Source organism: Actinocrispum sp. NPDC049592, assembly GCF_040675465.1.
Classification (GTDB): Bacteria; Actinomycetota; Actinomycetes; order Mycobacteriales; family Pseudonocardiaceae; genus Kibdelosporangium.
The window spans coordinates 57,256-114,926 of record NZ_JBFAPA010000012.1 but is presented as its reverse complement, the minus strand read 5'-3'; the positions used below and the strand labels follow the sequence as shown (position 1 = coordinate 114,926).

The 57,671-nt window shown below is 68.2% G+C and carries 47 protein-coding genes (2 of these 47 only partly in view); 27 read left to right on the top strand and 20 right to left on the bottom strand.

The annotated features are described in order from the left end of the window. Positions 1-296: the 5' end (the start) of a threonine synthase gene (locus AB0J95_RS28235; RefSeq protein ID WP_364764053.1), read on the bottom strand. 919 nt of this gene lie to the left of the window's left edge; only the first 296 of its 1,215 coding nucleotides appear in the window; the start codon lies at positions 294-296; its stop codon lies beyond the left edge, outside the window. 38 nt (positions 297-334) lie between these two features. On the opposite strand from AB0J95_RS28235, the gene AB0J95_RS28230 reads away from it, so the two are divergent. From AB0J95_RS28230 to AB0J95_RS28185, 10 genes are all read left to right on the top strand, one after another. Further along, positions 335-736, top strand: coding sequence for a hypothetical protein (locus tag AB0J95_RS28230; protein WP_364764050.1), 402 nt, complete (start codon positions 335-337; stop codon positions 734-736). After that, entirely contained in the window at positions 733-2,157 is a 1,425-nt protein-coding gene (locus AB0J95_RS28225) for a multicopper oxidase family protein (protein WP_364764047.1), read from the top strand. The genes AB0J95_RS28230 and AB0J95_RS28225 overlap by 4 nt, the downstream gene beginning before the upstream one ends. Positions 2,158-2,220: 63 nt before the next feature. Further along, positions 2,221-3,072 carry an SMP-30/gluconolactonase/LRE family protein gene (locus AB0J95_RS28220; RefSeq protein ID WP_364764044.1) on the top strand — a complete coding sequence of 284 codons (852 nt, stop codon included), beginning with the start codon at positions 2,221-2,223 and terminating at the stop codon, positions 3,070-3,072. A gap of 59 nt (positions 3,073-3,131) precedes the next feature. Continuing rightward, positions 3,132-4,022 carry an amidohydrolase family protein gene (locus AB0J95_RS28215; RefSeq protein WP_364764041.1) on the top strand — a complete coding sequence of 297 codons (891 nt, stop codon included), beginning with the start codon at positions 3,132-3,134 and terminating at the stop codon, positions 4,020-4,022. A gap of 116 nt (positions 4,023-4,138) precedes the next feature. Beyond that, complete coding sequence (locus tag AB0J95_RS28210) at positions 4,139-4,864, top strand: SDR family oxidoreductase (protein ID WP_364764038.1); 726 nt, start codon at positions 4,139-4,141, stop codon at positions 4,862-4,864. A gap of 31 nt (positions 4,865-4,895) precedes the next feature. Next, entirely contained in the window at positions 4,896-5,867 is a 972-nt protein-coding gene (locus tag AB0J95_RS28205) for an RNA polymerase subunit sigma-70 (RefSeq protein WP_364764035.1), read from the top strand. A gap of 235 nt (positions 5,868-6,102) precedes the next feature. Further along, positions 6,103-19,320 (top strand): hemopexin repeat-containing protein, encoded by a 13,218-nt coding sequence (locus tag AB0J95_RS28200; protein WP_364764032.1) that lies wholly within the window; start codon positions 6,103-6,105, stop codon positions 19,318-19,320. 16 nt (positions 19,321-19,336) lie between these two features. Continuing rightward, complete coding sequence (locus AB0J95_RS28195; RefSeq protein WP_364764029.1) at positions 19,337-20,710, top strand: ribonuclease domain-containing protein; 1,374 nt, start codon at positions 19,337-19,339, stop codon at positions 20,708-20,710. Further along, positions 20,707-21,159, top strand: coding sequence for a barstar family protein (locus AB0J95_RS28190; RefSeq protein ID WP_364764026.1), 453 nt, complete (start codon positions 20,707-20,709; stop codon positions 21,157-21,159). The genes AB0J95_RS28195 and AB0J95_RS28190 overlap by 4 nt, the downstream gene beginning before the upstream one ends. Continuing rightward, positions 21,159-22,556, top strand: a complete 1,398-nt coding sequence (locus AB0J95_RS28185) for a ribonuclease domain-containing protein (protein WP_364764023.1) — start codon at positions 21,159-21,161, stop codon at positions 22,554-22,556. Before AB0J95_RS28190 ends, AB0J95_RS28185 begins: the two co-directional genes overlap by 1 nt. Here AB0J95_RS28185 and AB0J95_RS28180 read toward each other — a convergent pair whose 3' ends face one another. After that, positions 22,557-23,318: a crotonase/enoyl-CoA hydratase family protein gene (locus tag AB0J95_RS28180; protein ID WP_364764020.1), complete on the bottom strand. Its 762-nt coding sequence runs from the start codon at positions 23,316-23,318 to the stop codon at positions 22,557-22,559. A 43-nt stretch (positions 23,319-23,361) separates the two neighbouring features. Between AB0J95_RS28180 and AB0J95_RS28175 the strand changes: the two genes are divergently transcribed. Genes AB0J95_RS28175 through AB0J95_RS28160 form a run of 4 tightly spaced genes read left to right on the top strand, consistent with a single transcriptional unit; the run spans position 23,362 to position 26,133 of the window. Beyond that, entirely contained in the window at positions 23,362-24,144 is a 783-nt protein-coding gene (locus AB0J95_RS28175; RefSeq protein WP_364764017.1) for an enoyl-CoA hydratase-related protein, read from the top strand. Between the two features lie 41 nt (positions 24,145-24,185). Beyond that, complete coding sequence (locus tag AB0J95_RS28170) at positions 24,186-24,698, top strand: cupin domain-containing protein (RefSeq protein ID WP_364764014.1); 513 nt, start codon at positions 24,186-24,188, stop codon at positions 24,696-24,698. A 38-nt stretch (positions 24,699-24,736) separates the two neighbouring features. After that, positions 24,737-25,270, top strand: coding sequence for an AAA family ATPase (locus AB0J95_RS28165; protein WP_364764011.1), 534 nt, complete (start codon positions 24,737-24,739; stop codon positions 25,268-25,270). After that, entirely contained in the window at positions 25,267-26,133 is an 867-nt protein-coding gene (locus AB0J95_RS28160; RefSeq protein ID WP_364764009.1) for a glycosyltransferase family 2 protein, read from the top strand. Before AB0J95_RS28165 ends, AB0J95_RS28160 begins: the two co-directional genes overlap by 4 nt. Here the strand turns inward: AB0J95_RS28160 and AB0J95_RS28155 are convergent. Then, positions 26,075-26,269 carry a LuxR C-terminal-related transcriptional regulator gene (locus AB0J95_RS28155; RefSeq protein ID WP_364764006.1) on the bottom strand — a complete coding sequence of 65 codons (195 nt, stop codon included), beginning with the start codon at positions 26,267-26,269 and terminating at the stop codon, positions 26,075-26,077. The two genes, AB0J95_RS28160 and AB0J95_RS28155, sit on opposite strands and share 59 nt — an antisense overlap. A 60-nt stretch (positions 26,270-26,329) precedes the next feature. On the opposite strand from AB0J95_RS28155, the gene AB0J95_RS28150 reads away from it, so the two are divergent. After that, positions 26,330-27,622, top strand: coding sequence for an endonuclease/exonuclease/phosphatase family protein (locus AB0J95_RS28150; RefSeq protein WP_364764003.1), 1,293 nt, complete (start codon positions 26,330-26,332; stop codon positions 27,620-27,622). Positions 27,623-27,810: 188 nt separating this feature from the next. Next, complete coding sequence (locus AB0J95_RS28145; protein WP_364764000.1) at positions 27,811-29,928, top strand: carbohydrate-binding protein; 2,118 nt, start codon at positions 27,811-27,813, stop codon at positions 29,926-29,928. Between the two features lie 63 nt (positions 29,929-29,991). Here AB0J95_RS28145 and AB0J95_RS28140 read toward each other — a convergent pair whose 3' ends face one another. Together AB0J95_RS28140 and AB0J95_RS28135 are read right to left on the bottom strand one after the other, a co-directional pair. After that, the gene (locus AB0J95_RS28140; protein ID WP_364763997.1) at positions 29,992-31,101 is read right to left on the bottom strand and encodes a hypothetical protein; all 1,110 of its coding nucleotides are present in this window, start codon (positions 31,099-31,101) and stop codon (positions 29,992-29,994) included. A 73-nt stretch (positions 31,102-31,174) separates the two neighbouring features. Further along, the gene (locus AB0J95_RS28135; protein WP_364763994.1) at positions 31,175-31,801 is read right to left on the bottom strand and encodes a class I SAM-dependent methyltransferase; all 627 of its coding nucleotides are present in this window, start codon (positions 31,799-31,801) and stop codon (positions 31,175-31,177) included. Between the two features lie 61 nt (positions 31,802-31,862). On the opposite strand from AB0J95_RS28135, the gene AB0J95_RS28130 reads away from it, so the two are divergent. From AB0J95_RS28130 to AB0J95_RS28120, 3 genes are all read left to right on the top strand, one after another. Next, positions 31,863-32,963: a hypothetical protein gene (locus AB0J95_RS28130; RefSeq protein ID WP_364763991.1), complete on the top strand. Its 1,101-nt coding sequence runs from the start codon at positions 31,863-31,865 to the stop codon at positions 32,961-32,963. 97 nt (positions 32,964-33,060) lie between these two features. After that, on the top strand, positions 33,061-34,419 hold the full coding sequence (locus AB0J95_RS28125; RefSeq protein WP_364763988.1) for an NAD-dependent succinate-semialdehyde dehydrogenase: 1,359 nt from the start codon (positions 33,061-33,063) through the stop codon (positions 34,417-34,419). A 211-nt stretch (positions 34,420-34,630) separates the two neighbouring features. Continuing rightward, a complete protein-coding gene (locus AB0J95_RS28120; RefSeq protein ID WP_364763985.1) occupies positions 34,631-35,281 on the top strand; it encodes a hypothetical protein in 651 nt (216 codons plus the stop codon). Here the strand turns inward: AB0J95_RS28120 and AB0J95_RS28115 are convergent. The 3 genes from AB0J95_RS28115 to AB0J95_RS28105 form a co-directional block, all read right to left on the bottom strand. Next, complete coding sequence (locus AB0J95_RS28115; RefSeq protein ID WP_364763982.1) at positions 35,262-36,659, bottom strand: MFS transporter; 1,398 nt, start codon at positions 36,657-36,659, stop codon at positions 35,262-35,264. The two genes, AB0J95_RS28120 and AB0J95_RS28115, sit on opposite strands and share 20 nt — an antisense overlap. A gap of 25 nt (positions 36,660-36,684) precedes the next feature. Beyond that, a complete protein-coding gene (locus AB0J95_RS28110) occupies positions 36,685-37,053 on the bottom strand; it encodes a S4 domain-containing protein (RefSeq protein ID WP_364763979.1) in 369 nt (122 codons plus the stop codon). A 431-nt stretch (positions 37,054-37,484) separates the two neighbouring features. Continuing rightward, positions 37,485-38,537 carry a chitinase gene (locus tag AB0J95_RS28105; protein ID WP_364763976.1) on the bottom strand — a complete coding sequence of 351 codons (1,053 nt, stop codon included), beginning with the start codon at positions 38,535-38,537 and terminating at the stop codon, positions 37,485-37,487. A gap of 131 nt (positions 38,538-38,668) precedes the next feature. On the opposite strand from AB0J95_RS28105, the gene AB0J95_RS28100 reads away from it, so the two are divergent. Then, positions 38,669-39,430, top strand: a complete 762-nt coding sequence (locus AB0J95_RS28100) for a polysaccharide lyase family 7 protein (RefSeq protein WP_364763973.1) — start codon at positions 38,669-38,671, stop codon at positions 39,428-39,430. Positions 39,431-39,508: 78 nt separating this feature from the next. On the opposite strand, the gene AB0J95_RS28095 is transcribed toward AB0J95_RS28100, so the two are convergent. Next, the gene (locus AB0J95_RS28095; RefSeq protein WP_364763971.1) at positions 39,509-40,426 is read right to left on the bottom strand and encodes an RluA family pseudouridine synthase; all 918 of its coding nucleotides are present in this window, start codon (positions 40,424-40,426) and stop codon (positions 39,509-39,511) included. 101 nt (positions 40,427-40,527) lie between these two features. On the opposite strand from AB0J95_RS28095, the gene AB0J95_RS28090 reads away from it, so the two are divergent. Beyond that, positions 40,528-41,862 carry an alginate lyase family protein gene (locus AB0J95_RS28090; RefSeq protein ID WP_364763968.1) on the top strand — a complete coding sequence of 445 codons (1,335 nt, stop codon included), beginning with the start codon at positions 40,528-40,530 and terminating at the stop codon, positions 41,860-41,862. Positions 41,863-41,910: 48 nt separating this feature from the next. Here the strand turns inward: AB0J95_RS28090 and AB0J95_RS28085 are convergent, their stop codons facing one another. Continuing rightward, a complete protein-coding gene (locus tag AB0J95_RS28085; protein ID WP_364763965.1) occupies positions 41,911-42,714 on the bottom strand; it encodes an SAM-dependent methyltransferase in 804 nt (267 codons plus the stop codon). 39 nt (positions 42,715-42,753) lie between these two features. Between AB0J95_RS28085 and AB0J95_RS28080 the strand changes: the two genes are divergently transcribed. Beyond that, a complete protein-coding gene (locus AB0J95_RS28080; protein WP_364763963.1) occupies positions 42,754-43,794 on the top strand; it encodes a dipeptidase in 1,041 nt (346 codons plus the stop codon). Here AB0J95_RS28080 and AB0J95_RS28075 read toward each other — a convergent pair. The 6 genes from AB0J95_RS28075 to AB0J95_RS28050 all read right to left on the bottom strand — a co-directional run bounded on the left by AB0J95_RS28075 (position 43,751) and on the right by AB0J95_RS28050 (position 47,989). Next, complete coding sequence (locus AB0J95_RS28075) at positions 43,751-44,443, bottom strand: hypothetical protein (RefSeq protein WP_364763960.1); 693 nt, start codon at positions 44,441-44,443, stop codon at positions 43,751-43,753. The genes AB0J95_RS28080 and AB0J95_RS28075 overlap by 44 nt on opposite strands. Positions 44,444-44,604: 161 nt before the next feature. Further along, entirely contained in the window at positions 44,605-45,174 is a 570-nt protein-coding gene (locus AB0J95_RS28070) for a hypothetical protein (protein WP_364763957.1), read from the bottom strand. Between the two features lie 225 nt (positions 45,175-45,399). Further along, on the bottom strand, positions 45,400-45,633 hold the full coding sequence (locus tag AB0J95_RS28065; protein WP_364763954.1) for a hypothetical protein: 234 nt from the start codon (positions 45,631-45,633) through the stop codon (positions 45,400-45,402). Positions 45,634-45,810: 177 nt separating this feature from the next. Beyond that, on the bottom strand, positions 45,811-46,941 hold the full coding sequence (locus tag AB0J95_RS28060; protein WP_364763952.1) for a right-handed parallel beta-helix repeat-containing protein: 1,131 nt from the start codon (positions 46,939-46,941) through the stop codon (positions 45,811-45,813). A 154-nt stretch (positions 46,942-47,095) separates the two neighbouring features. After that, the gene (locus AB0J95_RS28055) at positions 47,096-47,677 is read right to left on the bottom strand and encodes a nucleoside deaminase (RefSeq protein ID WP_364763949.1); all 582 of its coding nucleotides are present in this window, start codon (positions 47,675-47,677) and stop codon (positions 47,096-47,098) included. 18 nt (positions 47,678-47,695) lie between these two features. Then, positions 47,696-47,989 (bottom strand): hypothetical protein, encoded by a 294-nt coding sequence (locus AB0J95_RS28050; protein ID WP_364763946.1) that lies wholly within the window; start codon positions 47,987-47,989, stop codon positions 47,696-47,698. A gap of 134 nt (positions 47,990-48,123) precedes the next feature. Between AB0J95_RS28050 and AB0J95_RS28045 the strand changes: the two genes are divergently transcribed. From AB0J95_RS28045 to AB0J95_RS28025, 5 genes are read left to right on the top strand one after another with little or no spacing between them, the layout of a single operon-like run. Next, the gene (locus AB0J95_RS28045; protein ID WP_364763943.1) at positions 48,124-49,515 is read left to right on the top strand and encodes a SulP family inorganic anion transporter; all 1,392 of its coding nucleotides are present in this window, start codon (positions 48,124-48,126) and stop codon (positions 49,513-49,515) included. A 24-nt stretch (positions 49,516-49,539) separates the two neighbouring features. Next, the gene (locus tag AB0J95_RS28040; RefSeq protein WP_364764621.1) at positions 49,540-50,367 is read left to right on the top strand and encodes a GNAT family N-acetyltransferase; all 828 of its coding nucleotides are present in this window, start codon (positions 49,540-49,542) and stop codon (positions 50,365-50,367) included. 9 nt (positions 50,368-50,376) lie between these two features. After that, entirely contained in the window at positions 50,377-50,730 is a 354-nt protein-coding gene (locus AB0J95_RS28035; RefSeq protein WP_364763940.1) for an MmcQ/YjbR family DNA-binding protein, read from the top strand. Between the two features lie 3 nt (positions 50,731-50,733). After that, a complete protein-coding gene (locus tag AB0J95_RS28030; protein WP_364763937.1) occupies positions 50,734-51,585 on the top strand; it encodes an aminoglycoside phosphotransferase family protein in 852 nt (283 codons plus the stop codon). 4 nt (positions 51,586-51,589) lie between these two features. After that, positions 51,590-52,291, top strand: a complete 702-nt coding sequence (locus tag AB0J95_RS28025) for a transporter substrate-binding domain-containing protein (protein WP_364763934.1) — start codon at positions 51,590-51,592, stop codon at positions 52,289-52,291. A 1-nt stretch (position 52,292) separates the two neighbouring features. Here AB0J95_RS28025 and AB0J95_RS28020 read toward each other — a convergent pair whose 3' ends face one another. The 4 genes in view from AB0J95_RS28020 to AB0J95_RS28005 are tightly spaced (each overlapping or abutting the next) and all read right to left on the bottom strand, a layout consistent with a single transcriptional unit that may run on beyond the window. Continuing rightward, positions 52,293-53,777, bottom strand: a complete 1,485-nt coding sequence (locus tag AB0J95_RS28020; protein ID WP_364763931.1) for a glucoamylase family protein — start codon at positions 53,775-53,777, stop codon at positions 52,293-52,295. After that, complete coding sequence (locus AB0J95_RS28015) at positions 53,774-55,732, bottom strand: glycosyltransferase family 2 protein (protein WP_364763928.1); 1,959 nt, start codon at positions 55,730-55,732, stop codon at positions 53,774-53,776. The genes AB0J95_RS28020 and AB0J95_RS28015 overlap by 4 nt, the downstream gene beginning before the upstream one ends. Then, positions 55,729-57,042: an HlyD family efflux transporter periplasmic adaptor subunit gene (locus AB0J95_RS28010; RefSeq protein ID WP_364763925.1), complete on the bottom strand. Its 1,314-nt coding sequence runs from the start codon at positions 57,040-57,042 to the stop codon at positions 55,729-55,731. Before AB0J95_RS28010 ends, AB0J95_RS28015 begins: the two co-directional genes overlap by 4 nt. Continuing rightward, on the bottom strand, positions 57,039-57,671 hold the 3' portion of the coding sequence (locus tag AB0J95_RS28005) for an NAD-dependent epimerase/dehydratase family protein (protein WP_364763922.1). 570 nt of this gene lie beyond the right edge of the window; 633 of the gene's 1,203 nt are visible here — the last part of the coding sequence; the start codon falls outside the window, past its right edge; its stop codon occupies positions 57,039-57,041. Before AB0J95_RS28005 ends, AB0J95_RS28010 begins: the two co-directional genes overlap by 4 nt.

Below are 57,671 nucleotides of genomic sequence, written 5' to 3'. Positions count from 1 at the left end.
TTCATCAACAGCCCGGGTACGCCCATGTCCCGCCCCAAAGCGCCCAAAGGCAGCAAAGGCGTCATCCCCTCGCCCAGGGATACCGCGTTCGAGGGATCCCGCACCGGCAGCACCTCGTGGTACCGCCACAGCGACGGCTGTCTGCCCGAGATGTCCGAAGGCCCGGTCGGCACCGCGTCCAGGTCGTAGCGCGCGAGCAGCGGGGATCCGCAGGTACACAGGTTGTTGACCACGTCGGCGTCGTAACGGCGACCGCACCGGGCACAGTCCAAGTGGGACAGATAGCTGTAGGTCACCTGACCACCGTAACCAAGGCGCGTGTGAGACTACGGCCGTGACCGCACAAGCGTGGCCCTGGACGCTGTTACGGGTTGTCAGCGTCGTCCTGGCCGTCGACACGTTCCTGGAACCGGTGTTCGCCGGCCGGTTCCTCTCCGGTGACTTCGGCATGCTCGCGTTCCACGAGAACAACGCCGACTTCGGGGTGTTCGTCCTGGCGTTGATCCAGGTCATCGCCGCGGTGATCGCCCGGCGCAGGCTGCGGGCGCCGCGGTGGCTGATCCCGGCGGCCGTGGTCCAGGCGGTCCTTTTGACGACGCAGATCATGCTGGGGTTCGTGCGGGTCATCGGCCTGCACGTCCCGCTAGGGGTCGCGCTGGTCGCGACGACCGGCTGGTTCGCCTTGTGGGTGTGCACGCACCGGCCCGCGGACCGGTTGGTCCGGGATGCCGCATGAGGGTCTCGCGCCGCCGGTTCCTCGGCATCGCGGGCGGCACGGTCGCGCTCGGTGCCGCCATTCCTTACCTGGCCCAGAGTGCCGAGACCGGCACGGAGGTAGCCAGCCAGACACCGCTGCCCACACCGTTCACGCGTCCGCTGCCGGTGCCGCCCGTGCTGAAACCGGGCAGCCATCCCGACTTCCCGGACGCGGACTACTACGAGGTCACCGAATCGGTGGCACGCCAGGAGATCCTGCCCGGCCGGTCCACCGAGATCTGGGGCTACAACGGGATCTTCCCCGGTCCGACGATCGTGTCCCGCTCCGGCCGGCGAACCGTGATCAAACGGACGAACGCTCTCCCGGCGCCCACGGTGACCCACCTGCACGGCGGCCAGACCCCACCGGAGAGTGACGGTTTTCCCACCGATCTGGTGTCCCCGAGCAGCTCGCGGATCTACGAATACCCGTTGCGGCAACGGCCCGCTACGCTCTGGTACCACGACCACACGATGGGTTCGACCGCCCCGAACAACTACCGCGGCCTGATGGGGTTCCACCTCATCGAGGACGACGAGAACCTGCCAGTGCCCAGGGGCGACCGTGACATCCCGTTGATGATCACCGACCGGTCGTTCGCCGCGGACGGCGAGTTGCTGTACCCCGGCATGTCGCACGACTCCATGGCGGGCGTGCTCGGCGACGTCATCCTGGTCAACGGCGCGCCTTGGCCGGTGCTGTCCGTGGCTGCCGCGCGCTACCGGTTTCGCCTGCTCAACGCCTCGAACGCGCGTCGCTACGACCTCGCGCTCGACCCAGTGTCACCCTTGGTGCAGATCGGTTCGGACGGTGGTCTGCTCGCGGAACCGTTGAGCCACGACAACATCGAGGTCGCGCCAGCCGAACGCTTCGACGTGGTGGTCGACTTCTCGCACTACCAGCCCGGCCAGGAGGTCACGCTGGTGAACCGGCTGGGCGAGGGGCCCACCGCCCAGGTCATGCGGTTGCGCGTCGGGCAACCGTTGACCGACACCACGTCCATCCCGGCGCGGCTGAGCACGATCGACTCACTCGGCCCGGCGACGGTCACGCGCGACTTCCTGTTCCGGTACCACGATGTGTGGACCATCAACGACAAGGAGTTCGACCCGGACACGCCGCTGGCCTCACCCCGCCTCGGCGACACCGAGATCTGGCGGTTCGTGTCCGACTTCCACCACAGCATCCACATCCACCTCGCGCAGTTCCAGGTGTTGTCGCGCAACGGTGAGGAGCCCGGACCGTATGACGCGGGCTGGAAGGACACGGTCGACCTGCGGCCGACCGAGCTGGTGTCGGTGATCGCGCGGTTCACCGGGTACCGCGGCCGGTACGTCATGCACTGCCACAACCTCGAGCACGAGGACATGATGATGATGGGGACGATCCAGGTCGTGTGAAGTGTCGATCCGGCCGGTCGCCGTTCGTGTGGGAGGTGTTCCTTCGACACGAGGAGTTCGGTCATGGTCCTGCTGAGCGGGTTGAAGATCGGTGAGTCGGCGCGGTGGCGCGACGGCCGGTTGTGGCTGTGCAACTGGGGAACGCAGGAGGTGCTCGCGGTCGGGCTGGACGGGTCGGCCGAGGTGATGGCCAAGGTGCCGACCACCATCCCGTTCTCGATCGACTGGCTGCCGGACGGACGGCTGCTGGTCGTGTGCGGGCCTGAGGGGCGGCTGCTGCGCCAGGAACCGGACGGGTCGCTGGTCGACCACGTGGACCTGAGCGGGCTCGGCGGTGGCCTGAACGAGATCGTCGTGGACAACCGCGGTTTCATCTATGTCAACGGCGGCACGGATTTTCACCCGGACGAGGGCGCGGCGCCGGGGTTCGTCGCGGTCATCACCACCGACGACGAGGTCCGCCAAGTCGCCTCGCAGATCGCGTTCCCCAACGGCATGGTGGTCACCCCGGACAACCGCACGTTGATCGTCTCCGAGTCCTTCGCGGGCACCCTCACGGCGTTCGACATCCAACCGGATGGCGGCCTTTCGCGGCGCCGTGTGTGGGCGCCGGTGCCGGGCGACGGCATCGTGATGGACGCCGAGGGGGCGATCTGGACCCCCGGCTGGAACGACGACCGCCCGGTCTGCCTCAGAGTGGCCGAAGGCGGCCAGATCCTGGACACGGTGCCGTTGGACCAGGCGGGTTTCGCCTGCACGCTCGGCGGCCCGGACGGCAGGACGCTGTTCATGCTCACCGCCGACTGGCACATGCGGGAACCATTCGAGGACAACATCAAGCGCCTGCTGACCGGCCCCGAAACCGGCGAAGTCCGCACCGCACAGGCACCGGCCGCGCACGCCGGCCGCCCATAACGCCGTGACCTGCGGGCGACCGGCCTGCGCAGATGCTGCGTTGACGAGACGTATACCGGATGTCTGCGAGCCCATGGGACGGTGAGGACCAGGCCGCCTCCGATGGGGAACAGATGATCCAGATCAACGACGTCCGGTTGTTCGACGGGGAGTCCGTGCACGACGAGGCCACCGTCGTGCTGGACGGCGAGCGCATCGTCGCGGTGGCGCACCGCTCGCTGCTCGCGCCGCCCGGCCCTGGTCACCAGCTGGTCGTCGGCCGCGGGCACACCTTGCTGCCTGGTTTGATCGATGCCTGCGCGCACGTGCCTGGGCCGACGCTGTCGCTCGGCGTGACGACCGAGCTGGACATGTTCCCGGCCGAGCTGGCCAGAGCGTCGGCCGCGGTCGACGAGCTGCCCGACCGCCTGCCGACAACGCTGGTGTGCTCGCACGTCACGGATGTCGGCTCGGTGCGGACAGCGTTGGCCCAGCAGACCGAGATCATCGCGAACCTGCCGGTGGACGAGCCGCTCCCAGAGGACCTCGTCGAGCGGATCACGGTGCAAGGCGCCGCTGTCGTGCCGTCGCTGACCAGGGTGGAACTCTCGGCGAGAAACCCGATTTCCACCAGGGCCACCACAACCGTGCAGACCCGCGGCGGCTTGCACCACGCCATGCGGAGCACGCGGATGCTGCACGAAGCGGGCGTGATGGTTCTGGCTGGGAGCCACGGCGCTTCGTTGCACCGCGAGCTGGAACTCCTTGTGCTGGCTGGGTTGTCTCCGGTTGACGCGTTGTCGGCGGCGACATCCGTGCCGGCCGACGTGTTCGGCTTGACCGACCGCGGCTATGTCGAGGCGGGCAGGCAAGCGGATCTTGTGCTGGTGGCGGGCGACCCCTGCACCGACATCACCGCCACGCGGATGATCAAGCAGGTTTGGCGCGCCGGAACGCAGTACGTGCCGTAGTCACCGCGCCGACCCCGCTCGGGGGTGATCTGGGTCACTTCTCGCCGTTCGGCGACGGTTTTCCGGGGCGGCGCCGGTCTTGATCCGGACTGATCTCGACTAGTTCGGAGAGTGCGATGTTTCAGACCGCTGTCGTCACTGGTGCCAGCCGGGGGTTCGGGCGGGCGATCGCTGCCGCCCTCGTGGCCGCGGGGACGGATGTCGTTGGTGTCGCCCGGGATGCGGAGGAGTTGCGGGCGGTGGGCGACTCGCTGGGTTCGGCGTTCATCCCGCTGGTCGCGGATGTCACCGAGGAAGGGCTGGCGGATGAGGTGATCGGCGAGCACCGGCCAAGCCTGCTGGTGCTCAACGCCGGTGCCACGCCGCACATGGCACCGGTGCACGAACACACCTGGGAGACGTTCTCCCGCAACTGGCACGTCGACACGCGTCATGTCTTCGAGTGGACCCGGGCCGCGTTGCGGGAACCGTTGGCGCCCGGGAGTGTGGTTGTCGCGATGTCGAGTGGGGCGGCTTTGCAGGGTTCGCCGTTGAGCGGCGGGTACGCCAGCGCGAAGGCCGCGATCCGGTACATCCGGGGGTACGCGGCCGACGAGTCGGCGCGGGCCGGGCTGGGGATCCGGTTCGTCGCGCTGCTGCCGCAGCTGACGCCGTCCGGCGTTGGATCCGTTGGGGTGATGGGATATGCCGAGCGGGAGGGCATCTCGCGGGACGCGTTCGCCGAGCGGCTGCAACCGGCTTTGACGCCCGAGCAGGTGGCCAAGGCGGTGCTGGAGGTCGCCGGGGACGCGGACAGCGCACCGGAACATGTGGTCGCCGGCGGCGGGCTGCGGCCGGTCTAGAGTGGACGGTGCCGCCGCCCGGGAGAGGACCATGCCGCCGGAGTTCACTGTGACCGAGCAGTTCCGGCCGGAGCTGCTCGCGCACTGCTACCGGCTGCTCGGGTCCATCCATGACGCCGAGGACCTCGTGCAGGAGACGTATCTGCGGGCCTGGCGGGGTTTTGACCGGTTCGAGGGGCGGTCGTCGGTCCGGCGGTGGCTGTACAAGATCGCGACGACGGCGTGCCTGACCGCGCTGGAAACCCGCTCCCGGCGGCCACTTCCGTCCGGTCTGGGCGCGCCGTCGAGCGATCACCAGATCACGCTGGCCGCCCGCGAGCCCGCGGTGCCGTGGCTCCAGCCCGCGCCGTTCGACCCCGACACGTTCGCGTCGGTGCGCCTGGCTTTCGTCGCGGCACTGCAGTATCTGCCCGCGCGGCAACGAGCCGTGCTGACCCTCCGCGATGTCCTGGCGTTCTCCACCGCCGAGGTGGCCGAGATCCTGGACACCACCGTCGCGGCCGTCGACAGCGCCCTCCGCCGTGCCCGCACCCGCCTCGCCGAAGCCGGTCCGGTTGAGGAAGACCTCGCCGAACCCTCTGCGACAGCGCAACAGACCCTGCTCAACAACTACGTCGACGCCTTCACCCGAGCCGACCCCGGCGCCCTCATCACCCTCCTGCGCGCCGACGTCGAGCTCGAAATGCCGCCCACCCCAACGTGGTTCACCGGCCGCACCGCCGTCCTCGGCTTCCTCACCACTCACGTCCTGCGCCCCACCCTCTGGCATCTCACCGCGACCTACGCGAACGCCCAGCCGGCTCTGATCGTCGGCAAACACACCGACGCGGGCCTGACCCCGTACGGCATCCAGGTCCTCACCCTCGTCGGCCCGCACATCGCCCGCATCACCGCCTTCAACGACCCGGCCCTGGTCCCGGCGTTTGCCGGCCAGCCAACCGGGAGCGGTAGGCGAGGAGGGAATGTTGCTCTCTCACGTGATCGCGATCCCGGAAGTGATTGAGCTCCGGAGTAACGTTCTCGATCCACACTGTGCGTACTCGCGGCCCCCTTCCAGGTGATCATCTCCGACCGCGTTGTCCGATTTGTGTCTGGTGATGAGTACACCCGTTCAGCTCATATGAGCGGCTTCGAAACGTGGTTAGAATCATCCGCTGTAATGCCGCGCGACCCGTGAATGCGGGCGTCGAAGGTCGGGGCTTTCTCAGACGTATTCCTATTTCCTTACGGGGGCGCGCGTGCGTCAAGACCATTTGCTGCCGACGTATGCCCAACTGTTCGGCGCGTTGGACTTCCGTGCCGTCGACGAGGGGCGCTCGGTGTACTCGCCGGCCGCCTACCTCGCCGATCTGCTCAAGCTGATCGAGGACAACTTCGACGGTGAGCCACTCACCGGACCGGACCGCCGTCCGGATCTCACCGCAATTCCGCTCGATGGCGAACATACCTACACAGAGTCACCTTATCTCGATATCGTCACGAGAGTACTGCGTGGGTTGACCGGCGCGGATCTGAAAGACGTGCGATTCCCGTTCAGCATGCCGTTCGACCTCGACCGGGAAAAGGCACGCCGTTATCTGCGGCATTTCCAGACCGGTCCAATTGAGCTGTACGAGCTGTTCGCGGACGTTGTCGACCGCGACACCGTGGCCCGCGAGTTCCTCGGTCTGTCGGTGGACGACGTCAAGCTCGTGACCACCGTGATCACCGACAACGCGGACCTGCTGACCACGTACTACGGGTTCGACGGGACCTTCGCCGACCTGCAGGACGTCGCTCAGTTCGTGCGCGCGACCCGGCTCACCGCCGTCGAGCTGGACGCGCTGGTTCACCTGGGCGCCACCGCGTTCGTCAACCAGAGCCCCACGCCGGTCACCCTCGACGAGGCGGGCACCAAACTCACCCAGGGCGGCAAAGCCGTTCCGCAGGCGTGGTTCGAACGGGTCAGCCGGTTCGTCCGGCTCGCCCGGAAGGCCGGCCTGGCCCTCGGTGACGCCGACATCGTGCTGAGACGCTGCTGCGGCAACAAGATCAACGCCGAAGCCCTGCGCACACTCGCCGTGGTCATCCACCTGAGCCGCACGCTGACCCTGCCGATCGACGTGATCACCAGCCTGACCGGCCCGATCGACGACGACCTGTTCGAGCGCGTGTTCAACGAGCCCTTCGCAACCGAGCACACGGTCATCCAAGGGCCCGCCACGAAGGTGCCCGCCGGGACAACGGTTCTGACCATCTCGGGTGACATTCTGCATCCGCGCAACAAGGACTACCGCGTCCGAGTGGCGCGCTCGATCGGTCTGTCCGATCCCGATCTCGGCACCGTCGTCACGCGGATCCGCAAGCGCTACACGGGTCTGGGCACACAGCCCGGCCCGTTCGACCCGGCCGGCCTGAAGTCCGTCGCCCTGCTGCACCGGGTGGCGAAGCTGACCACGGCTCTCGGCATCTCCGCCACCGAGTTCTTCACCATCCTGGACGCGCTGACCCAGGACCCCGGCACGTTCGCCGGCGGGCTGCTCGAAGTCGAACCGGGAACGCAGGATCTCTATCGCATGCTGGAAGCCCCGGACGTCGCTTCGGCGCTGTGCCTGGCGCAGCTGCTGGTCAGCGTCGTGCGCTGGATGCAGGCCATCGGGATGGACAGCGGCGAGCTCTCGTCGATCCTGGCCGGGGACAACGCCGCCGAGGACGTCAGCGAGCAGCTCGGCGAGGCCCTCGACCAGGTGGCCCTGGCGCCGGGCTCGTTCGTCTCCGACCGGTTCGGTGAGCGGGCCTCGCGGGTCGTGTTCGACGTGCTCAACGCGTCCGAAGGAGTTGTGTCCGAACGGGACAGTCGCCTGCTCCGGCTCGACCCGGCGCTGGTCGGCACGGCGGCCTACGACTGCATCGCCGAGCTGGGCATGCTGACCGAGGAGGACTTCTTCGGTCTGGGCCTGGCCGAGCAGCTGGCGGGCAAGATCTACACGAACCTGGTCCGCGTCGGTGCCCTCGACGAGTCGGGCATGGTCGTCAAGGACGACTTCGTGCTGGCAGGCGACTTCACCGCCTACCGCGCGCGGTTGTTCGAGCTCATCGGTGAGTCGGAGGCGTTCTACCCGTCGAGCATGGCGGACCTGGAGGGGCCGACCGAGCTGCAGCTGGCCGAGCTGTACGACAACCTGATCGTGCTCGGCTACCTCGACGAGGACGGCGTCATCCAGGACCCGGACTTCTTCGCCGACCCGGGCAACGAGCACCTGTTCACCACCACCCTGCCGCTCGACCCGGTCGCCCAGGAGGTCAGGAGCCTGCTGCTGGAGCGGACCGAGCAGTGGCGGACCGAGCCGGTCACGCTCGACCCCGAGATCTTCGCCGACCTGACGCTGACCGGCCAGCAGCGCACGGATCTGGTGGAAAGCCTGCGGTTCAACGGGTACATCGACCGCGACGACAACTACGCCGACCCGGCCGCGCTGATCAAGCTGACCCTGGAGGCGTTCAGCGTCTCGGCGGTGTTCCACCCCTATCGGGCCGGGATCCTGGCGGCGATCCAGACCCAGCTCACCGACCGGCGCGCCGAAGTCCTGACCGTCGAGGCCGACCAGTTCGCCGAGATCGCCGACCACGCCGTCGCCCGCGCGGTCGTCGCCGCCCTCGACGGCAGCTATCTCGTCGAGTCCCTTGTGCCGGACGAGATGCGCTCGTTCTTCGCCGACCCGGCCAACGTCGTGTCGCTCGCCGGCTCGGTCTGGGAGAACCTGTTCTCGGACACCGATCTGGCCACCATCACCCAGCGGATCGCCGCCGTCCTCACCGAGCAGCAGCCCTACCGGCTCGACCTGGATGCCGTGGCGGACCTCGGGTTCGACGCCGATGAGTCCGAGCGGCTCGTGGCCATCCTCGAAGCCCGCGACGACATCGACGAAGAGCTTGCCGTGCCGGAGGACCGGCTGGCCTGGTTCGCCACCGCCGCGAACGCGGTCGGCTACACCATCGAAGGCCTCACGGACTACCAGACCGACATCTTCTTCCTGCTGCACACCGCCGCCCGCGAGATGATCGCGGCCCGCACGGAGATCACCGACAAGCTCACCGAACTGGCCGGTGCGCAGCGATCCGCCCTTCTCGGCGTCCTGACCGACGCGACCGGACTGCCGGAAGGCACCGTCGAGGCTGTCTGCTCGGGCGTGGCAGACAGCCTCGCCGGGGCCTTCGACGGCCTGCTTTCCCCGGATGCCAAGAAGATCTACGACCGGGTCCGGCGGTTCGCCGTGCTGGCCACGAAACTCAGCATGGACGCCACCCAGGTCGGGGTCGCCTTTCACGACCAGGACCTGGCGGACAAGTTCCCCGAGCCGCTGGTGCTGCCGCCGGACGTCGACCGGATCGACGCGCTGCTGGACTCCGCTGACGGCAACCGTTACCTGTTCCACAACGGCTTGTACTGGGTTTATGGCAAGGGTGTCGAGACCGCGACCGGGCCCAAGCAGCTGATCGAGCTGTCGCCCAGGTTCGCCGACCTGGCAGCCATCGACGCCGCTTTCGTTGACGCGCAGGGAACTGAGTGGATCATCGGCCACGATGGCGCCGGCTCACACGCGTTCGTCCGGTTGCCCGGCACCGGGCACTGGGCGCGCAAGGACCAGATCTGGGGCACGGTAAGGAACAACGTCGCCGAGCCCGCGCGCATCGACAGCGCTTTCGTCGATGACGACGGCCGCACCTACCTGTTCTGCGGCGACCAGTACGTTCGGTACTCCGGTTCGGACTACACGTATGTCGACGAGGGGTATCCGCGGGCGATCGGCGAGTGGTGGGAGGGGGAGGGGCGGCACGCTCCGCTGCCGGAACGGTTCCGGACGGCCGTCGACGCGTCGGTCCAGGACCGGGACGGCACAACGCATCTGTTCTCCGGCGACCGGTGTCTCGCCGTCGGCACCGGATCGCCGGACCAGCCCACCGCCGAGGTCTGGGGCCGGGTCCGCAATGTCCTGGGGGACACTGGAAAAGTCGAGGCCGCCTACGCCGAACCGTCTGCTGTTGTGCTGTTCTCGGGCAACCAGGTAGCCCGGTACTCCGACAGCATCGAGAACGACGGCGTCCAGATCGACGACAGCTATCCGTGCAAGATCGAGTCGTACCTGCCGGACATCCCGCCCGGCTTCGACAGCGCGCTGGAAGCGGCTTTCGCCGACGAGAACGGGATCGTGCACGTCTTCAAGGACGGCAAGACGGTCGCGGTCGAACGCGGCAAGACTGGCACGGTCACGCAGACCTCGCAGCGGTGGGGTCAGCTGGGCCCGATCCTGCCCGACGGCGTGGACTCCGCGCTGGTGGGCCTCGACGGGCGGACGTACCTGTTCAGCGGGGAACGCTACCTGCGCTATACCGGCACCGACTACTCCATTGTGGACCTCGGATATCCGCGGAGGATCGCCAAGGACTGGGGCGGGTTGCGTCAGGTCGGCGCTTCGTTCGTCATGGACGGTGCGACGCATCTGTTCGGACCCGGTGGGCTTCTGTTCGCCCTGACCATCGACCACGAACCTGACCTCGCCGCGGGAACGGTCTCCCGTGCACTGCGCGAGAAACTGGCGGACCACGCGATCACGCTCGCTGTCGACGCACGGGTGACCGGAGCCACGCCGGAGTGGCAGCTCACCGCCGACCAAGGCCTCAAGCTTGTGCTGCGGCGGGTCGAGGAGACCGTTGCGGACGTCGTTCAGGTCCGGATCGAGGTGCACGTCGACCCGACTCAGGACGTGCAGTTCGTCGTGCGCTACTCCAGCCGGGACTACACCACGCCGGACGCCGGTTACCCGAGACCGTTGGCGGACAACTGGTGGAACCTGCCCGACGGCGTCTTCTCCACTGTGGACACCGTGTTCACCGGTCTGGACCACCGGACCTATCTGTTCTCCGGCGGGCACTTCGTCGTGTTCGACGCCAAGCACCGCTGGTGGTCCGAGCCACGTGAGCTGCAGAGCCGTTGGGACAGCCTGCCTTTCGACCACGTCGACGCTGCCTTCGTCGGCAAGGATGGCAAGACGTACCTGTTCTCCGGCGACCAGTACGTCCGGTACTCCGGCAGCGACTACACCGAGCTGGACGACCGCTACCCGGCGCCGATCGCGCCCTTCTGGGGCAACATCGTCAACACCATCACCCGGCACGGTCGCGTAGATGCCACTCTGGTGGTGGACACCGCCACGTACCTGTTCTCCGGCAACCAATACGTCCGTTACGACGGGCCTGACCGCACGGTTGTCGCCGACGGGTACCCGAAGGCGCTCAGCGCTTTGTCGTCCGAACCGCATTTCGCCAACCTGACCGAGACGCTGACGAAGGTCGACGCCGCCTTCGCCGACCGGCGCAACATCTACTTGATCTCCGACGGCCGTTGCCACGCCATTTCCGACAAGCTGTACCGGAAGTACGAGAACTTCGGTGACGTGCGGTGTGCGTTCGTCGAGGACGGGATGGTGCTCGCCGAGGGATACGAGGGCTGGCAACACCTCAGCTCACTCGAAGGCCTGACCGTCGACAGAACCGGTTTCCGGCCACGGGTTCTGCGGAAGGTGCCGCCCGCGTTCCAGCGCGAACTGGACGCGGTGCTGCGCGGCACCGACGGGAACACCTATCTGTTCAAAGGAAGTTCGTGCTTCGACGTCGGGCTGAACCGGAGGTTCGAGTTCGCCGAGGACTGGGGCCGCGGCCGGACGGCCATCGTGCAGGACAACCGGGTCGACGCCGCCTTCGTAGGTCGTGACAGCAAGACCTACGTGTTCAGCGGCGACCAGTTCGTGGTCTACGCCGGAACCCAGCTGGTCGACGGGTACATCGAGGGTGAGCCGCGGTTGATCGCCGACCACTGGGGCGGCGGCCTGACCAGCGTGACCCTGGCGTACGTACGCGGCAACACGACGTACGTCTTCGAGAAGCCCGGTGATGACGGGACAATGCGGTACCTGACGTTCGACGGCACCGACTACCGGCACCCGGACGACGGCTACCCGTGGGTGGCGGACGCCGACTTCTGGGATATTCCGGCGGATCTGCGGCCGGACGGGTTCACCGCGCCCGACGCCGTGCTGTTCGATGGCGAGTCCATGCTGGTGCTCGTCGGCGACAAGTATCTGGCGCGCAACGAGATCCGCGGCACCTGGGCACCGCCGCGACCGGCGAGCAGGCTGTGGCCCGGCGTCGAGAAGGACTGGCCGGCGCCGGTGACCGCCGCGTTCACCGGCCGCGACTCCGCGACCTACCTGTTCTTCCCGGGCAAGTTCACCCGCGTCGCATCCGGTGTGGTGGAGGCGTCCCGGCCGATCAGGGACGTGTGGGCCCGGTCCCGCAACAACTTCACGGCACCCGGCGGGCAGGTGGACGCGGCGGTCGTGATCTGCGGCCAGCTGACTTACCTGTTCTCCGGGGACCAGTACGTCCGCTACACCGGATCGAACTACCGGTACGCCGATCCCGGCTACCCCAGGCTGATCGCCGACAACCTGCGCCGGGAGGACGCGTTCCGCAACCTGCCGGACTCGTTCGAGGACGTCGTCGCCGCATGTGCCGACCGTGGTGGCCGGGTGGTCGACGCGGTGGTTTCCAACCGCCGCAACGTGTACCTGTTCATCAACGGCGAGTGCCACGCCGTTTCGCGTGCGCCGTCCGCGTCCTACGACCTCACCGAACTCGGCAAGGTCCGCAACATGCTGGCCGCGACCGGTCACGTCGACGCCGGGCTTGCCGGCAACGGCAGCATGTTCCTGTTCAGCGGGGACCAGTATGTCCGCTACTCGGGCAGCGAGTACACGTTCGTCGACGACGGCTACCCTCGAACGATCGAGACGTTCCTGGCGAACGATCTCGGCATCGACTACTTGCCCGCCGAGCTGAACGACGGCATCGACGCGGCCTTCCATGGCACTGACAACGGCACGTACCTGTTCGCCGGGCCATCGTGGTTCCGGGTGGACAAACAGGGCAGCGCCCAGCCGGTGAAGGGTGTCTGGGGCCGGGTCCGCAACGCCTTCATCGACACCCCGGGCGTCGACGCGGCTTTCGTCGCGCCGACAGGGGAGTTGTACGTGTTCCGAGGCGGCCAGTTCGCTCGGTACTGTGGTGCCGACCGCACGTACGTCGACGACGGCTTCCCCAGAACCGTCAAGGACGACTGGGGCGACCTGCCCACCTTGTTCGAAGACGGGATCGACAGCGCGTTCGTCCTGGATGGACGGACCTACTTCGGCCTCGGCAACGACTTCGTCCGGTACTCCGACGGCTACGGCCAGATCGACCGGACCTTCCCGCAGACGTTCGAACAGCGCTGGTCCGGCGGTACGCCCTACCGGATCGCGGACCTGCGGATCATCGCCCGGTTCGCGGCCCTGGCCGGCGCCAACGAGGGACTCGCCGAGTTCTCCGCCACGACCGTGCCCGACCCGTACGCGAGCCTGTCGGAGATCTTCGGCTGGGACGTCGAGGAACTGCGCTGGCTCGCGAGGCACCGCAGCGTGCTCACGGTCGCCGACGACCGGGTCGAGCTGGAACTGCTGGTGAAACTGGTCGACGCGTTCGCCATCGCCGACAGGCTGGGCACCGGGCCGTCCGCGGTCTTCGGGATCTGGACCGGGTTGTTCGGCGATCACCCGTCCGAAAAGGACACCGCGAAGGCGCTGTACGAGCTGCTGGCCCGCCGGTTCAGCGCGCCGGACTGGGCGGTGCTGTCCCGGCAGGTGCACGACGAGCTGGTGGTGCTCGAACGGGACGCGTTGGCGTCGTACATCCTTGCCAGCACCGGCGCGGAGACCTCGCGCGAGCTGTTCGAACGGCTGCTCATCGACGTCGACATGGGCAGCCAGGGGATGACTTCGCCGGTGCGCGAGGGGATCGCGGCCACCCAGCTGTTCCTGCACCGCTACTTCCTCGACCTGGAGGACGTGACCGGCCGTGGCGGCACCGAGGCCGAGGTCCGGGACCGGATGCGGGCCTGGTGGGCCTGGATGCGGAACTACCGCACCTGGGAGGCCAACCGCAAGGTCTTCCTCTACCCGGAGAACTACCTGCGCCCGGAGTTGCGCCCGGGCAAGACACCCGCGTTCCAGCAGCTGCAAGACGACCTGCTGCAGGGCGAGATCACCCCCGAGTCGGTCGAACGCTCGTACAAGCGCTACCTGGACGAGTACACCGAGGTCTCCCGGCTGGCCATCGCCGGTGGCCACATCTACACCGCGGGCGCCGAGGACACCCGTGACCTCGTCCTCTTTGGACGGACCAGGACCCAGCCCCGGCGGTACTACTACCGGCGTGCCCAGTTCCGCAGCGCGGACAAGCTCACCGCCGCCTGGGAGCCGTGGCTGAAGGTGGACGTCCAGATCGACGCCGACCTGGTGTACCCCGTGCACGCCTTCAACCGCGTGTTCGTGTTCTGGACGACCAAGGAATCGGTCGCTCCGGCCACGACCGGGAGCACGACCATCACCACCACGCAGTCCGGCAACTCGCAGGATCTCACCGCGCCTCCCCAGACCGAACGCGTCCGCATCCACTACTCGTTCTACAACCTGAACAAGGAATGGGTGCCCAAGCAGACGCTGGAGATGGACACCCGCAACGACGGCTCGATCTACGACGTGCGGCTGTCGGTCGAGGCGGCCGGCGGCGGCGACGTTCCCGAGTCCATTGTGGTCTCCTGCACATACTCGGTGGTGAGCATCAAGCCCGGCACGGTGGTCGTCACCAAGGTCACCAAGAACCAGATCTCCGCACTCACCCCGGAGCTGGTCGAGGTGCCGATCCAGGCGGCCATCCCGGCGTCGAACCTGCCGGACGCCTCCGGCGCCGACCTGGTCAAGGACGTCCTGGCCCAGGGCGAGCTCGTCACCGACCCGGCCAGCAGCCCCAAGGTCGTCCGGTTCACCAGCCCGAGCAAGTCCGACTACGGCCCGTGGTTCAGCATCGACTACAAGGGCGGCAGCTTCCTCTGCCGTCCCGCCGTGGTCGCCCCCGCCACCCCGGTCACGCCATCCCCGTTGACAGGCAACAAGGCCGGCCTGCCCGAGTGGTCCAGGATCAACGCCGCGGCCGAGCTGACCGACGGATCCCGGATCTTCTTCGGCAACACGGGCCAGTACGCCACGATCACCAAGGGTGCCACCGGTGAAGGCGGAACCATTGCCGACCGCTGGGGCCGGAAGGCGACCAACCTGACCCGCACGGGCGTCGTGGACGCCGTGTTACGCCGCGGCGACCAGACCTTCGTCTGCTCGGGCTCGCAGTACTACAAGTACACCGGCGGCCCGTTCGGCACGCTGCAACCCAACTACCCCAAGGACATCGAGACCAATCCGGACAACCTGCCGCACTGGCCGAAGATCGACGCGGCGTTCACCGACCTCAACGAAGTCGAGTGGTTCTACTCCGCCGCCCAGAACCAGATCGTCCGCAGCGGTCGGCTGACCACCCCGGCAACCCTGTTCGACCGCCCCGGGAACACCAGGTTCGACGCGGGCTTCGTCGACACCGACGAGCAGTCCACCTACCTGTTCGTGGACGGCAACTACATCAAGTTCTATGGCAGGGATCTCAGCAGGTTCGACGATCCACGCCCGATCGCGGGCAACGACGACAACATCCCACAGTGGAGCCGCATCGGCGCGGCGCTGCGAGTGGGCCGGGTGACCTACTACTTCAACGAGGACAGCCAGACCTACATCGAGTCCACCGCCGCCGAGCCCGACAAAACCCCGCCACAGCAGGACCGGGACCGGGACAGAGGCCCGAATCCACCCCGCAAGCCCAAGCCCAGGGCGACCGAGGTGACCAAGCAGACCCGGGACCTCAACCGGGGTGTGACCACCGGCGGTTTCAAGAGCGTCGACGCGGCCTACGTCCAGGACAAGTACCTGTACCTGACCAGCGGCACCCAGTACGTTCGATACACGTTGCCGGACAAGGGACCTGTGCCGAACGTCGTCGACGACGCCTACCCGAAGACGATGCTGCGGGCGCTCACCGGCGTGTTCCGTCGCGGCCCCCAGCGGTTCGCGTTCAGCGGCGACTACTACGCCCGCCTGCGGGACGGCCAGGAGCTCAGTGATCTCAACGGGTTCGCGTTGATCCAGGGCAACTGGGGCGATCTGCCCGCCGACTTCGCTGATTACACGGGTTTGCTGGACAGCGACTCGGACAAGCGGCTGTATCTGTTCCTGGGCCCCAACTACGTCGGTTTCTCGACCACGATCTCCGTGCCACGGCCGTTCGAACGGGCTTCCCTGCCGCTGGAGATCGTCCGGCTGACCACAAGCACGGCCGCGCAGCTCAACCAGCGGCTGCTCGCCGGCGGGGTGAACAGCCTGCTGGACCCGGCCGGCCAGGAGCTCAACGAGCTGCCCGCGTTCAGCGTCGGCCGCTCGGACCGCAACACCATCCAGGTCCGTGGCGATCGGGTGCCGGAGAACCGTTTGCCCGCGGGTGAGCATCTGGACTTCCAGAGCGCCAACGGGGTCTACTACTGGGAGATCTTCTTCCACGCACCGATCCTGATCGCGCAGACGCTCAACGACGCCCAGCGGTTCGCCGATGCCCGGCAGTGGTACGAGTACGTCTTCGACCCGACCGAGCCGGACCGGTACTGGAAGTTCCTGCCGTTCCTCGCGGTCGACCTGGCCGCGCTGGCCGACCGCTGCCGCCGCGACCTGACCGACCTGACCGCGCGCCTCGCCGACGCGAGCTACGCCATGCCGGCCGGGCTGTCCGACGGGTTGAACGCCGTCCTCAATGGACTCACGCAGCTGACCCCCGCGTTCCGCGAGAACCGGCCGCTCACCGAAGCGGAGCTGGCAGTACTCGATTCGCTGTCGGCCACCGGGCTGAACACCTTGCTGACCGACGCCGTTACCGCGGCACAAGCCCAGATCACCAACCGGATCCGGGAACCCAGGCGGACTCTGCTGCGCGGGATCGTCACCGCGTTGTCCCAGCTGCGGGAGCGGACCGCGCTCGTGTCCGGGCTGCGGCGGACATACGACCTGGTGGGCGACCACGACAGTTTGATCGCGGCGTACCACAAGGATCCGTTCGACCCGCAGGCGATCGCCGACCTGCGGCCGGTGGCGCACCGGCGGGCCGTGGTGATGGCCTACATCGACAACATCCTCGACTGGGGCGACATGCTGTTCCGCCAGTACACGGGGGAGAGCATCGACGAGGCCCGGATGCTGTACATCTTCGCGTGGGACCTGCTCGGTCTGCGGCCCGAGCTGACCGGGAGCGTGCCGTTGGCGCTGACCAAGACCTATCACGAGCTCGACCCCGGGCCGAAGGACCTGGACCTGGTGGCCGAGCTGACCGCGGGCGGGCGGCTGCTGGAAGGCCCGGGTGTGGTCAACGCCGGGGTGGCCAGCAGCTACTTCAGGATCCCGGACAACAGCCAGTTCACCGCGTACTGGGACCGGGTCGAGGACCGGCTGCGCAAGATCCGCCAGTCGCTCAACATCCTCGGCATCAGCCAGCCGCTGCCGTTGTTCGAGCCGCCGATCGACCCGATGGACCTGGTCCGCGCGGTCGCCGCGGGTATGGACGTGGGCCAGGCGGTGGCGTCCAGCGTGGCGGTTGCGGTGCCGCACTACCGGTTCGACACGATGTTCCGCCGCGCGCAGGAGCTGGTGGACAAGCTCAAGCAGTTCGGCCAGGACCTGTTGTCGGTGCTGGAACGGCGGGACGGCGAGGAGCTCAGCCTGCTGCAGAACCGGCAGGAGGGCGTGATCCTGGACATGACCCGGGCGATCAAGGACGCCCAGATCGAGGCGGCCGCGGCGAACCTGCGCGAGCTGCAGGCCAGCAAGGACGCCACCGACCAGCGGATCGCGCGCTACCAACGGCTTGTCGACAATGGACTGTCCGCTTTGGAGCAGGCGCAACTGGGCCTGATGGGCACGGCCGCGGCCCTGCACCTGACCTCCGGGCTGCTCAAGCTCGGCGCGGGCATCGCCTATGCCGTCCCACAGGTCAAGATGGGCGTGTTCATCATGGGCATGGAGTGGGGCGGCAAGCAGGTCGGCAAGGTGCTGGACAAGGCGGCCGAGATCCCGCAGTCGCTGGCCGAGGGGTTGCAGGTCACCGGTGAACTGCTGGGGGTGCGCGCCGAACACGACCGCACCGCCGAGGAATGGCAGTTCCAGCTGGCTACCGCGAAGAACGACCTGACCCAGATCACCCACCAGGTCACCGGCGCCGAACAGCAGCTGAAGAGCGCGCAGCGGGAGGCCGAGGTGCTCGCCCAGGAGATCGCCAACAACCAGGCCGTCGCGGCACAGCTGAAAGGCAAGTTCTCCAGCGCCGAGCTGTACCGGTGGATGGCCGGTGAGCTGGCCGGGCTGTACTTCCAGGCGTACTCGATGGCCTACGACACGGCCCGTGCCGCCGAGCGGGCACTGCGGTTCGAGCGGGGCCTGAACGACGCCGAGGTCACGTTCATCCGGCCGCTGTACTGGGACAGCCGCCGCGGCGGGTTGCTCGCCGGTGACAGCCTCAGCCTGGACCTGGAAAAGCTCGGCCAGGCGTACTACACGACCGGGGCACGCGGGATGGAGATCACCAAACAGGTGTCCCTGCTGGAGATCGACCCGGCCGCGGCGCTGACGTTGTCGGCGACGGGCGCGTGCGACTTCGCGCTCACCGAGGAGCTGTTCGACCACGACTTCCCGGGCCACTACCGGCGCCAGATCCGCAGCCTCGCCGTGTCCTTTGTGGACGAAGACGGTGCGGCCACGCAACCCAACGCCACGCTGACCCAGATGAGCCACAAGACCGTGCTTTCCGCGGACACCAAGGCGGTCCGGCACCTGCTCGACCCGAAGCAGCCGCCGCCCGGCACCTTGCGCAGCGACTGGCGGGCCAACCAGCAGATCGCACTGTCGTCGGTCGGCGAGCAGGAGAACAACGGCCTGTTCGAACTGCGCTACGACGACACCAGGTACCTCCCGTTCGAAGGCACCGGGGCGGTGTCCACCTGGCACCTCCAGCTCACCGGCCGCAAGCCCACCAACCTCCGGGACGTCGTCATCACCGTCCGCTACACCGCCGAGGACGGCGGCCAGGTGTTCGCCAACGCGGTGAAGGGCATGCTCAAACCGTACGCGGCGGCCAGGTTCTTCGACATCGCAACGGAGTTCCCCGACGAGTGGCAGGAGTTCGTCGACGGCGAGGGCACCTCGCTGACCCTGCCGTTCACCCCGGACATGTTCCCCGGCCTGGCCCGCAACGAGATCAGCGGCGTCTACGCCCACTACACCCTGGCCAACGGCACCCCCGTCCGGGTGTCCCTGGACGGGGCCAGGCTCACCGAGGGCAAGCTGCTGTCCACTTCGGACCTCCGGTTCACCGACGAGGGCTGGACGTTCGCCGTCGACGGCGACAAGACCGCACTGGCCGGCCTCGGCCTCGTGCTGACCTACCAGGCAAGCGTCGGCTGAGCGGCGGAGGACGACGATGAGCCAAGTCGCGCAAAAGAAGAAGAACAAGAACAAAGCGAGGAAACGCCGCCACACCGCCGGCGGCACACCGACGCCCAAACCCGCGACGGTCAAGGACAAACCCGGCCCGGCGCCGACGCTGAACAAGGTGAAGACCGAGGCGCAGAAGCTGAAGGACGTGCTGCGCGTCCGGGCCAAACAGCTCAACGACCAGGGCACCGACGCGCTCACGACGGTGTTCGGCCGAGCGGACAACACCACCGGGCCGGTGCGCAAGGAGCTGAACTTCGACGCGACCGTCCTGCGGGAGTACGCCGATGGCGTCAAGGACGACGTCGGCAGGCTCACCGCCAACAACTACGACAAGCTGAGTCCCAAGTACAAAAGGGCTTTGGAGACGCTGACCACCCGGATCCAGGACAGCCAGCGGTATGCGCGGGACATCGCCGGGCTGGAGGCGGTCGCCAGGTCGGTCGGCGACGGGGTGGACCCGGCCACCAACCCGATGCTGTCCAAGCCGTGGAAGGAGATCCAGCGCCTGAAGGGCGTGGAGACGCGGGACGGCCTCGCGGGCCAGATCGCCGAGGTGGGGCTGCGGCTGGACATGATCAAGGACGTGCTCAGCGCCATCAACGGTGTGGATCAGGCCGTCCAGGTCGGCAGGATCCCGGACGACCTGCTGACGGCGGCCGGCCCGGACGCCGAGCAGCAGCTGAGGATCCTGCACGCGATGACCAAGCTGGAGCCCGACCGCGCCAAGGTGAAGAAGATCCTGGACAACGCCGACACCAAGGCCGACGTGCCGGAGCTGCTGAAGACCGCCAAGGACCTGGACGCGGACCTCGACAAGGTCCTCACCGCGTGCACGAAGAACACCAAGACCGCCGAGGAGCTGCTCAAGCTCATCAAGGGCACCAAGAAGAACGCCAAATACTTCACAGGAGAGGGCAGCACCGTCGGCACCGAGGACGGCCGGGGCGGCCAGCGTCTCCAGGACCTGCACACCGCGACTGTGGCCAAAGCCGTGGTCTGGTCGGGGCAGGAGATCGCCGGAAGCTCGGTCCCCTACGGGACCAAGGACGACCCGGTCGACTTCGCCACGGTCAAGGCGCGGACGATGGACCGGGCCCTGGTCGGTACGCAGGCGCCACCCGGCGGGTGGCCCGGGACCCACTTCGTCGCGGGCGGGATCTACGACAACGTCGCCGGCGCGGGTTCCATGCAACTGCCGAAATACAATCATGGCACCAGGAGCGCCATCACCTACCGGGAGTACGACGTCCACCCGTACACCGGCGCGGATCGCGGCCCGGAGCGGGTCGTCGAAGGCTCCGATGGCAGCGTGTACTACACCAAAGACCACTACAACAGCTTCAAGAGGATCACGTGAGCGCACTCACCGACCTGCTCGAAGTGGGTCCGCCCTTCTTCCACCTGACCGACGGCGACCCGACCTCGGGCATCGCCGCGCTGTCGGACACCGCCGTGGTGCGGCGGATCCGCGGTGCCCGGTCCCGCACGGCCCCGCGGTTCTTCGACGAGATCGCGGCGGCGTACCAGTTCCCCTCCTACTTCGGGTCGAACTGGGCCGCCCTGCGCGACATGCTGGGCGACTTCAGCTGGCTGCGCGCCAAGGCGTACGTGTTCGTGATCGACTCGGCCGACGAGTTCCTCGCCGAGGAGGACGACTCGGTCCTGGTCACCGGCCTGTCCGTGCTGGCGGGCTCGGCTTCGTCCGCCGGGTCGGTGCCGTTCCACTTCGTGCTGCAGGCGCCGGCCGACGGCCGGATCGCCAAAGCCTTGGGCGCCAACGGCATCCCGTTCGACACGGTCGTCTGATGGCGACGAGCCTGACCAAGTCCAAGGGCGGCGGCAAGACCAAGAAGAACAAGAAGCGCACCGGCGGGGGTGGCAAAGCCGGGCAGCCGGCCGAGCCCAAGTCCGGGAAGACGCTGACCAAGAACAAGGGACCGGGGCAGGAACCGCCCAAAACGATCCCCTGGCCGGACCGGGCCGCGAAGCTGACCCAGCGGCGCGACGACGCCTTCGCCGAGGTGTACAACGATCCGCACGATCCGGGGACCGACGGCGTGCGGGACGAGCTCGCGTTCGACAAGGACGTGGTGCACGAGCTGGCCGAACTGGCGTCTGAGTCCACCGCGAAGGTGACCAAGGCCAACATCGACCAGCGCACCAAGGACTTCGACGGTCGCGTCCAAGCGCTGCGGGAGCGGGTCGAGGAGTCGCGCAGGTACGCCCAGGACCTCGACCGGCTCGGGCAGGCGGCGGCGGACATCGGCGTCGACCCCGCCGCCAACCGGTACGTCAAGGACGCCTGGGCGAGCCTCAAGGCCGAGCTGTCCAAAAAGGACCGCATGGGACCGCTGGGGATGAGCCAGCTCGTCGGCGAGGTGGAGCTGCGCGTCGGCATGCTCAAGGACACCCTGGCCGCGCTCAACGCCGGCCGTCCGCCCGGCGCCCGGTACGCGGCGATCCCGGACGACCTGCTGAACGCGGTCGCGGCGGCCGCCCAGCCGCTGCCCACCCTGCTGCGGGCGGCCCGCCAGCTCAACGACCCCGCCGTGCTCCGGGACCTGTTCAACGACGCGGATCACCCCGACGAGGTCCCCGCGCTGATCCGCGAGGCCGCGCTGACCGGGCTCAATGTGACCAGCGTGGTCCGGGAGTGCATCCCGCCGCCCGCGTACCCGGGCGGGCCGCAGCCGTACGCCGACACCGGTCTGGCCGCACGGCTGATCGCCACGGTCAAGGCGTCCGGCAAGCCCGCCTCGTTCTTCCTCACCGGCGAGGGCGGCCGGCGGCTGCAGCACCTGAGGTACGCCGCGGAGGCGAAGGCGCCGCTGTGGAACGGGGCCACGGTCGCCGAGACCGACCTGCACTACGGTCCGGAGGGCGGGCCCGCGGTGACGCTGGCGTTCATCGTCGCCAGGGCGGAGCAGGCGCCCCCGCCCGGCGCGGATCTGCCGCCACCCCCAGTCGGTTACGACGGCCAGGGCCGGTACTGCGGCGGCCGCCCGTTCGACAACAACGGCGCCGAGCAGGGCATGATGCTGCCCCGCGTCACCACGACCGGCGCCCTCATCCAGTACCGGGAGTACGACATGCGGCCGTTCCAGTTCGGTGTCGACCGGGGTGGCCACCGGGTGGTCGTCGGCAACGACGGCCGCAGGTACCACACCGACGACCATTACCAGACGTTCAAGCGGATCACCTGATCAGGTGCCGGTCCACTTCGGCGCCCGTTTCTCGGCGAAGGCGCGGGCGCCTTCCTGTGCGTCGTTGGACGAGAAGACCGGCTCGATCAGGCCGGGCTGGGCGGCGAACGCGGCCTTGCCCGGGTAGTCGACTGCCATGCCGACGAGCTGTTTGGTCACGCGGACGGCGAGCGGGCCGTTGGCGGCGATGGTCCTGGCCAGCTCGCGGGCCTTGGCGAGGGCCTGGCCGGGGTCGGCGAGGACGTTGACCATGCCGTGGGTGTGCGCGGTCTCCGCGGTGATGGGGTCGCCGGTGAGGGCCAGTTGCATGGCCAGCTGGTAGGGCAGGACCTTGGGCAGGCGCAGCAGCCCACCCGCGGCGGCGACCAGGCCGCGCTTGACCTCGGGGATGCCGAACTTGGCGTCCCGCGCGGCCACGATCAGGTCGGCGGCCAGGGCCAGCTCGAACCCGCCCGCGAGCGCCCAGCCCTCGATCGCGGCGATCAGGGGCTTCGCCGGTGGGTGCTCGGTCAGGCCGCCGAACCCGCGGCCGGGCACGGTCGGGCGTTCGCCGCGGACGAAGGCCTTGAGGTCCATCCCCGCGCAGAAGGTGCCGCCCGCGCCGGTGAGGATCGCGACGGTCAGGTCGCTACGGGCGTCGAACTCGTCGACCGCGGCCGCGATGCCCTCCGCCACCGACAGGTCGACGGCGTTGCGTGCCTCCGGGCGGTTGATCGTGATGACGGCGACGCCGTCGGCGAACTCGGTGGTGACGCTGCTCACCGGTCTCCTTCCGCTGGTTGATGTCCCGCTCCATGATGACCCAATGGCTGACTTGGAGTACTCCGTCGCGGACGGGATCGGCACGATCCTGCTCAACCGGCCCACGATGAAGAACGCGTTCACCTTCGAGATGATCGACCAGTGGGCCGCGGCGCTGCAGTCCGCGCGGACCGACCCGGACGTGCGGGTCGTGGTGACCACCGGCGCGGGTGACGCGTTCTGCTCCGGTGTGGACCTCGCGGAGTTCGGCGAGGTCGCCTCGGGGCCGCTGGCGTTGAAGTCGGCACTGACCGAACGCATCCACCGGGTCGCGTATGCCTTGGAGGACTTGGACAAACCCGTGATCGCCGCCGTGAACGGGACCGCGGTCGGCGCGGGCATGGACATGGCTTTGATGTGTGACATCAGGTTGTTGTCCTCGTCGGCGCGACTGTCCGAAGGGTACATTCGCGTCGGTCTCGTTCCGGGGGACGGTGGTTGCTATTACCTGCCTCGCCTGGTGGGCATGGCCAAGGCGCTGGAACTGTTGTGGACAGGGGATTTCGTCGACGCGGACGAGGCACTCCGGCTCGGACTCGCCAACCACGTGTACCCCGATGTCGAATTCACCCAGTCGTATCTGGCTTTCGCGCGTCGCCTCGCCGACCAGCCGCCGATCAACATCCGGATGATCAAACGCGCCGCCTACCAGTCCGCCCGCGCCGACCTGCGCACCGCCCTGGACCTGATCTCCTCGCACATGGCCGTTGTCCAGACCACGGAGGACTCCGCCGAGGCCATGGCCGCCTTCCGCGAACGCCGGCCCCCGCGGTTCACCGGCCGGTAGTTGGGTTACGATATGAGTCTGTAACGTAACTGGAGGTGTCGGTGAGTGTCACGGTCGTGCGGCCCGGGGAGGGGCCGAGCGTCGAACTGCCCGGGTTCGGCGCGGTGTTCAAACTGTTCAGCCGGGACAACGGGGGAGTGGTCTCGATCGTCGAGCATCCCTTTGCCGTGGGCACGATCACCGCGCCACACCAGCACACCAGGGAGGACGAGCACTCGATCGTCCTGGCCGGGGAGATCGGGTTCCGGTCCGGCGACAGCGAGGTGGTCCTGGGGCCGGGTGGCTACATCACCAAGCCGAGGGGCGAGATGCACGCGATGTGGAACGCGGGCACCACCCCCGGCCGCATCATCGAGGTGATCACGCCCGGCGGTTTCGAGAACTACTTCCGCGACCTCGGTGATCTGATGTCGGCCCACCCGGCCGGTTCGGCGAAGTTACACGACCTGCCCGAATTCGCTGCCCTGGCGGCAAAGTACGGCCTGACCTACGGAACCCCGCCGTGGCTCGACGACGTCATCACCAGGTATTCCCTCACCCCGCCCACGCACTGATCCCGAAATGGAGTTGAGACCGGTCCTACTGTGACATGGTGGCGAAACTCGTTCACCTCAACGGCCCGCCAAGTATCGGCAAGTCCACGTTGTCCGCGCTGTACGTCGACAGGCATGTGGGTGCGCTGAACCTGAATGTGGATGCCCTGCATCTGTTGGTCGGCGGGTGGCAGGACGAGTCGACCGATACCTGGCAGGTGGTGTGGCCGCTCGTGCGGGCGATGGCGGCGACCCAGCTGGACGGTGGTGGCGATGTCGTTCTGCCGCACTACTTCGGCCGGGTCGAGGAGATCACCGAGTTCGAGAAACTGGCGCGCGAGCATGGGGCCGGCTTCCATGAGGTCGTCCTGCTCGACGATCGGGCCGCGGCGATCGAGCGGTTCGACCGTCGCGCGCGGGACAGCAACGACCCGTGGATCCAGTACCACCACGGTCGCGTCGGGCCGGAGCGGCTCGGGCGGATGTACGACGATCTGATGGAGGTGGTGCGCCAGCGTTCGGGCGCTGTGGTGGTACGCAGTGTGCTGGGCGCGGTGGAGGAGACGTATGAGCTGTTGATGGCCGCGCTGTGACCCGGTTCAGCGTGATCGTGCCGATGCGCGAGGCCGAGGCGTTCATCGACGACTGCCTGGGGTCGGTGCGGCGCCAGACCAACACCGACTTCGAGGTGATCGTGGTCGACGACGACTCACCGGACACCTCGGGTGCGATCGCGGACCGGCACGCCCGGGAGGACGGCCGTATCACCGTGCTGCACCTCGAAAGCAACCATGGGGTCGGCCTCGCCCGGAACGCCGGGATCGCCCGCGCCACAGGGGAGTACCTGCTGTTCCTCGACGCCGACGACACCTTCGCCGACAAGGACTTCCTGGCCGGACTGGACGTCGACCTGTCGGCGGCCGGCGGCCCCGATGTGCTGATCTTCGGCTACGAGGAGCGACGACCCTGCGGCCTGCGTCGACGGGTCAACCCGGCCGCGAGCGTGCTGCGTTCGTCGTGGGTCAGCTGGAACAAGGCCTACCGCCGGGAATCCGTGGCCGGCCTGCGGTTCCCGCCGGGGTTCTACGAGGACTTCGCCTGGTCGGTCCCGGCCGTGCTCGGCGCCGCCCAGATCGCCGTGTCACGCCGGGTCGGAGTGGGCTACCGGCGTTGCACCACCACGAGCATCAGCCGCCGAGTCACCCCGCGGCACTTCGACGTGTTCGACCAGTTCCAGCGCATCCTCGAGTACCTCACCACCCATCCCCACCACGACTCGCCGGAGGTCCGTGCCACCCTCGCCGCCAGCGCCCGGACGTTCCTGCGCAGCCGGACCGAACGCCTGCGCGTGATCCCACCCCACCTGCTGGACGATTTCCGCCGCAGGTCCGAGGAGATCACGGCCCGGATCCAGGGCGGCCCCAGCTGGCGACCAGCCCGGCGCGATGTGCGATGAGCACCAGCCGCACCCGGTCCCGGGCGTCCAGTTTGGACAACAGACCGCGGATGTGGGTCTTGACCGTGCCCGCGGCCACGTGCAGTGCCCGGCTGATCTCCCGATTGGCCAGACCTTCACCCACCAGCGCGAGCACCTCCCGCTCCCGGGCAGCCCGGCGGCCTTCCGCGGGGTGGGCCGCGCGGCGAACTCGCGGATGAGACGGCTGAGCCTGGACGGGCCGGTCTGGGGACCGGTGGCCGACGCTGGTCTGGACCGCCCGTACCTGCTGGTCGATGGGCGAGCGTCGCGGCAGGCCATCCCGGAGTTGCAGACGTTCTGGGACCATCTGACCGCCTGGAAGAAGAACATCGTCCGCACAGGTGCCGAACACCTCACCTACAGTGACTTCGCCACACTGATCCCCCAGGCCGCGGGACTGCTGGGGCTGGTACCGGACCAGGTCGCCGCGCAGGTCGGTCCACAAAGACCCGACCGGGCGATCGCGGTCCAGCGCACCTATCCGGTGGCATTCTTCGACCTGCACCTCAGGCATCGGGGGCACCTGCTCGACGGTCCGTCCCCGCTGTTCCCGGATGTCGCATTCATTCCCCAGGGAACGGAATTAGGGATATTCGGCCGCAGCCGTGGGCGCCTGGAAGGCGATACCTTGCGGACCATGAGGATGTTGGGGGTTGTGGGTGTGCTGCTGTTGGTGGCGTTTGTTGTGTCCGCGGCGACGACGACGCAGACGCGGGCCACGGGGGACGGCACCCAGAACCAGAGCCGGCCCGCGCCGCCTGAGGCCTGGTCCGCGCGGGTGGCCACCTTCAACATCTGGGGGAACGTCGGCCACCAGGGCAAGGCGGACTGGATCCCGCCGGTGATCAACGAGGCGGTCGGCACCGCGCCGGTCGCGATGGCGCTGCAGGAGGCCTGCCGCAACCAGGCCGCCGAGTTCGCGTCCCGGCTGGGTATGCGGATGGAGTTCCAGGCGCTGATGCCGCACCGCTGCGACAACGGCCAGGACTTCGGCAACGCCGTTCTCTACCAGGGCACGGCGACCGGGCCGGTGGTCCGGCGGATCATGCCCGGCATCGACGAGGACGAGCCCCGCGGGCTGATCTGCGTCCCGCTCGACGACATGCTGTTCTGCGCCATCCACCTGTCCATCGACCAGGGCAGGCGGCTGGGCCAGACGCTGTGGCTGTCCACAGTGGAGAAGGGCGGCGACCCGCAGCTGCGGCCGCTGAAGGCCTGGGGAACCGTGGTGCTGGCCGGTGACTTCAACGGCGAGCCGAACTCGCCCGAGCTCAGCCAGCTGTACACCACCATCGGGGCGAAGGAGGCGCTCGGCCCGCGCGGTGCGTACACCGAGCCCACGCACGACGACAACCGGAAGATCGACTACATCTTCACCTGGGGAGGAGCGGCGTCCTTCCACGGCACCAAGGCACAGCCCACCAGGTACAGCGATCACTACCTGTACACCACGTGGATTGGTAACTAAGTTCAGGTCCGCGCCGCCGTAACCGGTTCCGGAGTCCCTGTGGGCTCCGGCCCGCCCAGAGAGGACCTGGCATGTTTTCCCGTCGCAGAGTCGCGCGGACGACTGTGGCCGCGGCAGCGGCAACGCTCCTGTTATCCGGACTGTCCCCGCAAGCTGGGGCGGCCGATCAGGACAGGGGATGGTCGCCGGTGACCGGCACGTACTCCAGCGGAGCCGACCACATCTGGCAGCCGCTGGCACCGGTCCGGGACACCGGTGCCAAGACCGACGCCACCGTCGTCATCGACCCCAGCCAGCTGCGCCAGCAGTACTCGGGCATGGGGTTCTCGCTCGACGAGACCAGCGTGTCGAACTTGTGGAAACTCACCCCCGAGAACCGCGACAAGGCCATCCGCCTGCTGGCCGACCCGCGCACCGGCGCCGGCCTGGACCGGTTCCGGCTCACCATCGGCAGCCCCGACCTGATCGAGCACCTGCCGTTCTGGTCCTACGACGAGCTGCCCGCCGGGGTCACCGAGGACCCCGACCTGAAGTACTTCTCCATCCAGCGCGATGTCGACGCGCACATCGTGGACACCATCAAGCTGATCCAGCGCTACAACCCGCGCGCCGCGTTCTTCGCCTCCGCCTGGAGCGCACCCGCCTGGATGAAGACCAACAACAAGTTCCTCGGTGAGGTCGCCCTCAAGCCAGGCAGCACCACCAGCTACTACCAGGTCGGCAAGCTGCGGGACGACCGCATCGACGTGTTCGCCCGCTACTACGTCAAGTACGTGCAGGCCTACGCGCGGCACGGCATCAAGGTCGACGCGCTGACCCTGCTCAACGAGCCGGGCATCGACGTCGTCTACCCGGCGATGGACATCTCCATCGCGCAGCAGCAGAAGCTGGCCCTGGCGATCAAGCGCGAGCTGAGCCGCGCACACCTGGACACCCAGCTCTACGTGCACGACTTCAACTTCTGGGACTGGCGCGACCCGAACAGCACCGAGACCAAGAACTACTACCGGATCTTCCAGGACTCCCCGGACGGTTCCATCAAGGGCAAGCAGGTCATGCAGGCCGCCGACGCCATCGCGTTCCACCCGTACTGGGGTGACCCGAAGGTGATGCGCGACGCCTACGAGCAGACCGGCAAGCCCGTGCACATGACCGAGACCAGCGACCTCAGCCCGGCGACGGTGCTGAGCTACTTCCGGTTGAACGTCAGCTCGTACGTGACCTGGGCGCAGACCACCGACCAGGACGGCGGCACGCTGCACTGGACCCCGTTGCGGGACAACAACGTCGACTGGGACCAGGTGGCCGCCACCACCAAGTGGCCGAACCGGCTGGTCAAGGTGAACACCACGACCAAGGACTTCACCGTCCGCGGCGAGCTCTACGCGTTCGGCCAGTTCGCCAAGTACCTCGGCCCGCAGCACACCCGGGTCGAGTCGAGCACGACCGACAACGGCATCAGCAACGTCGTGTTCAAGGACCGGGACGACCGGTTCGTGGCGGTCCTGACCAACAGCAACGCCACCGACTCCACCGTGCGCGTGACCATGGCCAGGAACTCGTTCGTGGTCAAGGTTCCAGCGAACTCGGTGGCCACGTACCAGTGGCAGGGCCGGGTTCCGTCCGATCACCACAACCACGCGCCATCGGTGCAGAACGTGCCGGACGTGACCGTCGACCAGTACAGCACCGTGCAGGTCCCGCTCAAGGCCACCGACCGTGACCGCGACCGGCTTTCCTTCTACGCCACCGAGTTGCCCGCCGGGGTGAGCCTGGACGCGGCCACCGGCGTGGTCACGCTGCACCCGTTGACCACCGGCAACCAGGACCTGACCGTGTACGTCACCGACGGCAAGTCGCGCAGCAAGGTGTCGATCCACGTCACGGTCGTGCCGAAACCCACCCCGGTGGGGGAACGGGCCGAAGCGGAGAGCTACTCCGAGCAGCACGGCTGGACCGAGGGTGGTGCCAACTTCATCGAGAACAACGCCGGGGCCAGCGGCGGACGCGACGTCGGCTGGACCGCGCCGGGCAACTGGCTGAAGTACCGGGTGAACGTGCTCAAGGCCGGGACCTACGACCTCGAGCTGCGGTTCGCCAACGGCAGCGGCGCCACCGCGACCGACGGCCTGTCGTTCCGGGACGCCAGTGACGCCAAGCTGGCCACGTTCTCCCTGCCGGACACCACCGGCTGGGGCACCTACCAGTCCACGCACGCCCAGGTGACGCTCCCGGCAGGCGAGCAGACCGTCACCCTGTTCTGCGAGACCGGCGGCTTCAACCTGGACTACTTCAAACTCTCCTGAACCCGCCAGCTCACCCCTCGTGAGTGGCTTCGGCCGTTCCAACGACCGAAACCACTCACGAGGTCAGGGGAGGACCGGGACAGGCAGGGAGACGGGGGACAGCGGCACGGAGCGGGCGGGCTCGTCGAGGTCGAGCAGCTCGTACAGCTTCTGCCGCAGCACCGAGCCCGCCTCGCCGGGACGGGAGGTCAGCAGGTCGCGCACGGTGTCCCGGTCCGGGCCGCCGGGTTGTTTCAGTTGCGGCTCAAGGGGGTCGTCCAGGTCCCAGACGGGGGTGCCGTCGAACGGCTCGGGCGCGTCCTCGCCGTCCGGGACGTGCAGCACCGGAACACCGATCCCGGCCGCGTACCGGGTCGGCTTGCCGTGGTCACCGATGACCGCGTCCGCGCCGACGAGCGCACCCCGCCAGCCCTCGTGCGGGGGCATCAGCCGCAGGCCGTCGTTCAGCGCGGGCGACATCCAGTCGCGCACCTGCCATTCGCCGTACTGCGCCCAGGTCCGGGGATGCAGCGCCCCGGCGACCCAGTACCGGTCCGGGGCCAGCTCGGCCAGGATCCGGTCGAACAGGTCCGGGTGGCGGCCGAGCGCGGACTGCTCGCCGTACGCCGAGCTGACGAACACCAGCTCCTGATCCGTCGGCACGTCCAGCGCCTCGCGGTAGTGCTTGCGCAGGGACATCGCGGCTTCCAGCCGGTCGAACCCGATGTCGCCGGCGACGAACGCGGCCGGCTTGGCGTCCGGGACGTTCTCGCCGAGCTGTTCGAGCTGACGGTCGTGGGTGAGCACGATCGCGTCCGCGCGCACCTGTCCGTCCACGGTCAACGTGTCCGCGTCCAGCTCCTGCGGGACGAGCAGCATCTTGCCCCGCAGCTCGCCGACACCGTGCTTGTCGGCCACCAGCACCAGGTCCCACTCGGTGTGCCGGGCCTGGGTCCACGGCAGCGCGACGATGCCGAGCGCCTTGACGAAGTCCTGGGTGGCCGGCCCGTGCGAGCCGTCCTCGGGCACGGTGACCACGACCTGGATCCGGTGATCGGCCTCCAGCAACGGCAGCAGGTCCGCCAGCCGCACCCCGGCGACCACGTGCGGCACCACGAGGCACACCGTGCGCCGGGCGATGCGGGTCGCCCAGCTCCGCCGCCGGATCGGACCACGCAGCCAGGCGTCGTCCATCCGACACCTCCCATTCCCGCGTGGCCTTCATCTAACCTCATCGCCCGCTTTGTGCGGACGGCAGAGGCGCGGTTTAACGAACGGCGGCGAGCCGCACCAATGTGCGATCTTCACCGGGATCGGCGGTGACCACGTAAGCGCTGGTCACCTCGCGGAAATGGGGCCGGGCAAGCAGATCGGCGTCCGCTGTGGTCAGGTACCGTTTGCGGCGGCCGGGCGCCAGCTCCCGGTAGCGTTCCGCCAAACGGACGCCGGTCTCGCTCTCCGGATTACGCACTGAATTGTGCAGACTCAGAAAAACACCCCCTTGGCGCAGGAGCCGTGAGATTTCGGCGAAAATGGCGCCGGTCACCTCCAGCGGAAAGTAATGGAGGCTCAGCCGCGCGTAGACGGCGTCGAATTGCCCGGTGGCGAACGGGTAGGGCGGTTGCGACGTGTCGAGCCGCCGCTGGGTGATCCCGAGCCGGGCCGCGTCGGCCGCGAACGCCGCCAGCGCGGACGGCGCGAAGTCGCAGCTCGTCACCGTGTGGCCCCGGGCGGCGAAGTACAGCGAGTCCGTGCCCCAGCCGCAGCCGAGCTCCAGGACGGCGCTGCCGGGCTCGAGCCGGTCCGCCAGCTCCACGGCCAGCTCGTGCGGAGGGCCCGGGTGTGGCGAGGCGTTGCCGTACACGCCTTCCCAGAACGCTTCGTGCGAGGTCATGGTTCTCAGTGATACCGGGGAACACCGGGAACCGGGCGTCCCGCTCGTGACACATATGGGTATGCGATCAATGGTGATCCTGCTGGCCGGTGCGTTGCTGGCGGCCGGGTGCGGACCGGAGACCCCTGCTGGCGTGCGGTTCACGAAGGTGGACGTGCCCGGAGCCGCCGTGGTGCTGGCCATGGACGGTGACGCGTTGCTCGTCGGGACCCGCCGGGACGGCGCGCAGGTCGTGCCGGGGCTGGTGCGGCGGGGCAACGACGGGTCCGTCCGGGAGATCCCGGTGACGTCGGTGAGCCCTTACGGTGCGGTGGCGAAGTGGTACTCGATCGACTCCGATGGTCGGCGGATCGTGGGACTCGGCGGCCAGCGCGGCGGCGCGCACTCCAACGTCCGGTGGTCGGTGTTCACCGGATCGGGTACCGGGATCACCGAGAAGCTGCAGGGGTTCAGCGTCTTCGGCGGCTGGGGCGCGGGGGAGCTGGTCGGCGCGGTCGTCACGCCGGTCGGTCCGGCGTTGATCGGGTCGTGGGAGAGCGCGCAGGTCGGGCTGGACGTGAACGTGTGGACCGAGGAGAGCGACGGCGTCACCTGGACCCGGCAGAACTCGGCGGGCACCCCGCTGGAGAGCACCCGCCAGGCGCTGGGGTTCGCCAAAGGCGTCTCGGCCAGGGGCGAGAGCATCCTGATCGCCGGCACCCAGCTGAAGATCGACCCCGCGGACACCCGTCAGCTGCCGATCGTCTGGCGGTCGAGGTCCGGGAACACCGGCTGGACGAGCACACCCCTGCCGGACGCGGGCAAGTCCGGTGTCACCGCGGCGATCCACTGCGCCGATGACATGTGCGCGGTCGCCGGTTCGGTCGACGGCAAGCTCGCGGTCTGGCAGTCGACCGGCGACACCTGGACCCGCGTCAAGCAGACCCCCGGCATCGCCGTACCGGACAACGCCAGGCTGGCCCCGCCCATCGACATCGGCGGCCACCTGACCCAGATCGTGACCGACAACGGCCACGTCAAGATCGCCCAGACCGACACCGGGACCGTGCTGGACGCGTCGGGAATCACCGGAACGGTCACCGCCGCGGCGAAGGTTGGCCCGAACGTGTACGTCATCGCTGACGAGACGTTATGGCAGGTAGCGGAGTCGGACGTGCACTAACAGCCGGTGACTGCGCGGCGAACTCTAGTTGTATGCAGTATACGGTCGACTATGATGGGGGCGGTCCTGTCAGCCGCGAACGGAGGCTCGCGCCCTTATGTACACAGTCACCAACCCGGCCACGGGAGAGCTGATCGAGGAGACGGCGAACTCGACCGACGAGGAGGTCCGGGCGGCGATCGACCGGGTCCACCGCGCGTACAAGGAGTGGCGGCGGCGGCCGGTCACCGAACGCGCCAAGATTGTGCTGCGCGCCGCGGAGCTGTTCGCCGAGCGCGCGGACGAGCTGGCCGGGATCATGACCCTGGAGATGGGCAAGCGGATCAACGAGGGCCGCGGCGAGATCGGCATCGTCGTGGACATCTTCAACTACTACGGCACCAACGGGCCGGATCTGCTGGCCGACGAGCCGCTGACCATCAAGGGCGGCGAGGCGGTGATCACCAAGGAGCCGATCGGCGCGCTGCTCGGGGTCATGCCGTGGAACTTCCCGTGCTACCAGGTGGCCCGGTTCGTGGCGCCGAACCTGGTGCTGGGCAACACGATCCTCCTCAAGCACGCCTCGATCTGCCCGCGCTCGGCGGCCGCGATCGAGCGGATCCTGCACGACGCCGGCGTGCCCGAGGACGTGTACGTCAACACGTTCGCCGCCAGCCGCCAGATCCCGGCCGTGCTGGCGGATCCCCGGATCGTGGGTGTCTCGTTGACCGGCAGTGAGCAGGCGGGCATCTCGGTGGCCGCCGAGGCCGGTAAGAACCTGAAGCGGACCGTTCTGGAGCTGGGCGGGTCGGATCCGCTGATCGTGCTCGACTCGGCCGACCTGGACCAGACCGTCCGGCAGACCGCCACCGCCCGGATGCGCAACTGCGGCCAGTCCTGCAACGCGCCCAAGCGGATGATCGTGCTCGACGACCTGTACGAGGACTTCGTCGAGAAGCTGAGCAAGCACGTGGCCGACTACTTCGTCGCGGGCGACCCGGCGGACCCCACGACGACGCTGCCGCCGCTCGCGTCGATCGCGGCCGCCGATGAGGTGCACGGCCAGGTCGAGACCGCCGTCCAGCAGGGCGCCACGCTGCGCGCGGGCGGCAACCGGATCGGCCCGGGCGCCTACCTCGAAGCGACCGTGCTGACCGACGTGACGCCGGACATGAACGCCTACTACGAGGAGATCTTCGGCCCGGTCGTGCTGGTCTTCCGGGCCAGGGACGAACAGGAGGCGATCGCCATCGCCAACGACTCGCCGTTCGGCCTGGGCGCCAGCGTCTGGGGCACCGACCCGCAGCGCAACCGCCGGGTTGCCGAGCAGCTCGAGGCGGGCATGGTCTACCTCAACCGGGCCGGCGGTTCCCAGGCCGACCTGCCGTTCGGCGGGATCAAGCGGTCCGGCATGGGCCGCGAGCTCGGCGCGGCCGGGATCGAGGAGTTCATGAACAAGAAGTCCATCCGGCTGTAGCCCCCATGTGCGCCGGGCCCTGCCGCGCGCGGGGCCCGGCCACTGGCGGCGCCCGCGCCCGGGCCGTAATCTTCGGGCCGCCGTCCCGTGACCTGGGCGCGACCGTCCTTAGCAATTGCAGGGGCTTTTTCGCCAGGGGCCGGACGGGTCAACCCAAAGTCTGCCCTTTCGGACAATCTGCGGCGGCCCATCGCCGCCATATGGTGCACCCATGGGTCGCTGGAAGATCATTTCGTTGGTGGGGGCCGGCGCGCTCGCGCTCGCCGCGTGTCAGTCCACTGTGTCCGGTCAGGCCGCCGGAGGCCCCACCTCCCCGGCGTCCTCCGCGGCCGCGCCGAGCGAGAAGCCGAGCGCCGCGGCCAGTTCCGCCGCGGTCGCGGCCGGTGACGGCGGGGAGGTGACCAAGTCGGGGACCAAGCTGTCGGTCGGCCAGCCCGCGACGGTCAACTACGAGACCGAAAGCGGGAGCAAGGAGACGACCAAGCTCACGGTCACGAACGTGTCGGTCAAAAAAGGCGCGATCAGCGACATGAAGAACTTCAACCTGGACGCGCAGACCAAGACGAGCGAGCCGTACTACGTCACCATGTCGTTCAAGAACGCCGGGCCCAAGCCGATGAAGCCGGGCGGCATCTTCGGCCTGATCGAGGTGCACAACGCGGCCGGCGACGAGCTGGGCAAGCTCAACCTGATCGGCACGTTCAAGCTGTGCGAGGGCGACGTGCCCGAGACGCTCGCGGTCGGCGAGTCCTACAACGACTGCAACGTCTACCTGGCCCCGCCCGGGCAGAGCGCGGTCGACGTGGAGTTCTCGTTCTACGTGGACCTGAAGAAGACCGAGATCACCTGGAAGCAAGGCTGACCGGTTCGGCCGTCCCGGTGCGGGCGCGGGCGGGGATGAACACCGCCAGCGCCATCGCGGCCACCGCCGCGCCCGCGCCGATGCCGAACGCCAGCCGGAACGACGGCAGCGACAGGGTGGTCAGCACGAGCGACATGGTCGCGCTGGCCAGCGAGGTGCCGACGGACCGCATCAACGCGTTGAGGCCGTTGGCCACGCCGGTCTCGTGCACCGGCACCACCCGCATGATCAACGCGGGCAGCGAGGCGAACGCCAGGCCGACCCCGGCGCCGTTGACGCAGGAGATGATCACGAGCTGCCAGATCTGGGTCATCAGCACGGTCCCGGCCAGGTAGCTGACCATGATGATCACCAGGCCGGACAACAGCGTGGTGCGCGGGCCGTAGGTGTTGGTGATCCGTGCGGCGACGGGGGACAGGAACATCATCACCAGCCCGGACGGCGCCAGCACCAGGCCCGCGACGACCATGGACTGGCCGAGCCCGAACCCGGTCGACTTGGGCAGTTGCAGCAGCTGGGGGAGGACCAGGGCGATCGCGTACATCGCGAAGCCGGTCATGATCGACGCCAGGTTGGTCAGCAGCACGGGCCGCGACGCCGTCACGCGGATGTCCACCATCGGTTCGGCCACCCGGGTCTCGAACCAGACCCACGACACCAGCACGACGACCGCGACGGCCAGCAGCGTGATCACCCGTCCGCTGGTCCAGCCCCACGACGCGCCTTTGGTGAGCGCGAGCAGCAGCGACACCAGGCCGACGGTCAGGCCGATCGCGCCGACCACGTCGAACCGGCCGGGACTGCGCACCGGCGACTCCGGCACCACGACGAGGACCAATACCAGCGCGACCGCGCCGATCACCGCGGCGAACCAGAACATGATGTGCCAGTCGAAGTTCTGCGCGACCAACGCGGACACCGGCAGGCCGACCGACGCGCCGACGCCGAGCGTGGCGCTGATCAACGCGATCGCGCTGGCCACCCGTTCGGGCGGCAGCTCGTCCCGCAGGATGCTGATACCCAGCGGGATCACGCTGGTCGCCGCGCCCTGAAGGGCACGCCCGACGATCACGATGGGCAGCGACGCGGTCAGCGCGCACACCACCGAACCGGCGATCAGCAACACGATGCACAGCACCAGGATCCGGCGTTTGCCGAACATGTCGCCGAGCCGGCCGCTGATCGGGGTGGTGACCGCGGCCGCGAGCAGCGTCGAAGTGATCACCCAGGAGGCGTTGTCCGGCGTGGTGTTCAGCAGGCGCGGCAGATCGCTCACCAACGGGATGACCAGGGTCTGCATCAACGCGCTCAGGATCCCGGAGAACGCCAGGACGGCGACTGCGGCGCGGACGTTGACCCCGGCAGGTCCTCTGGGCACGATCTTTAGCTTACATATGCATCTATCAGGACCCGGCGCGGAACTTGTCGAGCACGCGGCGGTCCCGCTTGGTGGGGCGGCCCGCCCCGCGGTCGCGCATCGCCACCGGGATCGCGGCCGCTGCCTCGGGCGGCGGCTTCGGGGTCTTGTCGATGAAACAGGTGACCGCGTCGGCGGCCCCGACCCGTTTCTGGATCACCCTGGTGACCTCGACCGTCTTGGTGATCCCGTTGACCCTCGCGCGGACCACGTCACCCGGGGTCACCGACGTCGCCGCCTTCGCCGGCCGGTCGTTGACGCGCACATGCCCACCCCGGCACGCCGCGGCCGCGTCCGACCGCGTCTTCGTCAGCCGCACCGCCCACAACCACCGATCCACCCGCGTCGACTCCACCCACCCATACTGACAGAACGCGTCGCCGCAAGCCGTCAACACCAGTGGGCCACGTGACACGCATCGATCAGTCCGTCCGACCTGCGCGCGGCCGAGGAGAACGCGGGTATTCCACCGCGTCCTGATGCTGCCACCGAGGCGGCCTATCTGGCTGCGCTGGGGGAGATCGAACCCGCTCTCGTGCACGGGAAGGAGCGGGGCAAGGCCGTCGACCGGGGACGGAACCAGTGTTCGAGCGTCAAGAGCCGGCCGGATGACCGTGCGCGGCTCGTGAAACTGACCCAGCAGCGGTTCAGTTCCGCATCGCATCCGTACGGGTACGGCGCCGAGAAGTCCGGCCGGGTCCTGGATGTCGTACGGAAGTACCTCTGTCCGGACTTCTGACTGCCTGGTGGGCCACGGGTCGCGGCGCGTCCCGTGGCCTGCACGGATCACCAGGTGTGGGTGAAGAGGGACATGGTTCGGGAGTACTGCCATTGGGTCTGTTCGACGCCGGAGCAGTCGCCGCTGTGCTGGCCGGGGCAGTTTCCGTTGTCCCGTCCCAAGGCCCAGAACGACAGCTCCGCGATTCCCTTCCGCCACGCCCAAGCGGTGACCTTCAGGGAGTCGAGCGGGGTGAAGATCTCGGGTGGGCCGGTCTCGCCGCAGCAGCCGTAGTCGTCCATGCCGATCATCTCGGTGACGCCGACCATGTTCCACAGCTGCCGCTGTGTCCTTTGTGGATAGAGTGTGCGCAGTGTATCGACCAGACCCTGTGCGGCTGTCATGGTGTCCGCGGTCATGTCGTGGTGTTTGCCGTCCCAGTAGTCGAACGTCATGATGTTGACGATGTCGACCTTGGTGTTGTTGGTGATCGCGTTCGCCAGGAGGTCGATGCTCTCTTGTTCCAGGCCTTTCGGGCCGGCTGGGAGGGTGTAGACCACTTCGAGGGGGCGGCCGGCGCGGTGGGCCCAGGTCTGGAGCTTGGCGATCGCTTTGTTGCGGCGGTCGACGCCTTCGGGCTTCTTGAGCATCCCGCCCTCGACGTCCAGGTCGATCCGCGTGATGTCGTAGGTCGTGACCACGCGCTGGAACTCCGCGGCGATCTTGTCGACATCCGTGCAGCTGTCGGCGATGTCGGTGTTCAGCCCGGAGGCCGAGCCGCCGCCGAACGCGATGGCGACGTCGCCGCCGTGCGCGCGCAGCCGATTGATCGACTCGCCGTAAAACCCATACGACACCGGGGTCTTCGGGTCGCCGTTCCACAGAACGTCGCAGGAGCCCGTCACCTCGGTCTGCAGGAACGCCATGTTCACGAACCGCGCCCCCGACTCGAGCGCCTGCGTGGCCGGGTCGCCCGGGTTGTAGCTCTGGAAGTACGGCGAGAACACATGCGCCGGAAGGGTTCTGTGCGCGGGAGTGGCGTCCGCCGCGGGCGTCAGCGCCGACACGGACAGGGCCGCCACGGCGAGTACCGATGAGCGGAATAACCGCGAGATCACCATGATCGCGACAGTAGGGCCAATCCCGGAAGGCATCTGGACACGTTCTCGCCACTGTGTTTACCCTGGTCTAGACAATTTCACAGTTATGTCACTTGTTCACATTCCTGAACCCTGCGCGAGAGGTGAACACAGTGGACGGACAAGGACGTCCTGAAGCCGGGCTGTCCCGGCGAATGCTGGGCGTGGCGGCGGTCGCGGTGACCGCCGGCGCGCTGATCCCGGGCACAGCGCTGGCCGCGACAGTCTCACTCAGCGGGTGGCGCCTGACCCTCCCGGTGAACTCGTCCGGCCAGCCGACCGGAAACGCAGCGGTGACGCTGAACCCGGCGGTGGTCCGATCGCCGTGGCTGGTGCGGAACTCCGACGGGAGCCTGACCTTCTGGGCCCCCACCCACGGTGCCACCACGACGAACTCCAAACACGCCCGCACGGAGCTGGTGTCCAACAGCGACTTCACCGCGGGCTCCGGCTCGCACACGTTGAGCGCCACGCTGAAGGTGCAGCAGCTGCCGTCGGCACACGACATCATCATCGGCCAGATCCATTGCAGCGGCTCGAAATCCTCGATCCCGCTGCTGATGCTGCACTACAACAACGGGACCATCAGCGTCGTGGTGCGCACGAACCCGACGGTGCCCGGCACGGACAGTGCGACCGTCCTCACTGGTGTCCCGTTGAACGCGACATTCTCGTACACGATCACCGCCAACGGCAGCAGTTTCGTCACGTCGGCGAGCTACAACGGCCGTTCCGGCAGCAAGACGATCACGATGAACTCGTCGTTCAAGGGGTTCCCGGTCCGCTGGCAGGCCGGTGACTACCAACAGTCCGATGTGAGCACGACGGACACCGGTGGCGGCCGCATGACCATCACCGCGCTCAGCAAGAGCTGACCGGCCGGGCGGCCGCGAGCCTGCGCGGCCGCCCCGACCCTCGTGAGTGGTTTTGCTCGTTCTGACAAGCGAAACCACTCACGAGGTGGTCCAGGCCTCGAGGCGTAGGCCGCTGGTGAAACGGCGGTGCTCACCGGTCAACGGGTCGTCGAAGTCGAGGACCTTCGCCAGCAGCTGCAACGGGTTGGTGAAGTCGTCGAGCGGTTTCTCATGCAGCACCGGGTAGAAGTCGTCGCCGAGGATCGGGATGCCCAGACCGCTCATGTGGACGCGGAGCTGGTGCGTCCGGCCGGTCGCGGGAACGAGCCGGTACCGGCCGAGCCCGTCGCGGTGCTCGACCAGCTCGACATACGTGCGCGCGTTGGGTTCACCGGGAACCTCCTGCGCCACAATGACTCCGCGTTCCTTGACGATCCGGCTCCGCACGGTCCGGGGCAGCGAGAGGTCCGCCGAGTAGGGTGCGATGGCCTCGTATTCCTTGTGCACCTTGCGATCCCGGAACAGCGTCTGGTACGCGCCCCGCGCCGGCGGCGTGCTGACGAACATCATCAGCCCGGCGGTGACCCGGTCGAGCCGGTGCGCGGGCGACAACTGCGGCAGGTTCAGGGAGTGCCGCAACCGGACCAGCGCGGTCTCCCGGATGTGCTTGCCACGCGGGATCGCGGCCAGGAAGTGCGGCTTGTCCACCACGACAAGGTGCTCGTCCTGGTACACAACGGACACTTCGAACGGAACCGGCACCTCGTCCGGCAGGTCGCGGTGGAACCAGATGTACGAGCCGGGTTCGTACCTTGTGTCCACATGCAACGGTCCGTGCTCGCCGAAAATCCGTTCCTCGCGCAACATCTGCTCGATCCGGTCCGGCGCCACCCGCGGCAGCCGCTCGACCAGGTGCTCCAGCAGGGTCTGCCACGGCCCCTCGATGGGCAGTTTCAGGCGCGCGGCATCGAGGCCATGTCGTGGCGGGATCGGGGAAGCGGGCTTTCGTCGGCGCATCGCAACGGGACTCTACGCGCGGGGTCTGGAGTTCCGGACGGCGCGGCGCTACGGTGGCTTCACGTATATGTCCCTGTTTCATATACATGAATGGAGTCGCAGTGTTGCCACTCAGTTCGTTCCGCAGAGCCGTCGGGGTGTTCCTGACAGTGGGAACGATGCTCGTGGTCTCCACCGCCAGCCCTGCCTCCGCGGCCCCCACGTCCGACCAGACGGCGAACAGCCTCTGTTCCCTGCCCGTGTTGTCCCAGCTGTGCCCGCCCAGGACCGCCGTTCTCGACGGCGACCGGCTGGCGCGCAACCGGATCGGGCTGCTGTTCGGCGACCGGGCGCTGCGGACATCGCTGAACGACCTGCTGGTGCAGGCGAACGCGGCGTTGACCAAGGGCCCATGGTCGGTGATGGACAAGACCCAGGTGCCACCCAGCGGGGACCGGCACGACTACCTCAGCCTGGCGCCGTACTACTGGCCGACCAAGCCGCAGACCCCGGACAACCCGCAGGGCTGCCCGTATGTCAACAAGGACGGCGTGCGCAACCCGGCGACCGACGCCATCCCGGACAAGGCGTCCCGGCTGACCGCGTTCACCGCGATCTACCAGCTGACCCTGGCCTGGTACTACACCGGTGACGCGAAGTACGCCAAGCGCGCGGCCCTGGACCTGCGGACCTGGTTCCTGGACCCGGCCACCAAGATGAACCCGAACATGAACTTCGCCCAGGGCATCCCGTGCCAGACCGACGGGCGGGGCATCGGCATCATCGAGTTCTCCTACACGTTCACGCAGGTCCTGGACGCGGCCGCGATCCTGAACACCGGCGCGCCCGGCTGGACCCGCAACGACGACGCCACCATGAAGGCGTGGTCCAAGGAGTTCCTGACCTGGCTGCAGACCAGCAAGAACGGCAAGGACGAGGCCGGCCAGCAGAACAACCACGGCACGTTCCTGGACATGCTGATGGGCGGCATCGCCATCTACACGGGTCAGCAGCAGGTGGCCAAGGACATCGTCGAGAAGGCGAAGACCAACCGGCTGGACAAGCAGATCGCGGCCGACGGCAGCCAGCCCATGGAGGCCACCCGGACCCGCAGCTACCACTACTTCACGTTCAACCTGGTCGCGCTGACCCGCCTGGCCCAGGTCGCGAAGCACGTGGGCATCGACCTGTGGTCCTACCAGACGCCGCAGGGCGGCAGCCTGGTCAAGGCGGTGGACTTCATCCTGCCCGCGGCGACCGGCGGCCAGTCGTTCTGGCCGTACCAGGAGCTGAACTTCCTGCAGTACGCGGCGAAGGACAGCGTGCACGCGGCCGCGGACGCCGGAGACAAGGCGGCCAAGGCGGCGCTGCCGAAGGTCCCCGCCCCACCCGGCGGCGACCTCTACCCGGTCCGGCCCGCCGCCGAGCAGCTCGACGACATCTCCATCACCGGCTGAGCCGGCCGGCCAAGAGCGGAGGGCACGTCCAGGGGGCGTGCCCTTCTCCTACGGTTTGACGCCGACGGCGCCGACGAACAGGCGTTGCATCGCGCCGAGCGGGCGGGCCCGCGGGCCGTCCGGCCACCAGTCGGCGATCGGGCCCATGCCCGGTTCGAGCAGCTCCAGCCCGGGCATCATGTCGTGGATCCGGTCGATCGTGCGGAACCAGCCGCCGCCGCGGGGCATCACGCTCATGTACACGTCGTGCACGTCCTGGGCCACCTGAGCCAGGTCGCTGTCCGGCTCGGGCTGCAGGCCGTGCATCAGCGCCACATAGGATCCGGGCGCCAGGTGGTCGATGGCCTGCGCCATCGCGCCCCACGGGTCGAACTCGTCCGGGAAGTGGTGCAACGTGCCGATGTGCAGCAACGCCACCGGCTGGTCGAAGTCGAGGTGCTTGCGGATGATCGGATCGGCGAACACCCGCTCGGGACGCGTGATGTTCACGTCGACCATGTGCGTGCGGTCGTTGTCGGCCAGCAGCGCCCGGCCGTAGGCGACGACGAGCTGGTCACTGGACACGTAGACCACGGACGATTCGGGGTTCAGCCGCAGCGCGATGTCGTGCGTGTTCTCCCCGTACGGCAACGCGGGCCCGCAGTCCAGGAACTGGCTGATCCCGGCCTGACCGGCGAGGAAACGCACCACCCGGGAGCTGAAGTCGCGGATGTCCCGTGCGGCCGCCGGGAACTGGGGGTCGATCCGCAGCAACCGGTCGCGAACCTCGCGGTCGGCGTCGTAATTGTCCTTGCCGCCGAGGAGCGCGTCGTAGATGCGCACCACGTTCGGCACGGGTCTGCCGCTGCTCACGGCATCACAGTAGCCCACTGAGTGGGCCATTCTGGACACATGACCCTCCATCAGGACGCCGTAGTCGCCGATGCGCATAACGATTTGCTCATGCTGGTAGCCCGCCGGCCACGGTCTGTGTGGGTGCGGTACTTCCGCGAGCGTTGGTACCCGCAGCTGCGTGACGGCGGGATCAACGTGCAGGTGCTGCCCGTGTTCGTCGACGACGAGTTCCGCCCCGAAGGCGCGTTGCGCCAGACACTGCGGATGATCGAGGCCGCGCACCGGATCGCCGAGGGCAACGCCGACTTGGTCGCTGTCTGCCGGGACGGGGCGGAGATCGGCGCGGCGCTGGCGTCCGGGCGGATCGCGCTGGTCCTGGCGCTGGAGGGGTGCCCGCAGATCGACGAGGACGTGGAGCTGCTGGAGACGCTGGCCCGGCTCGGCGTGCGGATCGTGTCGTTCACGCATTTCGGCCGGTCCGCGCTGGCCGACGGGTCCGGTGAGGACGGCACCGGCAGCCGGCTGACCAAGGCCGGGGTCGAGGCGGTCGGCCTGCTGGAGGAGCTGGGCGTGCTGATCGACGTGTCCCATGTGGGCCGGTCCAGTGTGGAGCACATCCTGGAGCTGGCCACCCGCCCGGTGATCGCGACGCACTCCAGCGCGTTCGCCCTGCGTGAGCACCACCGCAACCTGACCGACTCACAGCTGCGCGCGATCGCGGCGACCGGTGGGGTGATCTGCGTGAACTTCTTCGCCGGGTTCCTGACCACGCAGAAGCCCACTGTGGATCACTTGGCCGAGCACATCGAGTACACAGTGGACATCGCCGGTGCCGATCATGTCGGCCTGGGCAGCGACTTCGTCGCCGAGGTGTTCGCCGAGACGGTTCCGGCCTGTGACCGGCCGTTGATCGTGGAAGGCCTGGACACCGAGGTCTACGTGCCCGGCCTGGAAGGCCCGGCGGGTATGCCGTTGGTGACGTCCTCGCTGCTGGAGCGGGGGATGGACCCGGCGGTGGCGCGCAAGGTGCTCGGCGCCAACCTCGTGCGGGTGCTTACGGACGGTAGCAGCGGCCGTTCTGGTACAGGTCGCCACTGACGACGGGCAGGCCGTCGGGCGGGTTGAGCTGGTAGGGCGCGGTGCGTTGGAGGGCCTGTTCGCAGCTGCTCACGCCACTGTCCGTGGCCGCGCCCACCCACAGCTTGAGGTCGCCGCTGCCGCAGTCGCCGCAGACGTCCTCGAGGATGAAGTAGCGCCTGAAGTCGGGCACGTAGATCCGGGTGCCGGGGCGCATCGCGTTCTGCCTGGTGGCGAACGTGATCGGGTCGCCGAACGTGCCCGAGCCGCCGGCCTGGCCGTGCAGGACGTTCGGGTAGGCGATGTCGCGGCTGCCGCGGGGCTCGTTGTCGCGGGCGCTGAACATCAGCAACCGGCCGGTCGCGTTCGGCTGGACCTGCGGGCCCGGCTTGGGCTGGTTGACCGGCGGCGCGTTGTTCGGCGGCGGCGCGGGCGGCGGCGCGGCCGGGTTCGTCGTGGTCGTGGTGTTCGGCGGGGCCGCCGGTCCGCTGATGCTCGCGACCGGGGGCGGCGGCATCGAGAAACTCTGCTGGGCGGTGTTTCCCGTGGAGATCTCGATACCGCCGGCGTCCATGCTCGGCACGGCCAGACCGGGCATCTGGTCCGGGGAACTCGTGCAGGCGGCAAGGGTCAATGCCAGTACCGCACCAGCCGCATAACGAAGCCTCATGCACGAACATCCTTGCGCGTCAACCTGATCGGCCCCCGCGGAAACCTAGCGAACACGGATGTCCCAACGCAACCGCCGGGTCCGTTCGGTTTGGTGGATCATTCTGGCGGGCAACGTCTTTCTCGATTCGGCGGGCCGATATGACCCGCGTGCATCTGGCTCTACTTTCGCCAGGTCACGGACTTGTCGGCAGTGTCATAAGGCTTGCCGGTGTACATCAGCGACGCGATCGGGTCGTTCGGAACGCCGAACTGCAGCCGGCAGGTCTCGTAGACCGCGCCCTTCGCGGCGAAGTCGTCCGGCGCGAAGATGTGCTCCGCGCAGCCGGTCACGGTGATCTCGCGGCCGATGCTGAACAGGGTTCCGGGAAAACCGCCGCTCTTGGTGGTGGCCATCAACGTGGGCGCCTGAATACCCGCAAGATTGGCGCCATCGATGTTGGTCAGGGTCTCCTTGACGAAGAAGAAGTACTTCCCGCGGATCTTCGCCTTGTCCTCGTCCTTCAACGGCAGGCCGTCGACATCCGCATCGGGCGCTTTCACGCTGTCCACAGTGACCGAGATCCCCACGAGACCCTTCGCGTACCGGCTGTAGAACGGAATCACCGCCTGCTGCCCGAACTTCAGCTTCGCCCCCGGCTTCGTCGTCTGGTCGGACAACTCCAGCACGGGCGTCACCGTCAGGTACGGCATCTCCGTCGTCGTCGGCGTCGGACTAACTGGCGCACTCACCGACGTCACAACCGCCCCCGTCGTCTGCGCCACCGACGGCGTCCCCGAACCCCCACCTCCCGTACACCCCGCGACCCCCACCACCACAAGCGCACAGCAAATCCCCACACGAATACGCATCAGAAAATCCCCCAGGTTGGAAACACTTGCTCAGGGCAATCATAAGCCCCACTCACAAGGGCTTTACACCGCCCCGCCAGCCATTGCCCACAATGCCGCGACCGGTCAGCTGTTGGTTGACTGTTTGGTGCGCAGGGCTCGCCAGCCGATCACGCCGATGATGGTGCCGAGGACGAAGGACACGACGGTCAGGATGGCGTGGACGATGAAGTAGCCGGTCGGGGCGCCGGTGGGGGTCCAGGCGCGGTCGGAGTCCCAGAGGTTCTTGGCGAACGTGATCCAGATGATCCAGGACCAGACACCGAAGGCGGTCAGGAAGAGGGCTGTGCGTCGGGACATGCGTCCATTGTGCAAGGTGGGTGCTGGGGCCTCGGGAGTGGTTCGATTTTGTGCGGGGATCCCTGCGGCGCACGGGCAGGAGAAAAAGGGGCAGGTCTGGCGAGCTGCCCCGCCGGAAAGCCTATGTGGGCCGCCACCCCGCACAAAATCGAACCACTCCCGAGGCCGAGCGCCTGGTCAGGTGGTGGTGTTTCCGGCGGTGTGGAGGCGTTGGTCGCCGGTGGGGATGGTGCAGGGGGCGCCGCCGGCGTTGGTGAGGCCGGTGGGGGAGAGGGTCCAGGCTTCGCTGCTGTTGTCGCCGTCGTAGTCGGAGATGAGGTGGTTGTTGGCGAACCGGTTGTGGTACGAGGCGCATTGGCGTTCGAGGCCGGGGTTGGCGCGGACGCATGTCATGTCGCAGAACTCGTCGCGGTAGAAGCCCGCGCGGCCGGTGCGGACGAAGGTGTTGGCCTCCACGGTGTTGAGGTTGCTGCGGTCGCGGATCTTCACCGGGTCGCCGTTGATGTACGTGAAGTCGTTGCCGCTCATGGTGTTGTTCGAGCTGAAGTGGGTCACGTACAGGCCGTGGATGTGGCCCGCGTAGGCGCCGTGGTTCTCGATGTTGGTGAAGTGGTTGTTGGCGATCCGGTTGTCCGACGAGTTCGTCAGCACGATGGCGCCCCACCCGTAGCAGGTCGCCCCGCATGGCGCCCATTTGCTGCCCAGGTGGGTGAACACCATGCCGAACACCGTGTTGCCGTTCATGCCCTTGCTGCCCCGTTGACGCATCGGCGGGTTGTACGTCTCATCGGTGACATCCCGCTCCGAGTCGCCGAAGAACGACATCCCGCCGGCTGAGTACTGCTCGACCTGCAGGTAGTAGAACCGCAGACCGGTGGTCCCGCCCTCGTACAGCGGATCCGCGTGATCCAGCGGCAACCGCGGCTGCAACCAGAACCCGGACGGCTCGCTGGGCACGTTCCGGAAGATCGGCCGCCCGGCGATCCCACCCTGCCCCTCCCCGTACGTGTAGTCGATGGGCATGAACGACACCGTGTGCCCGGGCACGTAGAACCGCCAGTCCTGCATCGGCGGCGCCTCATACGTGCCCTGCTTGATCCGTATCTCCACATCCGTCGACGGCTTGGCGGCCCGCAACACCTCCTGCACCCGCACCAGGCTCCGAACCGGAGCCGAAGGCGACAACCCACTCGCCGCATCCGACCCGGTAGCCGACATGTACACCGTGAACACATCCGCCGCCCGCGCCACCGGCCCCACCATCGCCCCCACCACCAGCGCGGCCGCGATCCCCGCACCCCAACGCATAGTTCCCCTTCCCCTGCAATCGTTTCCGTTGAAGCTACGAGAGTGCGGGGAGTGCTGGCCAGCGTTTCAGCGACCGTGGAAACCTCCGTCGGGGCCGGTGACCTGCCCGGGGAGCTGGTTGCGGATGCTCAGGCCGGCGCTAGGCCATGACTGTCTACTTAGTACCCCGAGCGTTGTAGACGGTCACGTCCGAGCGTTCCCCGTACTCCCGGAACACCGCCAGCGCCTCCTCGCGCAACACGTTGTCCCGCACGGAGATCCCGCGCTCCTCCAGCTGCGATCGCCAGTCGTCGCGCATCGGCCCCTCGTCGAACCCGGTCAGCTCCTCAAGCTCGGGCCCGGACCCGGCGATGGTCAACTGCTGCACGCCCGACCACACAACCGCGCCATAGCACATGACGCACGGGCGCCAGTTCACCATCAACTCGTACGGCGCCCCCGCGGCCGAGCTCAGATCCCAAGTCCCCAGCCGTGTTTGCGCCAACGTCAAGGCGAGGATCTCCGCGTGCGAGGACGAAATGTTCGACGCCAGCACAAGGTTCACCCCGGCCGACACGATGTGACCGTCCTGATCGGACACCAGCGCGGCGAACGGCCCGCCCAAGCCCTCAACCGGATTGCGGGCGGCCAACCGGTGCACGAGCCGCATCCGCTCCTCGACATCGGGCGACGACACCGCGCCCACCTCGTCGACGACCCAGGAAGGCAGCTGCACACCGAAAGAAGTGGGGATCACCGACCCCAGGGTAACGGACTAGCTCGCCACCGGCGAGGCGAACCGCGACCCCAGCGCCGCCTTGCCCGACTCCGTTGCCACGACAGGGACATCGGTCCCGCTCGCACCCGGCAACACCCGGACGAACCCCAGCCGCGACAGCGAATCCAACGCGTCACCCACCTTCTTCGGCACCGGCCCGCTCCCGCGCCCGGGAGTCGGCCCCGCCCACACATATCCCATCGAAGCGCCCCAGAGCCCGTTGTGGAACAGGACGCGGCCCTGCGCCGCGTCGGCCAGCGCCGAGCTCTGCGCGGTCGTCAACGTGTTCATGGACCCTCATCATCCGCCCGCACAACGAGGGGAATCCATAGGACCGGCGGGGCTACCGTCGTACCGGAGTCGCCTGGCGAGTCCACTGTGGATTGCGCGCCACGACAAAGGCGCCCGGACAGGTGAGGTCATTCGTGAGGACTGTACGGACCGAGGTGTTGTCCGCTCTGGTGGTCGCGTTCGCCCTGATCCCGGAGTCGATCGCGTTCTCCGTCATCACCGGTGTCGACCCGAGTGTGGGCCTGACCACGTCGTTCACCATGGCCGTGGTGATCTCGATCGCCGGTGGCCGGCCGGCCATGATCTCGGCGGCGACCGGGGCGATCTCCCTGGTGGTGGCGCCGATCGCGCGCGAGTACGGGTTCGGCCACCTGGTGGCGGCGGTGATCCTGGGCGGCCTGTTCCAGATCGTCCTCGGCTCGCTGGGGGTCGCGAAGCTGATGCGGTTCGTGCCGCGCAGCGTGATGGCCGGGTTCCTCAACGGCCTGGGCATCCTGATCTTCCTCGCGCAGCTGCCGAACCTGGTCAACGTGCCCTGGCAGGTCTACCCGCTGTTCGCCGCCGGGCTCGTGCTGATCATCCTGTTTCCCGCTGTCACCAAAGCGATCCCGGCGCCGCTGGTGTCCATCGCAGTGCTCACGGCGTTCACCATCGCCGCCGGGATCTCGGTTCCCACGGTCGGCGACAAGGGCGCGCTGCCGAGCGCGCTACCCACCCCCGGTATCCCGGACGTTCCGTTCACTGTGGACACTTTCGCCCTGCTTGCCCCGTACGCCTTGGCATTCGCCGTCGTCGGTCTGCTGGAGTCGCTGATGACCGCGCGGGTGGTCGACGACATCACCGACACCCACTCGAACAAGAAGCGCGAGGCGGTCGGCCAGGGCATCGCGAACGTCGTCACCGGGTTCTTCGGCGGTATGGGCGGCTGCGCCATGATCGGCCAGACGCTGATCAACGTGAAGACCGGCGGCGCCCGCACCCGGCTGTCGACCTTCCTGGCCGGTGCGTTCCTGATCGTGCTGTGCATCGTGTTCCGGCCGATCGTGTCCGGCATCCCGATGGCCGTGCTGGTGTCGGTCATGGTCCTGGTCGCGGTCACCACGTTCGACTGGAACAGCATCGCCCCGGCCACGCTGCGGCACACCCCGATCGGCGAGACCGCCGCGATGGTGCTGACCGTCGGAGTCGTTGTGGCCACGCACAACCTGGCCATCGGCGTGGTGGCAGGCACGCTGATCTCGATGGTGGTCTTCGCCCGCCGGGTCGCGCACAAGGTCGACGTCACCGCGGCCACGAGCGAGGACAACAGCCAGGTCGTCTACGCGATCAAGGGGGAGCTGTTCTTCGCCTCCAGCAACGACCTGATGTACCAGTTCGACTACCCCAACGACCCCGGCAAGGTGGTGATCGACCTGTCCGAGGCTCGGATCTGGGACGCCTCCTCGGTCGCCGCCCTGCGCACGATCGCGACCAAGTACGCCACCCGCGGCAAGCAGGTCGAGATCACCGGCGTGCCGGCGGGCTGAAAACCGGTGGCGCCCGCCTCCACAATGGAAGGCGTGTCCTTGTTCTGTGATGTCGCGCTGGCCGCCCGGATCGAGCGCGCGGAGGTCGACCTGGTCCGCAGCGGCAACGAGGCGGCGCGCCGGCGCGGCGCGACGGGCATCGCCATCCCGGTAGCGGGCGGGATCGCCAGCAACGCGGAGGATGGCTCCCCGCTGAACAAGCTGGCGGGCCTGGGTTTCGACGGCGTACCCACCAAGGCCGAGCTCGACGAGATCGAGCGCGCCTTCGGTGACCTCCCGGTCCAGGCCGAGATCTCCACGCTGGCCGACCCGGCGGTCGCGGCGGCGTTCACCGGACGCGGCTACCAGCTGGTGTCGTTCGAGAACGTGCTGGGCCTGTCCCTCGACGGCGGCTGTGAACGGATCGCCCCGCCTGGGATAACGGTGCGGCGCACCGACGAGGACTTCGAGGCCTGGCTGGATGTGCTGGTCGACGGGTTCGCGCACCCGGACGACCAGGGTGTGCCGTCGCACGAGGAGTTCCCCTGTGAGATCCTCGCGAACGCCGTCAAGGACCTCTCGGGACCCGGATCGTCGCGGTACGTGGCCCTGCGCGAAGGTGAGCTGGTCGGGGCGGCGAGCTGCCGGATGACCGAGGGCGTCGCGCAGCTCAACGGCGCGGCGACGGCGCCCGCGCATCGCCGCAGGGGTGTGCAGACCGCGTTGCTGTCCGCGCGCCTGGCGGATCTCGCCGAGGCCGGAGCGGACATCGCGGTGATCATCACCCAGCCCGGCTCCAAGTCACAGCAGAACGCGCAACGCCGGGGCTTCGACCTGCTGTACACCCGGGCCATCCTGGTGAAGCAGCCCTAAACTGCTCCCGTGGCCGTGCGTAGTCAGGACTTTGACCGGATCGTGGACGCCCTCGCCGGGGTGGAGCGGGCCAAGGGCGGGCGGTACACGACGTTCAGCGTGCACGGCAAGCGGTTCGGGTACTACTGGCCGCGAACCGAGACGGTCGGCCTCAAGCAGACCATCAGCGAGCAGCTGGCCCTCGTGGCCGAGCGCCCGGACGTGTTCGAGATCCAGTTCACCTCGGGCGGGTTCGGCTGGGTGGTGGTCTACCTGGCCGGGATCGAGGCGGACGAGCTGGCCGAACTGGTCTACGAGGCGTGGCGGCTGTCCGCGCCGGAGGACCTGATCGCCGAGGTGCCGTTCCCACTGCGACTGGGGTGACGAATGCGGATCATGGGGCTGTCGCGGACCAGGCTGGTCACCCGGTTCGGCGGGCTGGCCGAGGGCTGGCTCGACGGCCTGGACGCGCTGATCGACGAACTGGCCGGGCAGTGGCGCCTGCGGCCGGTCGAGCAGCTGCCCGCGGGCGCGACCTCCGTCGTGTTGTTGTGCGAGACGGACAAAGCCCATGCCGTCCTGAAGCTGACACCCGATCCGGGGATCGCCCGGCAGGAGGAACTGGCCCTGCGTGCGTGGGCCCGGACCAGGTATTCGGTGGATCTGCTCGACGCGGACATCGAGCACGGTGCGTTGCTGCTGGAGTGGCTGCCCCAGGCGCACCGCCTGATGGATACCGAATGGTCGCTCGATGAGGTGATTCCGTTGCTCACCGAGCTGCGCGTGCCGGGGATGGGCGGCATCCCTACCCTCACCGAACGCACCGAACTGATCTTCGACCTGACCGGGCGGCGGGCCCGCCTGCCGGAGGACCTGCTGGCCAGGAGCCGCGCGGCCGCCCGGGCGCTGACCGTCGGCGGCCACTCCGGCCTGGTCCACGGCGACCTGCACCTGGGCAATGTGCTTCGCACCACGCGCGGCCCGGTCGCCATCGACCCGCGGCCGTGCCTGGGTGACCAGACCTTCGACCTGGTCGACTGGGTGCTCACCGGTGTGCTGGACGAGACCGAGGCCCGGCAAAGAGTCGCTGAGCTGGTCAAACGCGTGCCGGACGTCGACCGGGACCGGCTCTGGGCGTGGTGCGAGGCGCTGGCGATCGTGCTCGCCGCGACCCCGCTGACCCACGACCCGCACGATCCGCACGGCCGGTTTCTCCTCGGGCTCGCGGCTCTAGTCTGACGGTATGACGATCATGGAGGACCTGGCGCCGACCGGTGTGCTGCGGGCGTCGATCAACCTCGGCAACCCCGTGCTGGCCCAGGGCACACCAGAAGCGCCTACTGGGGTCACTGTCGACATCGCGCGGGAGGCCGGCGCGCGGCTGGGCGTGCCGGTTGAGCTGCTGTGCTTCGACGCGGCGCGCAAGTCGGTGGAGGCGATGGCCGCGGGCGAGGCGGACATCTGTTTCCTGGCCATCGAACCGGCCCGCGAGGCGGAGGTGGCGTTCACCGCGCCCTACGTCGTGATCGAGGGCGTTTTCGCTGTGCCGCAGGACTCCGGGCTGCGGACGGTCGCGGACGTGGACAGCCCAGGTGTGCGGATCGGCGTGAAGAAGGGCTCGGCGTACGACCTGTACCTGACCCGGACGCTGAAGTTCGCCGAACTGGTCCGTGGCACCGAGAACACCGAGGCCTTCCGCGCCCAGCGCCTGGAGGCGCTGGCCGGGATCCGCCAGCCGGTCACCGCGTTCGTCGAGGCCAACCCCGACGTCCGGTTGATCGGCGAGCGGTTCATGCAGATCCGGCAGGCCGTGGGAACGCCGAGGAACCGGCCGCAAGCAGCCATCCGGTTCCTCGGCGAGCTGGTCGACGAGCTGAAGGCGAACGGGTTCGTCGCCGAGTCGCTGCGCCGGGCGGGTCAGTCGGACGCGCTGGTCGCGCCCTGACTCACGGGTCGGCCAGGCCGACGATGGTGAACCGCTCCATCTCCAGGTAGGGCGCGACGACCCGGGCGTACGAGGTCGCGCCGAAGTGGGCCTGGAGTTTGTTGTGGGTCAGCGTGTTCGCGATGGCCATCAGGATCGCGGTCTGGCTGATGGCCATGAACCGGGTGGAGATCCTCCCGGTCGAGATGGTCACCGAGTCCAGGAACCCGTACTGGTTGCGCAGGTTCGGGTAGGACGTGACCAGGTTGGTGATGTTGGTGAACGCCTGCCGCGGGATCACTGGCAAGGCGAGGAAAGCCGCATAGGGAGCGGTGACGTCCGCGGAGATCGGGCCGTGGTCGATGCCCAGGTCGGGTGCGCCGTAGTTGGTGTAGCGGCCATCGGGCGGGGTGGTCGCCGGAACCCAGCCCCACGTCGGGGAATGGGCACTGTACGAACCGTAGGAACCGTGGCACAGCGCGGTGTTGCGGTTGTTGAGGCCCAGGCTCTTCGGTGCCATGGTCTGTTCGGGGATGACCAACGCGGGCGCCAGGGCCTGGTACAGACTGCCGTTGAAGGTGGGCACGAACTTGATCCGGTTGAACGTGTAGTGCCCTTCGTACACCGTGTAGGTCTTGTTGTTCTGCGGGTCGGTGTACGTCATGTCCCGGCCTTGCGGGACCTGGCGTTGCCGCCGTTCCTTCGGGGGCGTGCGGGCCAGGCCCCACCACAGCGAGCCGGGTACCTTGCCGCTGCCGATCGCCATGTAGTCGGCGATCCTCGGTCCGGAATAGAGGTTCGTGTAGGCCGAGGTGGAGTACGAGCCGCCCACCTGGTATCCGTTGTAGAGCACGTTGTCTGACTTGTGGTACAGGAAATCCCACTGCATGGCGTCCGCGAAGGACCTGAAGTCCAGGGTCGGGAACGCGTCCGAGGCGGTGAGCAGGCCCTGCGCCAGCCAGCCATTGTCCACGGTGGACACATAGCCGTCCTTGATCGGCTTGCCCTGGGGTGACTCCAGCGGCTTGCCGGTCTCGGTGTCGTACCAGCGGAAGAAGAAGCCCTTGTAGGTGGCCAGCCTGCGGATCTGGTCCAAAGTGGCCGATGCGTGTGCCAGCGCCTGCTCGTGGCTGATCAGGCCGATGTCCTCGGCGGCCACGATCGAGGTGAGCCAGTTGCCGATCAGCGCCGGGTTGGTGTACTCCTCGTTGGGCGACGGCGGCGCCAGTTCCACGTTGGGCCCCGGCTTCCCGGCCAGCCGCACGCTGTTGCGCAGCAGGTGGGTCGCCGGGTTCAACTGCGGGCCGGACAACAGGTTCCACGTTCCGGCCGCGATGTCCCGCAGTGTCTTCAGCTCGTTCGCGTCGAACAACGGGGTCGGGTCGGTCACCACCGTGGTGTCCGCGGCGGCCGCGGACCACGGGTCGAGCGGCTCACCCCGGACCTGTGGAGCGACGCACGCGGCCAATGCCAGCACTAATGCGATTCCGAGGACTCGCCTCCTCACGACGACTCCTCGGCCGGCAGATACCTCGGGCGCAGCACCGGCCACGTGACGCTGGGCGCCCGTTGCGTCCGCCGCCAGGTCACGGGTCTGGTCCGGATCAGCAGCAACGCCTCCACGTTCGCCAGCCGTTTGACCATGACGAACCCGAGGAACAACGGCCACCAGAACAACGACGTCCAGAGCTTGCGGTACCACATGCTGCACATCACCACGACCAGGTTCGGCAGCTTGGCCAGCACGAAGAACGCCAGCAAATGGAGCACGTTGTGCCGCGCCTCCGGCTCGAAGAACGCGCCCTGGACGGCGAACAGGTAGGCGGCGAACTGCATCGGCTGCACGATCCGGCGTGCACCCTTGAAGAACTCCGCGAACCAGAACCGCGGACCCGCCGATCCGCAGGCGAACGGCACGAACCGGGCGAAGTTGTAGATCGAACCGCAACTCCACCGGCGGCGCTGAAGCCTGGTCTGCGCCAGGTCGTCCGGAACGTCCTCATAGGCCCAGACCCGCCGGTCGTACACCGCGCGGTAGCCGATTCGCGCGATGCTGCAGGTGAAGTCGATGTCCTCGCCGAGCATTCCCTCTGGCCAGCCCCCGATCTCCAACGCTGCCTCGCGCCGCACCGCCGTGTAGTTCCCGGGCACACACGGCTGCATGTCCACGACCGCGTACGCCAAGCGCGGCAAACCGAAGCCGGCCGCCAGTTCCAGCGCCCGCATCCGGTCGATCCAGGTGGTGAACGGCGGTTTGGGCATCATGAACGCGCCGACCAGGCCGATCCGCGGGTCCGCCTCGAACCACGGAATGGTGTAACGCAACGAGTTCGGGTGCAGCTCGCAGTCGGTGTCGTGCCGGACAACATAGTCCGCCGTGCAATGCGTCAGCGCGAGGTTGAGCGCGGTCGCTTTACCGACGTGGGTTCCTTGCAGCACAATGCCTTTGACCGCGACCGCGCGCGCCATCGCCTCCTCGGCGAGCCTGCGCGTGTCGTCTGTGGAACCGTCGTCGCACAGGATCAGCCGAACCGGGCCGCCGTACGCGGCGGCGGCCCGGTCGACGCTCTCGACCCAGCGGACGATGTTGGTCTCCTCGTTGAACGCCGGCCCGATCACGTCGACCGGGGGCGGGTTCGCGCTGGGCTGCGGCAGCTTCCGCCGCCCCACCACGCGAAGCAGCGTCAGCACCGCGTAGAGCCCGAACTTCAGGTACGCCGGGATCGCCAGCAGGACGAACGTGTAGTAGACCGGGTCGCCGCCGATCAGGTCGATCACGTGGTCGGCGCCCGCGGCGACGAAAAGACTCACCGCGGCCAACGTGGTCAACAAGATCAGATTGTCGAAAGTGCTGGGAGAACGCCTGATCGGCACCTGGGTCGGCCGCGGCAGGCGATATGTGGTCAAGGCGAGCCGCATCGCCAGCACGTACGCGACCAGGTAGTGGATGATGATGCTGGCCAACGGGAACGGATCCAGCGGGACCCCGGTCACCATGCCGAACACGGCCAGCGCGCTGTCCGCGGCGATCGACGTGAAGATCGCCAGCGGGGCGTGCGACAGGATCATCAGCCTGCGCCCCGGGGTCGCGTGCACGGTCACCGAGAGTGCGAGGCAGAAAGCCAGGAAGCTCAACGGGATGATCGGCCGCAGGTGCGACACGTAGCCGTCCACCAGCCCGGGCTGGGGCAGCACCCGGACCACCAGGTGCGCGATCGCCGCACGGTAGAGCCGGCTCAGGTCCGGCGATCGCAGGCTGGACAACAGGATGCTGCCGCCGATGGCCACGATGACGAAGACCGCCACCCGCCGCAACGACGGCGGGTGCGGTTTCGCCAGCTTGACGACGTTGCCGACACCCTGATCCGAGGTGTCGTACCGCCGTCTCAACGCCTGCAGGACGATCACCGCTGCCAGGGCGAGGTCCAGCAGCAGGAGGGCAAGACCGGACGGATCGATCACGGGAACTCCACGCTCAGGCTCATTCCGGGCACAGTCCCGTCCGGCCAGTCGTGCACCGCGAGCCGCACGTGGTAGGACACGCTGCCGCCCTGGTTGACCGGTACCGGGATGATCGACTGCACGGTGCCGTCCACCACCTCCTTGGACGTGTTCACCGTGATCCGGGCGAGGTCACCCTGGCGGATGCGCGCCACGGCCTCCTCACCGACCTGTGCGATGACGTGGAAGCCGGACGTCGCAAGGGAAAGCAACGGCTGTGTGTCATCGCCCGGGTTCTTCGTCGCGCTCGAGCCGTCCGCGGGCGGGAACAGGCTGAACGCGGGACCGTCTCCGGCCTCGACGGCCTGGGGGCCGGAGAACGTGCGCACCCCGTTCGGCCCGTCCAGCTCACCGGCGATGCCGCCGACGTTGACCACGGTGCCGGCCATCGGCGCGACCAGGGTGAGCGCGTCGAGTCCGGACTGGGCCTGGTCCACCGCGGCCTGGGCGGCCGACACATCCGCCTGCGCGGCGGCGATGTCGGCCGCGGTGGCGGAAACCGCCGCGGTTGACTGCTGGTTCTGGGCCATGGCAAGGGTTGTGCGGGCGGTCGCGACCGCCGTGTTGGCCGCGTCCTGGGCCCGTGCGGCGTTAGCCTCCTTGCCCGCGAGTGCCGCGGCCGCAGTGCCGACCGCGGCGGTGTCCTGCTGGATCTGCATCTGCAGCTCCGGGCAGTACCGGGGCACCGTCTCACCCGTACAGTCCGAACGGTATCTGGCCGTGTCGGTGTCCAGCGTGGACTGTGCTTTGGTCACGGCCGCACGGGCTTGTGCGACGTCGGCGTCACCTTTGCTGGTGGCGTCCTTCACCATCTTCTGTGCCCCGGACAGCTGGATGTTCGCCTTCTCCACCTGCAGATCCAGGCTGCGCTTCACCGAGTCCGGCAGGATCGGCGCCTGTAATGCCGTCACCCGCGCCTTTTTGGCGTCCAACACGGCTTGCGCGTTCTTCACCGCGGCAGTGGCGGCAGCGGTGTCCTGGATCGCCAAGGGCTGCCCCTTGACCACGTGATCACCCGGCTTGACCAGGATCTGGGTCACCCGTCCGATCTGGACGAAGTCCAGGTCCATCGACTGTTCCGGTTGGACGATCCCAGCGAAGGCGCTGCGCGAACCGACCTGTGTCACCGTGTACCAGGCCACGACGGCGCCGGTGGCCAGCACGGCGACGGCCACCACGAGTTGGCGGACCGAGCTGTGCGGGTAGCGCTCCTCGGGGACGGCGGCGGCCGCGGCGGCGTTCATGCCACGGATCCGGACGGTACGGGTCATCGGGGCAGCTCGGTCATCAGGTCGCCGGACGTGGGCATGCCGGCCCGCCACACCGAGCGGGCGATGATCTTGGTCAGGTCGGCGCGGTGCTGGTACCGCTCCGCGATGTCCGTGATCTCCTCGAGCAGGCCGCTGGACAACGTCGTCGGTTCCAGGCCCAGCGCCAGGAAACGGTCGTTGCGGACGTTCAGCTCGTTGGCGTCGGCCTCCTGGCGCGGGTTGGGCAGGTGCGCGACCTCCGCGCCGGTCAGCTTGCCGATCAGCTCGGCCAGGTCGGCCACCCGGTGGGTCTCGGTGATCTGGTTGAACACCTGCGGCTTCGCGCCCTCGGGAGGGTTGTTCAGCGCGATCTCGATACACCGCACGGTGTCCCGGATGTGGATGAACGCGCGGGTCTGGCCGCCGCTGCCGTGCACGGTCAGCGGGTGCCCGATCGCCGCCTGCATCAGGAATCTGTTGAGGACAGTGCCGTAGTCGCCGTCGTAGTCGAACCTGTTGATCAATCGCTCGTCCAGCACCGTCTGCGGCGTCTGGGTTCCCCACACGATGCCCTGGTGCAGGTCGGTGATCCGCAGCCCGTCGTTGCGGGCGTAGAAGGAGAACATCAGCTGGTCGAGCGTCTTGGTCAG

Excerpts from the sequence above, each read along its gene's own strand:
- AB0J95_RS28185 (WP_364764023.1), top strand. The coding sequence starts at position 21,159 with ATGGCGACGAGCCTGACCAAGTCCAAGGGCGGCGGCAAGACCAAGAAG.
- AB0J95_RS28220 (WP_364764044.1), top strand. The coding sequence starts at position 2,221 with ATGGTCCTGCTGAGCGGGTTGAAGATCGGTGAGTCGGCGCGGTGGCGC.
- AB0J95_RS28205 (WP_364764035.1), top strand. The coding sequence starts at position 4,896 with ATGCCGCCGGAGTTCACTGTGACCGAGCAGTTCCGGCCGGAGCTGCTC.
- AB0J95_RS28125 (WP_364763988.1), top strand. The coding sequence starts at position 33,061 with ATGTACACAGTCACCAACCCGGCCACGGGAGAGCTGATCGAGGAGACG.
- AB0J95_RS28135 (WP_364763994.1), bottom strand. The coding sequence starts at position 31,801 with ATGACCTCGCACGAAGCGTTCTGGGAAGGCGTGTACGGCAACGCCTCG.
- AB0J95_RS28150 (WP_364764003.1), top strand. The coding sequence starts at position 26,330 with ATGAGACGGCTGAGCCTGGACGGGCCGGTCTGGGGACCGGTGGCCGAC.
- AB0J95_RS28225 (WP_364764047.1), top strand. The coding sequence starts at position 733 with ATGAGGGTCTCGCGCCGCCGGTTCCTCGGCATCGCGGGCGGCACGGTC.
- AB0J95_RS28195 (WP_364764029.1), top strand. The coding sequence starts at position 19,337 with ATGAGCCAAGTCGCGCAAAAGAAGAAGAACAAGAACAAAGCGAGGAAA.
- AB0J95_RS28010 (WP_364763925.1), bottom strand. The coding sequence starts at position 57,042 with ATGACCCGTACCGTCCGGATCCGTGGCATGAACGCCGCCGCGGCCGCC.
- AB0J95_RS28215 (WP_364764041.1), top strand. The coding sequence starts at position 3,132 with ATGTCTGCGAGCCCATGGGACGGTGAGGACCAGGCCGCCTCCGATGGG.
- AB0J95_RS28060 (WP_364763952.1), bottom strand. The coding sequence starts at position 46,941 with ATGCGTTGGGGTGCGGGGATCGCGGCCGCGCTGGTGGTGGGGGCGATG.
- AB0J95_RS28210 (WP_364764038.1), top strand. The coding sequence starts at position 4,139 with ATGTTTCAGACCGCTGTCGTCACTGGTGCCAGCCGGGGGTTCGGGCGG.
- AB0J95_RS28040 (WP_364764621.1), top strand. The coding sequence starts at position 49,540 with ATGGAAGGCGTGTCCTTGTTCTGTGATGTCGCGCTGGCCGCCCGGATC.
- AB0J95_RS28140 (WP_364763997.1), bottom strand. The coding sequence starts at position 31,101 with ATGGACGACGCCTGGCTGCGTGGTCCGATCCGGCGGCGGAGCTGGGCG.
- AB0J95_RS28095 (WP_364763971.1), bottom strand. The coding sequence starts at position 40,426 with ATGCGCCGACGAAAGCCCGCTTCCCCGATCCCGCCACGACATGGCCTC.
- AB0J95_RS28030 (WP_364763937.1), top strand. The coding sequence starts at position 50,734 with ATGCGGATCATGGGGCTGTCGCGGACCAGGCTGGTCACCCGGTTCGGC.
- AB0J95_RS28105 (WP_364763976.1), bottom strand. The coding sequence starts at position 38,537 with ATGGTGATCTCGCGGTTATTCCGCTCATCGGTACTCGCCGTGGCGGCC.
- AB0J95_RS28025 (WP_364763934.1), top strand. The coding sequence starts at position 51,590 with ATGACGATCATGGAGGACCTGGCGCCGACCGGTGTGCTGCGGGCGTCG.
- AB0J95_RS28050 (WP_364763946.1), bottom strand. The coding sequence starts at position 47,989 with ATGAACACGTTGACGACCGCGCAGAGCTCGGCGCTGGCCGACGCGGCG.
- AB0J95_RS28130 (WP_364763991.1), top strand. The coding sequence starts at position 31,863 with ATGCGATCAATGGTGATCCTGCTGGCCGGTGCGTTGCTGGCGGCCGGG.
- AB0J95_RS28080 (WP_364763963.1), top strand. The coding sequence starts at position 42,754 with ATGACCCTCCATCAGGACGCCGTAGTCGCCGATGCGCATAACGATTTG.
- AB0J95_RS28120 (WP_364763985.1), top strand. The coding sequence starts at position 34,631 with ATGGGTCGCTGGAAGATCATTTCGTTGGTGGGGGCCGGCGCGCTCGCG.
- AB0J95_RS28175 (WP_364764017.1), top strand. The coding sequence starts at position 23,362 with ATGGCTGACTTGGAGTACTCCGTCGCGGACGGGATCGGCACGATCCTG.
- AB0J95_RS28065 (WP_364763954.1), bottom strand. The coding sequence starts at position 45,633 with ATGTCCCGACGCACAGCCCTCTTCCTGACCGCCTTCGGTGTCTGGTCC.
- AB0J95_RS28075 (WP_364763960.1), bottom strand. The coding sequence starts at position 44,443 with ATGAGGCTTCGTTATGCGGCTGGTGCGGTACTGGCATTGACCCTTGCC.